The organism is Nocardia sp. NPDC005366 (genome assembly GCF_040606855.1).
GTDB lineage: Bacteria > Actinomycetota > Actinomycetes > Mycobacteriales > Mycobacteriaceae > Nocardia.
On sequence record NZ_JBEXFQ010000025.1, the window covers coordinates 1 to 57,478 of the forward strand.

Annotated in this window: 61 protein-coding genes and 2 pseudogenes (1 of these 63 cut by a window edge); 49 read left to right on the forward strand and 14 right to left on the reverse strand. The window is 67.4% G+C overall.

The annotated features are described in order from the left end of the window. Window positions 1–177 precede the first annotated feature (177 nt). Complete coding sequence (locus tag ABZS43_RS25305) at window positions 178–1,662, reverse strand: aldehyde dehydrogenase family protein (protein WP_355038440.1); 1,485 nt, start codon at window positions 1,660–1,662, stop codon at window positions 178–180. Between the two features lie 562 nt (window positions 1,663–2,224). On the opposite strand from ABZS43_RS25305, the gene ABZS43_RS25310 reads away from it, so the two are divergent. Further along, entirely contained in the window at window positions 2,225–3,091 is an 867-nt protein-coding gene (locus tag ABZS43_RS25310) for an SDR family NAD(P)-dependent oxidoreductase (RefSeq protein ID WP_355038441.1), read from the forward strand. An 11-nt stretch (window positions 3,092–3,102) separates the two neighbouring features. Here ABZS43_RS25310 and ABZS43_RS25315 read toward each other — a convergent pair whose 3' ends face one another. The 3 genes from ABZS43_RS25315 to ABZS43_RS25325 form a co-directional block, all read right to left on the reverse strand. After that, complete coding sequence (locus ABZS43_RS25315) at window positions 3,103–3,357, reverse strand: hypothetical protein (RefSeq protein WP_355038442.1); 255 nt, start codon at window positions 3,355–3,357, stop codon at window positions 3,103–3,105. 190 nt (window positions 3,358–3,547) lie between these two features. Beyond that, window positions 3,548–3,838: an integrase core domain-containing protein gene (locus ABZS43_RS25320; protein ID WP_355038443.1), complete on the reverse strand. Its 291-nt coding sequence runs from the start codon at window positions 3,836–3,838 to the stop codon at window positions 3,548–3,550. A gap of 34 nt (window positions 3,839–3,872) precedes the next feature. Further along, window positions 3,873–4,283, reverse strand: coding sequence for a DDE-type integrase/transposase/recombinase (locus ABZS43_RS25325; RefSeq protein WP_355038444.1), 411 nt, complete (start codon window positions 4,281–4,283; stop codon window positions 3,873–3,875). Between the two features lie 214 nt (window positions 4,284–4,497). Between ABZS43_RS25325 and ABZS43_RS25330 the strand changes: the two genes are divergently transcribed. Next, on the forward strand, window positions 4,498–5,109 hold the full coding sequence (locus ABZS43_RS25330; protein ID WP_355038445.1) for a hypothetical protein: 612 nt from the start codon (window positions 4,498–4,500) through the stop codon (window positions 5,107–5,109). A 110-nt stretch (window positions 5,110–5,219) separates the two neighbouring features. On the opposite strand, the gene ABZS43_RS25335 is transcribed toward ABZS43_RS25330, so the two are convergent. Further along, on the reverse strand, window positions 5,220–5,717 hold the full coding sequence (locus tag ABZS43_RS25335; RefSeq protein WP_355038446.1) for a hypothetical protein: 498 nt from the start codon (window positions 5,715–5,717) through the stop codon (window positions 5,220–5,222). A gap of 184 nt (window positions 5,718–5,901) precedes the next feature. On the opposite strand from ABZS43_RS25335, the pseudogene ABZS43_RS25340 reads away from it, so the two are divergent. The 8 genes and pseudogenes from ABZS43_RS25340 (at window position 5,902) to ABZS43_RS25375 (ending at window position 13,241) form a co-directional block, all read left to right on the forward strand. Then, a pseudogene (locus ABZS43_RS25340) lies at window positions 5,902–7,090 on the forward strand (DUF4192 domain-containing protein). A gap of 224 nt (window positions 7,091–7,314) precedes the next feature. After that, on the forward strand, window positions 7,315–7,716 hold the full coding sequence (locus ABZS43_RS25345; protein ID WP_355038447.1) for a hypothetical protein: 402 nt from the start codon (window positions 7,315–7,317) through the stop codon (window positions 7,714–7,716). Window positions 7,717–7,736: 20 nt separating this feature from the next. Then, a complete protein-coding gene (locus ABZS43_RS25350) occupies window positions 7,737–8,822 on the forward strand; it encodes a site-specific integrase (protein ID WP_355038448.1) in 1,086 nt (361 codons plus the stop codon). After that, window positions 8,822–10,081 (forward strand): hypothetical protein, encoded by a 1,260-nt coding sequence (locus ABZS43_RS25355; protein WP_355038449.1) that lies wholly within the window; start codon window positions 8,822–8,824, stop codon window positions 10,079–10,081. Before ABZS43_RS25350 ends, ABZS43_RS25355 begins: the two co-directional genes overlap by 1 nt. A 141-nt stretch (window positions 10,082–10,222) precedes the next feature. Continuing rightward, complete coding sequence (locus ABZS43_RS25360) at window positions 10,223–10,666, forward strand: hypothetical protein (RefSeq protein WP_355038450.1); 444 nt, start codon at window positions 10,223–10,225, stop codon at window positions 10,664–10,666. Then, window positions 10,663–11,856, forward strand: a complete 1,194-nt coding sequence (locus ABZS43_RS25365; RefSeq protein WP_355038451.1) for a hypothetical protein — start codon at window positions 10,663–10,665, stop codon at window positions 11,854–11,856. Before ABZS43_RS25360 ends, ABZS43_RS25365 begins: the two co-directional genes overlap by 4 nt. A 493-nt stretch (window positions 11,857–12,349) precedes the next feature. Further along, window positions 12,350–12,712: a hypothetical protein gene (locus ABZS43_RS25370; RefSeq protein WP_355038452.1), complete on the forward strand. Its 363-nt coding sequence runs from the start codon at window positions 12,350–12,352 to the stop codon at window positions 12,710–12,712. A 244-nt stretch (window positions 12,713–12,956) separates the two neighbouring features. Beyond that, window positions 12,957–13,241 (forward strand): hypothetical protein, encoded by a 285-nt coding sequence (locus ABZS43_RS25375; protein ID WP_355038453.1) that lies wholly within the window; start codon window positions 12,957–12,959, stop codon window positions 13,239–13,241. Window positions 13,242–13,395: 154 nt separating this feature from the next. Here ABZS43_RS25375 and ABZS43_RS25380 read toward each other — a convergent pair whose 3' ends face one another. From ABZS43_RS25380 to ABZS43_RS25415, 8 genes are all read right to left on the reverse strand, one after another. Continuing rightward, on the reverse strand, window positions 13,396–14,577 hold the full coding sequence (locus ABZS43_RS25380) for an alpha/beta fold hydrolase (RefSeq protein WP_355038454.1): 1,182 nt from the start codon (window positions 14,575–14,577) through the stop codon (window positions 13,396–13,398). Window positions 14,578–14,603: 26 nt separating this feature from the next. Then, window positions 14,604–15,047, reverse strand: a complete 444-nt coding sequence (locus ABZS43_RS25385) for an SDR family oxidoreductase (RefSeq protein WP_355038455.1) — start codon at window positions 15,045–15,047, stop codon at window positions 14,604–14,606. Next, window positions 15,047–15,211 (reverse strand): SDR family NAD(P)-dependent oxidoreductase, encoded by a 165-nt coding sequence (locus ABZS43_RS25390; protein WP_355038456.1) that lies wholly within the window; start codon window positions 15,209–15,211, stop codon window positions 15,047–15,049. The genes ABZS43_RS25385 and ABZS43_RS25390 overlap by 1 nt, the downstream gene beginning before the upstream one ends. A 178-nt stretch (window positions 15,212–15,389) precedes the next feature. Then, a complete protein-coding gene (locus ABZS43_RS25395) occupies window positions 15,390–16,388 on the reverse strand; it encodes a cyclase family protein (protein ID WP_355038457.1) in 999 nt (332 codons plus the stop codon). 14 nt (window positions 16,389–16,402) lie between these two features. Next, window positions 16,403–17,134 carry an SDR family oxidoreductase gene (locus ABZS43_RS25400; RefSeq protein ID WP_355038458.1) on the reverse strand — a complete coding sequence of 244 codons (732 nt, stop codon included), beginning with the start codon at window positions 17,132–17,134 and terminating at the stop codon, window positions 16,403–16,405. Beyond that, window positions 17,131–18,123, reverse strand: coding sequence for a fumarylacetoacetate hydrolase family protein (locus ABZS43_RS25405; RefSeq protein WP_355038459.1), 993 nt, complete (start codon window positions 18,121–18,123; stop codon window positions 17,131–17,133). Before ABZS43_RS25405 ends, ABZS43_RS25400 begins: the two co-directional genes overlap by 4 nt. 40 nt (window positions 18,124–18,163) lie before the next feature. After that, complete coding sequence (locus tag ABZS43_RS25410; RefSeq protein WP_355038460.1) at window positions 18,164–19,102, reverse strand: VOC family protein; 939 nt, start codon at window positions 19,100–19,102, stop codon at window positions 18,164–18,166. 26 nt (window positions 19,103–19,128) lie between these two features. Continuing rightward, window positions 19,129–20,265: an FAD-dependent monooxygenase gene (locus ABZS43_RS25415; protein ID WP_355038461.1), complete on the reverse strand. Its 1,137-nt coding sequence runs from the start codon at window positions 20,263–20,265 to the stop codon at window positions 19,129–19,131. A 118-nt stretch (window positions 20,266–20,383) separates the two neighbouring features. On the opposite strand from ABZS43_RS25415, the gene ABZS43_RS25420 reads away from it, so the two are divergent. The 7 genes and pseudogenes from ABZS43_RS25420 (at window position 20,384) to ABZS43_RS25450 (ending at window position 25,640) form a co-directional block, all read left to right on the forward strand. After that, window positions 20,384–21,370 carry a LysR family transcriptional regulator gene (locus tag ABZS43_RS25420; RefSeq protein WP_355038462.1) on the forward strand — a complete coding sequence of 329 codons (987 nt, stop codon included), beginning with the start codon at window positions 20,384–20,386 and terminating at the stop codon, window positions 21,368–21,370. Window positions 21,371–21,395: 25 nt separating this feature from the next. Next, window positions 21,396–21,791, forward strand: a pseudogene (locus tag ABZS43_RS25425) (SDR family oxidoreductase); the annotation flags it as partial. A 333-nt stretch (window positions 21,792–22,124) separates the two neighbouring features. After that, entirely contained in the window at window positions 22,125–22,256 is a 132-nt protein-coding gene (locus ABZS43_RS25430) for a hypothetical protein (RefSeq protein ID WP_355038463.1), read from the forward strand. A gap of 153 nt (window positions 22,257–22,409) precedes the next feature. Next, entirely contained in the window at window positions 22,410–22,904 is a 495-nt protein-coding gene (locus tag ABZS43_RS25435) for a hypothetical protein (protein WP_355038464.1), read from the forward strand. Window positions 22,905–23,041: 137 nt separating this feature from the next. Beyond that, complete coding sequence (locus ABZS43_RS25440; protein ID WP_355038465.1) at window positions 23,042–23,263, forward strand: hypothetical protein; 222 nt, start codon at window positions 23,042–23,044, stop codon at window positions 23,261–23,263. A gap of 137 nt (window positions 23,264–23,400) precedes the next feature. Further along, window positions 23,401–24,210, forward strand: a complete 810-nt coding sequence (locus ABZS43_RS25445) for a class I SAM-dependent methyltransferase (protein WP_355038466.1) — start codon at window positions 23,401–23,403, stop codon at window positions 24,208–24,210. A 296-nt stretch (window positions 24,211–24,506) separates the two neighbouring features. Beyond that, the gene (locus ABZS43_RS25450) at window positions 24,507–25,640 is read left to right on the forward strand and encodes a hypothetical protein (protein ID WP_355038467.1); all 1,134 of its coding nucleotides are present in this window, start codon (window positions 24,507–24,509) and stop codon (window positions 25,638–25,640) included. Here the strand turns inward: ABZS43_RS25450 and ABZS43_RS25455 are convergent. After that, the gene (locus tag ABZS43_RS25455; protein ID WP_355038468.1) at window positions 25,574–29,005 is read right to left on the reverse strand and encodes an NB-ARC domain-containing protein; all 3,432 of its coding nucleotides are present in this window, start codon (window positions 29,003–29,005) and stop codon (window positions 25,574–25,576) included. The two genes, ABZS43_RS25450 and ABZS43_RS25455, sit on opposite strands and share 67 nt — an antisense overlap. Before the next feature lie 173 nt (window positions 29,006–29,178). Between ABZS43_RS25455 and ABZS43_RS25460 the strand changes: the two genes are divergently transcribed. From ABZS43_RS25460 to mobF, 32 genes are all read left to right on the forward strand, one after another. After that, entirely contained in the window at window positions 29,179–29,349 is a 171-nt protein-coding gene (locus ABZS43_RS25460) for a hypothetical protein (protein WP_355038469.1), read from the forward strand. A gap of 530 nt (window positions 29,350–29,879) precedes the next feature. Then, entirely contained in the window at window positions 29,880–30,566 is a 687-nt protein-coding gene (locus tag ABZS43_RS25465) for a hypothetical protein (protein ID WP_355038470.1), read from the forward strand. Continuing rightward, complete coding sequence (locus ABZS43_RS25470; RefSeq protein WP_355038471.1) at window positions 30,563–31,300, forward strand: hypothetical protein; 738 nt, start codon at window positions 30,563–30,565, stop codon at window positions 31,298–31,300. Before ABZS43_RS25465 ends, ABZS43_RS25470 begins: the two co-directional genes overlap by 4 nt. Window positions 31,301–31,400: 100 nt before the next feature. Beyond that, window positions 31,401–32,816 carry a DUF3560 domain-containing protein gene (locus ABZS43_RS25475; protein WP_355038472.1) on the forward strand — a complete coding sequence of 472 codons (1,416 nt, stop codon included), beginning with the start codon at window positions 31,401–31,403 and terminating at the stop codon, window positions 32,814–32,816. A gap of 216 nt (window positions 32,817–33,032) precedes the next feature. Then, window positions 33,033–34,550, forward strand: a complete 1,518-nt coding sequence (locus ABZS43_RS25480; protein WP_355038473.1) for an ATP-binding protein — start codon at window positions 33,033–33,035, stop codon at window positions 34,548–34,550. Window positions 34,551–34,690: 140 nt separating this feature from the next. Continuing rightward, window positions 34,691–35,221, forward strand: coding sequence for a hypothetical protein (locus ABZS43_RS25485; RefSeq protein WP_355038474.1), 531 nt, complete (start codon window positions 34,691–34,693; stop codon window positions 35,219–35,221). 14 nt (window positions 35,222–35,235) lie between these two features. Continuing rightward, on the forward strand, window positions 35,236–35,685 hold the full coding sequence (locus ABZS43_RS25490; protein ID WP_355038561.1) for a DNA-processing protein DprA: 450 nt from the start codon (window positions 35,236–35,238) through the stop codon (window positions 35,683–35,685). After that, window positions 35,682–36,206: a hypothetical protein gene (locus ABZS43_RS25495; protein WP_355038475.1), complete on the forward strand. Its 525-nt coding sequence runs from the start codon at window positions 35,682–35,684 to the stop codon at window positions 36,204–36,206. The genes ABZS43_RS25490 and ABZS43_RS25495 overlap by 4 nt, the downstream gene beginning before the upstream one ends. 225 nt (window positions 36,207–36,431) lie before the next feature. Further along, on the forward strand, window positions 36,432–37,298 hold the full coding sequence (locus ABZS43_RS25500) for a hypothetical protein (RefSeq protein WP_355038476.1): 867 nt from the start codon (window positions 36,432–36,434) through the stop codon (window positions 37,296–37,298). Then, window positions 37,244–38,074: a methyltransferase gene (locus tag ABZS43_RS25505; protein ID WP_355038477.1), complete on the forward strand. Its 831-nt coding sequence runs from the start codon at window positions 37,244–37,246 to the stop codon at window positions 38,072–38,074. Before ABZS43_RS25500 ends, ABZS43_RS25505 begins: the two co-directional genes overlap by 55 nt. A gap of 49 nt (window positions 38,075–38,123) precedes the next feature. Beyond that, complete coding sequence (locus ABZS43_RS25510; protein ID WP_355038478.1) at window positions 38,124–38,696, forward strand: hypothetical protein; 573 nt, start codon at window positions 38,124–38,126, stop codon at window positions 38,694–38,696. A gap of 39 nt (window positions 38,697–38,735) precedes the next feature. Further along, a complete protein-coding gene (locus ABZS43_RS25515; protein ID WP_355038479.1) occupies window positions 38,736–39,179 on the forward strand; it encodes a hypothetical protein in 444 nt (147 codons plus the stop codon). Window positions 39,180–39,301: 122 nt separating this feature from the next. Beyond that, on the forward strand, window positions 39,302–40,540 hold the full coding sequence (locus ABZS43_RS25520) for a hypothetical protein (protein ID WP_355038480.1): 1,239 nt from the start codon (window positions 39,302–39,304) through the stop codon (window positions 40,538–40,540). Window positions 40,541–40,620: 80 nt separating this feature from the next. Beyond that, entirely contained in the window at window positions 40,621–40,839 is a 219-nt protein-coding gene (locus ABZS43_RS25525) for a hypothetical protein (protein ID WP_355038481.1), read from the forward strand. Window positions 40,840–40,934: 95 nt separating this feature from the next. Continuing rightward, on the forward strand, window positions 40,935–41,249 hold the full coding sequence (locus ABZS43_RS25530; protein WP_355038482.1) for a hypothetical protein: 315 nt from the start codon (window positions 40,935–40,937) through the stop codon (window positions 41,247–41,249). A 112-nt stretch (window positions 41,250–41,361) separates the two neighbouring features. After that, window positions 41,362–43,296: a ParB N-terminal domain-containing protein gene (locus ABZS43_RS25535; protein ID WP_355038483.1), complete on the forward strand. Its 1,935-nt coding sequence runs from the start codon at window positions 41,362–41,364 to the stop codon at window positions 43,294–43,296. A 98-nt stretch (window positions 43,297–43,394) separates the two neighbouring features. Then, entirely contained in the window at window positions 43,395–43,727 is a 333-nt protein-coding gene (locus ABZS43_RS25540; RefSeq protein ID WP_355038484.1) for a hypothetical protein, read from the forward strand. After that, window positions 43,724–44,611 (forward strand): bifunctional DNA primase/polymerase, encoded by an 888-nt coding sequence (locus ABZS43_RS25545; protein ID WP_355038485.1) that lies wholly within the window; start codon window positions 43,724–43,726, stop codon window positions 44,609–44,611. Before ABZS43_RS25540 ends, ABZS43_RS25545 begins: the two co-directional genes overlap by 4 nt. Before the next feature lie 29 nt (window positions 44,612–44,640). After that, window positions 44,641–45,399, forward strand: coding sequence for a hypothetical protein (locus ABZS43_RS25550; protein ID WP_355038486.1), 759 nt, complete (start codon window positions 44,641–44,643; stop codon window positions 45,397–45,399). Continuing rightward, window positions 45,396–45,836: a hypothetical protein gene (locus tag ABZS43_RS25555; protein WP_355038487.1), complete on the forward strand. Its 441-nt coding sequence runs from the start codon at window positions 45,396–45,398 to the stop codon at window positions 45,834–45,836. Before ABZS43_RS25550 ends, ABZS43_RS25555 begins: the two co-directional genes overlap by 4 nt. A 113-nt stretch (window positions 45,837–45,949) precedes the next feature. Then, window positions 45,950–46,282 carry a hypothetical protein gene (locus ABZS43_RS25560; protein ID WP_355038488.1) on the forward strand — a complete coding sequence of 111 codons (333 nt, stop codon included), beginning with the start codon at window positions 45,950–45,952 and terminating at the stop codon, window positions 46,280–46,282. Between the two features lie 97 nt (window positions 46,283–46,379). Beyond that, a complete protein-coding gene (locus ABZS43_RS25565; RefSeq protein WP_355038489.1) occupies window positions 46,380–47,315 on the forward strand; it encodes a DNA-processing protein DprA in 936 nt (311 codons plus the stop codon). A 126-nt stretch (window positions 47,316–47,441) separates the two neighbouring features. Further along, a complete protein-coding gene (locus ABZS43_RS25570) occupies window positions 47,442–47,972 on the forward strand; it encodes a single-stranded DNA-binding protein (RefSeq protein ID WP_355038490.1) in 531 nt (176 codons plus the stop codon). A gap of 228 nt (window positions 47,973–48,200) precedes the next feature. Next, complete coding sequence (locus tag ABZS43_RS25575) at window positions 48,201–48,410, forward strand: hypothetical protein (protein WP_355038491.1); 210 nt, start codon at window positions 48,201–48,203, stop codon at window positions 48,408–48,410. Between the two features lie 89 nt (window positions 48,411–48,499). Then, a complete protein-coding gene (locus ABZS43_RS25580; RefSeq protein WP_355038492.1) occupies window positions 48,500–49,036 on the forward strand; it encodes a hypothetical protein in 537 nt (178 codons plus the stop codon). Between the two features lie 265 nt (window positions 49,037–49,301). Next, a complete protein-coding gene (locus ABZS43_RS25585; RefSeq protein WP_355038493.1) occupies window positions 49,302–49,475 on the forward strand; it encodes a hypothetical protein in 174 nt (57 codons plus the stop codon). Between the two features lie 161 nt (window positions 49,476–49,636). Then, entirely contained in the window at window positions 49,637–50,029 is a 393-nt protein-coding gene (locus tag ABZS43_RS25590) for a hypothetical protein (protein WP_355038494.1), read from the forward strand. A gap of 27 nt (window positions 50,030–50,056) precedes the next feature. Continuing rightward, entirely contained in the window at window positions 50,057–50,434 is a 378-nt protein-coding gene (locus ABZS43_RS25595; RefSeq protein WP_355038495.1) for a hypothetical protein, read from the forward strand. A gap of 400 nt (window positions 50,435–50,834) precedes the next feature. Continuing rightward, complete coding sequence (locus tag ABZS43_RS25600; protein ID WP_355038496.1) at window positions 50,835–52,424, forward strand: hypothetical protein; 1,590 nt, start codon at window positions 50,835–50,837, stop codon at window positions 52,422–52,424. Window positions 52,425–52,527: 103 nt separating this feature from the next. After that, window positions 52,528–52,944 carry a hypothetical protein gene (locus ABZS43_RS25605; RefSeq protein ID WP_355038497.1) on the forward strand — a complete coding sequence of 139 codons (417 nt, stop codon included), beginning with the start codon at window positions 52,528–52,530 and terminating at the stop codon, window positions 52,942–52,944. A 102-nt stretch (window positions 52,945–53,046) separates the two neighbouring features. Beyond that, entirely contained in the window at window positions 53,047–53,454 is a 408-nt protein-coding gene (locus ABZS43_RS25610; protein ID WP_355038498.1) for a DUF4326 domain-containing protein, read from the forward strand. A gap of 319 nt (window positions 53,455–53,773) precedes the next feature. Then, window positions 53,774–57,478 carry the 5' portion of a MobF family relaxase gene (gene mobF / locus ABZS43_RS25615; RefSeq protein ID WP_355038499.1) on the forward strand. 2,367 nt of this gene lie beyond the right edge of the window, so 3,705 of the gene's 6,072 nt are visible here — the first part of the coding sequence; the start codon lies at window positions 53,774–53,776; its stop codon lies off the right edge, out of view.

Consider the following 57,478-nt stretch of genomic DNA (forward strand, 5'->3'; position numbering starts at 1 on the left):
CCGCCGTCGCGGCGGCCTGGTCGGCCAAGGTCATCGTCACTGCTCGATCGTTCCTGTCTCGCCCTGGTCTACCTCAAAGGAGTACAGCGTCCCCCTGTCTCATCCCAGACTGACAGACAGGGCTCGGCCGGAGGACTCTTCCGGCCGAGCGCTTTGCGTCGCGAAACGCGCGATGAGTCAGCGCTCGAGCACGGTTTTGACCTGCAAGAACTCTTCGATTCCCTGACGGCCCCCCTCGCGGCCGAACCCGCTGATTCCGTTGCCACCGAACGGTGCGGCTGGATGCAGGGGGTTGGCTCCGTTGATCGCGATGGTGCCGCTCCGCAGCTGAGGGATCAGGCGTCGAACACGCCGCCGGTCGGCCGTCTGAATGTAGTTCGTCAGGCCGTAGGCGGTGTTGTTGGCGATCTCGACGGCTTCTTCTTCAGTAGTGAATGGGATGACGGAGAGCACTGGACCGAAGACCTCGGTCTGCGCCAGCGCACTTCCGGGGTCGACGTCTACGAAGACGGTGTTCTCCACGAAGTATCCGTTTTTGAATTCACCGCCCATGCGGTTGCCTCCGACGAGCAGGCGGCCGGCCTTGTTCCGCTCTGCATCGTCGATCATGCCCGTTACGCGGTTGAGCGCGGCCTCGTTGACCAGAGGTCCGCTGATATGACCGGAAACGAGCGGATCACCGACGGTTAGGGCGGGCATGATCTGTTCGATGGCCGCAACTACATCGTCATAGATCTTCCGGTCGACCAGCATTCGCGTCGGTAGCGCGCACCCCTGGCCGGAGTTGGCCAGGGCAAGGCCACATGCGAAGGGCACTGTAGCCGACAGGTCTGCATCTGCGAAGATCAGATTGGCCCCCTTTCCGCCCAGCTCGAACACAAGCGGCGTGAGGTCCTCGGCGGCATCTCGCATGATCGCCTTCGCCGTCGGCGGACCGCCGGTGAAAGAGATTTTGTCGATACCCGGATGTTTGACCATGGCCTCACCGACCTCGGCGCCACCTGGGATCAGGTTGATGACCCCCTTGGGGATACCGGCCTGCTGTGCCAGACGTATCCACTCGAGTGCGGTGAATGACGTGAACTCGGCGGGCTTGACGACAACGGTATTGCCGGCTGCCAGCGACGGCGCGAGTTTCATGCCGAGCGACAGCAACGGTGAGTTCCACGTGATTATGTGGCCGATCACGCCATACGGCTCGGCGACCGTGTAGACGAATCCATCAATGTCGTTGTCGGCAGCCACGGTTCCCTCAAGGCGATCTGCCCAACCGGTGTAGTACTCGAGCCAGGCTGCGCTGAAATCGGCCATCGCGGCCGCTTGATCCCACGGTTGCGCGTTCTCCAACACCGACATCTCGGTCCAGGGATGCTCTTTCACCAAGCGGGTGAACTCGGTCATGATCTGTCGCCGTTGCGTCGGATGCATTGCGCGCCAAGGACCGAGCGCGGAACGGGCGGCCGCGACCGCTTCGTCGACCTCCTTCGTCCCGGCAAGGGGGACTTGAGCCTGCACCCGCCCTGTCGCCGCGTTCACATGATCGAACACGCCCCCGCTGCCGGATTCGCGTTCTTCGCCATTGATGAGGAGCTTGGCTCGGGGCAGGAAGTCCTTGGCAGCGGCCTCGTGCCGCGCAAGCATGCTCATTGTCTGATCTGTCATCGTATTTCTCTTGTCTCCGCTTGAACTAGTGATCGAAGTGAAACTGGCCAACCCTCGCCAGCAGTGCCGGGTCCCGTGGGCGCTGGAAGACCTCCGAAGCGGTGTTGTCAGCCCAGTCTCTCACAGAGTGTCCTAAAACACTCCGAGTTGATCGAATGCTTCTAGGATTCATGGCCGGCCAGGCGGTTGTGGGCAGTGCTCCCGGCAACGTTCGGGCTCGACTGGCTGTCTGTCTACCCCGAGGCCCTTGGTGTGTCGTAGCAGACGCTCTCGGCTTGAGTTTCGACGGCTTCTCACCTGCCTTCTTGGGTCCTGCTGCCCGGAATCTGGTCTTCTCGACGCCGCTGCGGCGCGGGGTGGAGCAGCATCGGATCGACGGGCGGGCATGTCGAGTGTGTATGTGTTGTCCAGCGACCAATGCGCGGCGGATCAAGAGGTGCGCGCCCAGCGTCGACGAAGACATTGAGAGTACTCAATGCTGGACATGTGAGATGGTGATCTGGTTCACTGTAGTCACGATCGCCCACACGGCGGTGGCCGCCCGGTGTTGAAAATTTGACGAATGGAGCAGACAGTGCGCTTCGATAAGAAGGTAATCTTCGTGACCGGCGGTGGTTCCGGTCTCGGTCGCGAATGCGCACTGCGGTGGAGCGGTGCCGGTGGCACTGTAGTGGTCACGGATCTGATCCGCGGGCGGGCCGAGGCCGTCGCCGAGGAGATCATGGCCGCCGGTGGCAAGTCTCTCGGGTTGAAGGTCGACGTCACCGACGAAGGCGAGATCGCGTCAGCCGTCGATCGTACAGTCGAGGAATTCGGCGGCCTGGACGTCATGTTCGCCAACGCGGGCAAGACCGTTGAAGGGTTCGGCACGATTCCTCTCGAGGAACTGTCTGCCGAGCAGTGGGATGATGTGAACAACGTCGTCTACCGTGGTGTGTTCTTCAGCGGTAAGCACGCGGCCCGGGTGATGAAAAGGACCGGCGGCAACATCGTTGTCACGGCCTCCGCCGCGGCCCTCAACGCCTACCCGGGTTTCGGGCCATACGTGGCTGGGAAGGCCGGCGCTGTCGGCCTCGTGCGCGCCATGGCATACGACTGGGGTCATTACGGCATCCGGGTCAATGCATTGGCCCCGGTGCACGGGATGTCCGTCAACTTCGCTCTTGATCCGGCAGCCGATGTGCTCGGGCTTTCGTACGAGCAGGCTGCGGCAGCGGAAAGCGGAGTCTGGGACCCTGCCGGGTTCCCGGGTCCGCTGAAAGTGAACCGGCCGCCGGAGATCGGAGACAACGCGAACGTTGCGACGTTCCTGGCTTCCGATCTCTCCCAGTACATGTCGGGTGTGGTCATTCCGTCGTGTGATGGTGGCTCCTTCGCCCGGACCTCCATTCAATTCCCGGAGAATTGGTCGCTCACGGACGAGGCCTAATACTTCGTTCCTCAAAGGTGGTAAATAAAGCGGCGGCGTAGGGTTCGGGGTTTCGGTGTCGGGCGTCCCCAGATCCAGGGGCGTGCGCGGGGGTTGAGGGCGGCGGCGGCCTGGCGGGTGGCTCGGGCGATCTCGGTGGCGTCGGCGAAGGTCTGGCCGGCGAGGGCTTCGCGGCGGAAGATCCGCCACCAGGGTTCTTGCAGGTTGAGCCAGCACACTCCGACGGGGATGAACGCGTGTTTGATCCGGGATGGTCCTCGAGCCATTCGCGGGTGGATTTGCTGTTGTGGCTCGACAGGTTGTCGGTGATCACGTGGATGTCACCGACCGGGTTGGCTTGTTCGACCAGTTCCAGAAACCGCTGGTAGTTGACGCTGTTGCGCGAGTTCGCGGTGAGCGTGACGGCCTGGCCGTCGCGGACACGGATCGTGAACCGCCCCCACTTTCTGGCCGGCTTCATGGTTGAGTCATCACCGGCTGGGATGGCTGTCGTCGAGCGTAGTAGGCGGTCTCGTACTCGGCGGGTGGGACCTGCCCGAGCAGGCTGTGTAGCCGCTGGTTGTTGTACCAGTCGATCCAATCCATCGCGGCGAATTCGACATCGGCCAACGACTTCAACGGACCGGTGAGGAACGGACTGTCCCGGGCTACCGCCTCGGTTTTGAACAGTCCGATCGTGGACTCGGCGAGCGCGTTGTCATACGCGTCACCGATACTGCCGATCGACGCCGCGATTCCTTCCAGCACAAGGGTTTCCGAGAACTTTATGGACGTATATTGCTCAGCCCGCGTCGCTGTGATGTATCAACCCTTCCTCGATGGTGTGGCCCGCGTGGTCTCGTCGCCACAACGCCATCTTCAGCGCGGTCGTGACCATCGCGGTGTCCTTGATCGTGGCCGCCTGCCAGCCCACGATCATGCGGGAGAAACAGTCGATCACGAACGCCACATACACGAACCCCGACCAAGTCGGCACATACGTAAAATCGGTGACCCACTTACGATTCGGCTCGACCGCGGTGAAATCACGGTCGAGCAGATCCGGGGCACGACGATGCCCGCCGCCCTTGCCCGCGATCGTGGTGCGATGTTTCCCGCCGCGGACCACCCCCGACAAGCCCTGCTCGCCCATGAGTCGGTCGACGGTGCCGATCCCCACCTCATGGCCTCGGCGGCGCAGATACGGGGTCACACCTCTGTTTACCAGCGATTTGCCACCATGCGCCTTGGCGAGCGGATCGCGCCGGGGCCTCCTGCGTGAAAGGAAACAGACCATGCGTTACGCAGATTCGGATCATCGACACATCCGCGCGGGCGGTGTTCAATACGATTTGCCAGAGGTTTCATCGCAGGCACCCCCGCGCCGTCGTGACGACGCGGTGGTGGCCCGATCGGGAGATCCGCGGATGGATATCGACATCACCTGCCCGACTTGTGGGCGGCTGGACTGGGTGCAGAGTGTGCCCGCGTTGTGCACGGACGGGACCGCGGTCTCCTTCGGCAGCGGATCGTATTCGGGGTTCGGTATGTCGGGTGGCGGGCTGGTGCCGGTGTTCGGCACCATGACCGTCGATCGCACCCATACCACCACGCTGGCGCAGAGTTTCGCTCGCGAGCCCGCCTGGAAGCCGACGCGGCGGCTGACCCGTTGGGGTTGCCTGTTGCTGATTCCCGCGTTCTTCATGGCACTAATCCTGACCCTCGGTGTCATCTACACCGAAGAACCTGGAGCAGCCCAGGTTCAGACAGCGGTGGGCTCGGTGTTCTTGGTCGGCTTCACCGCCGCCCCGGGCCTGTTGTGCCTGGCTGTTGTGTGGGCACGGCGGCGTCACAACAACCGGGTTCTGCGCGGGCGCCCGGCTGCGCACGGGCTGTGGCGGGCCGGGTTCTATTGCCATCGGTGCGGTTGGGCGTTCTGGCCGTATTCGCCGGTGGCGGGTATTCCGGTGCGACAGTCGTTGGCGCCGCAGCAGTTTCGCTGGTACGTGTGGCAGGTCGGCCGCTACTTCGGCCCCTGATCAATCATGCTATGGCGAACATCGCCTCCGGTCGACACTCACTTCGTTCGCCCCCAGCAGTCGCCGTCCTCGGGTCACGCGTGATCTTAGGGGCCGTGCCGACCCGGGGGTCATTTCGATTGGTCGGTCGGTGCCGAGTCGCCGGTTGTGGTCGGTGCGCGAGCGCTGTCTGTATCGGTCTGTGGTTCCTCGGTCTGCACGGCCTGGTCGTGGGTGGTATCGGTCTGTTCCACATCTTCGGCGGAGTCGGGTGGCTGGTTGGGCTGTGTTCGGGCGAGGGTGATGAGTTGGCGAAGGTGTTTCGGGGTGATCTCGAGCAGGTCTGCGACGTCGTCGTCGGTGTGGCCGGGCTGGTCACGAATGATCGCCGCCGCGTGTCCCTGGTCGGCGCGCAACCCCGCGATCTGGGCGGCGGCTTCGTCTTCGACGACGCTGATTCGGCGTCGTAGTTCGGTGATCTCGACGTCGCGTTTGGCCTCACACGCGGTGATCGCCTGCCAATCGGCAAGATAGCGGCGCACCGCCGCGGACACGTCGCGGTCACGTTCACGGGCGAGTTCCCGGCGGCGGCGCACACGCTCACGTGAACGCTGCACCCGCTGCGTCATTTCCGGTGATCGCGCCGTGCGCGGTGAGCGCGGTGGTCGACGTGCAGCCATATGCTGACCTCCAACAAATCCGGCCAGCCTGCTGATCCTCCACCAGCGATGCTACTCCCCGCCCTCCGCCGTGATCACCCGTCCTGCCTTCGCGTCAGACAGACGGCCGCTACCACGTCGGCGCCCCTGTTCGATGTCGTCACCACCGACAGGCATCGACGGCGCCCGGCGGTGCTTGCTCGCCTTGTGGCGTCTTGAGCGGACCCGGTTCCAGCGCACCGCCCGTCGACATCTTGTTCCGCTCACCGAGAAGGAGTTTCGTCATGTCCACGCCCACCTCACCCTGGTCTGCGCGCCGGTTGATCGCCTCGGTACCCGGCATCATCGGGTTCCTCCCGCGACGATCGCTGATCCTGGTCCTCATCCCGGCCACGACGAACCGGCGGCGCTGCCCCACTTCGACCTCACCGACAGTCCCACCTCGATCACCGACCGCCTCGCTCCCCTGCTCACGGCGATAGGCCCGACGATCGGTTACGCGCTCGTCGTCGACGACCGACTACACCCTGCGCACCTCGACGCGAGCCCGACCACGACCGGCGGAATCCGCCATCACCGTCTCGTCGAGCATGTGGTGGGCGTGCTGGCCGATAGTTCTGTCCGCTTGCAGGGGAACTTCGCGACCACTGCGATCGTGGCGGGCGGGCCGTGGTGGTCGCTGTCGGGCCCCGCCGATTCCAGGACCCTGCCCGACCCCGCTCACTCCCCCTTCGCACGCGAGCACGCGGCGCTCGGGGTACCGGTGCTGGAGTCCAAGACCGCGCTGGCCGACTCGCTGGCCACCGATCCCGCACTCGCCGAACAGGTCTCGGCGGCACTGACCGACGCACTCGCCGACATACACGACCGCCGCGCGGCGCGCACCCACGCCCAGGCGATCTCGGGTCAGGACCGTCGCGCCCTCGACGGTCCTATATGCGATCGCTGATCACGCCGCCGGCGAGGAGTTCACCGCGCCGCGGCTCGCACGACTAGGGGCCGCGCTCGGTATTCCGGCGAGTTCGCGATGCCTGCCCGCGACCGCCGCCGGCGAGCGCGCCGTCGCGGCCGAGGGCTTGTGGGTGTTGTTGACCCGCAGCCTGACCGGCACCCACCGCGCCCATCCGGCGGTCCTGCTCGCCCACAGTGCGCACCTGCGCGGTGACGGCGTGCCTGCTCGACGCGGTCGCCGGCCACCATGGTTGGTCGGGGGTGAGCGCGCGCGTTGCCCAGCTCGCCGCGCCCGAACACCCAACACGCACCCGCCGCAATCGACCAGCTCCGACACCGGGTACTCGTGCCTTCTTGAACCTCACCTCGCCCCGGCGGGCGACATCGACTGAGAAAGGCGATCCGTTCCGTGCCCCCCATTTCCAGCCTCGCCGAACCGCACGGCACCCGCAGCCGCCACTCGGGCCTTTTCGCGTGGTGCGGTGGATTTCTCACTCGCGGCAGGCCCGGACCTGCTCGACTACGACCACTGTCTTCTGTCACTCAGCGGCGTTCTGTAGCCAGTGAGTGTTGTTGCTGAGGGGTGTTGTTACCCTGCGTGATTGAGGTGAACTGGGTGCTCGAAGAGCGTTGGCAGATGTACAGGTACGCCCGGAGTCGCACGGCCGATGGTGTGGCCGAGTTGCTCGGGAATGTGTTGCAGCGGCAGCATTTCGGCGATCCACCCGAGGCGGGTGGGCGGGATGGGCAGCGGTTCGTTATCGGTCCCGATGGCCTGCCTGATCTTCGCGTCAATTGGTGTCTGGGGTCGGCGAAGTGGCGCAGGATGGCGCGGACCACGCGGCGCGACTACTCGTACTCGCTGCTGGTGTGGTTGAACTATCTGGCCGCGATCGACGCGAACTGGTGGGACGTCGATGACGAGGTTGCGACGGAGTTCCTGTTCTGGCGGGTCACCGATCCCGCGAACGAGAGACCGGTGCAGACAGGGAGTTTCGCGCGGGATTTGGTCGGCTGAGGAAGTTCTACAAGCTGGCCGTGCGCCGATTCGGTGTCGTTGACCCGTTCGCCGATATGGAGTCGCCGCGGATCGTCAGGCACGCGGATGTGAAGTGGCTGGACCCGGGTGGATACGAGCGGTGGCGTGATGTCGGGATCAGGGGCTTCGATCTGACGGTTCGCCCGGATCCGTGGTGGAGAGGGCGTAACGAGCAGCGGGATCGCGCGTTCGTCGACGGCTTGTACGGGAGTGGTCTGCGTGTGTCGGAGTGGGCGAGTGTGGCGCTGCCGGAGTTGCCGGCCTACGAGCGGCGACGAGGTTTCTTCACCTGCGAACTCGCAGACGGATGCGCGAAAGGTGGTTACGGGCACAAGTATTGGATCCCTCGCACGGCTTTGCGGACGGTGTTCGACTATGTCGAGGGAGCCAGAGCGGCGGCGGTCCGTCGTGCCCGAACCGCTGGCCGCTATGGACGACTCGAGAACTTGAACATCGTGGTGGAGGTGCACGGCACCCGGTCGGTGACGATCCTGTCCGGCGGCCGATCACGGCGTGAACTGTGGAATGACGTGGGGCCGGATACGCGGCTTCGTCTGTTTCGCCGGACTGCGCAGGGCTTGGAACCGGTGGCTTTGTGGTTGAACGAGAACGGATTGCCGCGTGATCCGGGCGGCTGGGAGCACACATTCGATACCGCCAATCAGCGCATCGAGTCGCTGGGCCTGGAGAACTTCAGCTGCACCGCTCATATGCTGCGACATTCGTTTGCGCTGAGGTGGTTCGCTGTAGGCAAGCTGATCAAGTATTCGCGGCTGAGTCACCTGTCCGCGGACGAACAGCGCGACTTCCGTGAGGAGATCGGCGACGTCTGGCATCTGGTCCAGACGATGCTGGGGCACCGCACCGTGGAGACAACCCGGGACGTCTATCTCGAACCGTTTCGAAGCCTGGAAGTCGAGACGTTGTTGACCCACGCCGACGACTCTCTGGTCAAGGCGTTCATGGCCGACGTCTTCGCCGACAACCCGTGGGTTCGCACCGACCCGCTCGCGCTCACCCGGCGAGCCGCGGACGTCGCGCCGCCCTTCCATCGTCGACTGCCCGGACTCGTCATGGACTCGTGATGTCCGAGGACGGGCGTCGGATCGTGCGGTGCTACAGCCAGGACGGTAAGGACCGCAGAGACCTCGACGTGTCGATACTGAAGACGCCGGAAGCCTTGCGGGAGGCAATGATCGCGGCGCTGGTCGCGCGCACCGCACCGGGCGCTGGACTGACGTCCACGCATTCCTTCGAGGGCGTCTATCGAATTCTGGTGTCCTTCGATCGCTACCTCTCCCAGCTTGCCGTGGTCCCACAGAGCTTGGCCGAGGTCGGCGCCGAGCATTTCGACGGATTCCACGACGACCGCGAAGCCGCAGGGTTCAAGTCGATTCGGTGGCAGCTGGCCGAGCTACGTCGGCTTCTGGTGCGCGCGAACGGCATCAGTGCCCCGCTGGCGGCTCGGCTGGCTAAGCCCCTTCCGCCCCTGCCCCCGACAAACCCTTCGCACAGCTACACCAGGACCGAACTGAAACGGATCGCCGAAGCGGCGAGAGCCACGTTGCGCTCGGCCGAGCGACGCATCCGCGCCCACAGGGAGTTGCTGGACCAGTTCCGGGCCGGAGACCTCGACGTCAGCACGGACCTCGACCTGCGACGCCGCCTCGAAATCCTCGACCACCTGGACCGTGTCGGCGACGTCCCGCGCCGGGACCGCAACTGCGGGAAAGGCGTCTACAACGCTCCCGAGGTCTGGGTGATGCTGCGCGGCAGGATCAAAGACATCGTCGGCTGGCTCTACCTGACGCCACAGGAGATCGCGGCGGCCGCGGTGCTGTTCGCTGTCATGACAGGGCAGAACCCGGACGTGATCCGAACGATGCCCGCGGCACATCACCGCGCCGACGGCGCAACCGGGGCGGCGGGCACGGCGATCGTGGGTCTGCGCAAACCGCGCGGCGGTCGGCGCGCCTACATGGATCTGGCGTTGTCGGAGGTCCCGGACTGGATAAGCGTTCCCGACCAGCCGGCCGAGCTGTCGACCCGCGACACCCTGCATACGCCGTTCGGCCTCTACGTGTTGGTCCACGATCTGACCGCACCCGCGCGGCGGTTCGCGGGCGGTGACCGGTTGCTGGTCGCGTATATGTCTGCCGGCGGTGGACGCAGCCTCAAAGGTCGTGGCTGGCGGGCGATGCCGCTCAACGGGACGTTGGTCAGCGATCTCGGCAGAACCTGGAATCTGGCGTCGGAGGAGATGGACGCGGAGGGTCGAGCGCTGCCGATGCGTCCGCTGCGGTTGGAAACGCTGCGGATGACCTATATCGAGCTGCACCAGTAGCCGGTCGCCCATACCGAAAGGACCGCGGCGACTCGCTATCTGGTCCGCAACCGCGGCAACATCAACGAATACCGCAAGGTCGTCGCCGACACGCTGACCAGCGAAGTGGCCAAGGCACGAGCCCGCTCGAGGATCGCCGCTATGACCAGCGAGCAAGTCACCCACGCCAGGGACAACCCCGAGCGGACCGCCGAAGAGATGCGGCTCGAGCCTGTCGTGCTCGGACGGATGCTCGCCGGCGAACTGGATACGGTGCTGGCCGCGTGCACCGACAACGACAACGGCCCCTACACCCCGCAGGGACCGTGTCGGGCGTCGTTCCTGCTCTGCTTGGACTGCGACAACGCCAGAGCGCTGCCGCGGCATCTTCCACTTCAGGTGATCGTCCATGACCGGCTCACGCAACGACGCGAGCAGATGAACGCGCTGCACTGGGCGCAGCGTTTCGCCGCGCCACACGCCCAGCTGGCCGATCTGTTGGAACAACACGACCGCGCCGCCGTCGAGGACGCCCGCACCAGCGCGGGACCGGCCGAGCACGCTCTCGCGGACCGCCTGCTGAACAGAGAGCTCGATATCCGATGACCTCTGCCGAACCCCTCGCTTCCGGTGAATCGACCGGGCTCGCCCACGGACTGCCCGACGGCACGATATGGCCTGACGCGCACACGCTCGTGCTGGCGAATCGGCAGATCAGACCCGACGTCGACCCGGCGCGGCTGTCCCGTTTCGCCGAGGATCGTTGGGACCTCAATCCCGCGATCTTCGAGGACCACGCACGCTCGCAGTCCCTCAACTTCGAGGTTGTCGCCGAACCACTGCGCCAGGCCGCCAAGCACTACATCTGGCAGTTGATCAACCATTCCCGAGCCCGCACCCTGCGCCAGTCAGGCAGTCGGATCGCGATCCATACGATCGAGATCCTGTTCTACGGGGCGTTGCAGCATGTCCTGAACTGGTTCGCCGATCAGGCAGTCACCCAGTTCTGCCAGGTCACCGACGAGATGCTGTGGGACTACCTCGATGCACTCGACACCGACCGCGTCGCGGTCGATCAACGCTACCGGCGCATCACCGAGGTCCGGCGGCTCTGGATGCACCGGGAGATCCTGCCGCCCGCGCTGCGACTCCAACAGGCACCGCCCTGGGATGGCGAGGACACCCAGAACCTGCTCGAACAACGCCGCAAGGACAGGGAGAACCGCACCAAACGAATCAGCCGGCACACGATGCAGGCTCTGCTGGGCTGGGCGGTGCGGTTCGTCGAGGACTTCAGCGACGACATCGTCGCCGCGTGGGACGAGCACCGCAGACTGTTGAACCTGCGCCCGGAACACGTGCGCGCCAAGCCTTCCCGACGCCCGCGCGGCGGGCTCCAAGAGGCGGTCACGGACTACCTCGACCGGCTCCGAGAACGCGGTGAGCCCCTGCCTGGGAAACGCCGCGACGACGGAACCCTGGAACCGGCCTGGCGCCACATCGCAGCCCAACTACACTGCGCGCCGTCGTCCAGCTCACCCCCTCCGGCCGCATGGTCACCGAATCCGGGTTGCCCATCGGCGAACACATCTGCATCGACACCGCGATCACAGCCGACCTCGACGGGAACCCGTGGCATCCCCGGATCACCATCGAGCAGATCCCCCAGTTGGCACGGCTCCTGCAAACCGCCTGTTTCGTGGTCGTGGCCTACCTGTCCGATGCCCGGGTCGGAGAGGTTCTCAACCTGCGGCGGGGCAGTGTCACCTTCGACCATGTCGCGGGGCTGTGGTTGATGGAGGGGCTCTATTTCAAAGGCGCCGAGGACGAAGACGGGAACAAGATCCCGCAGGGTGCGGTACGCGAAGAACCCTGGGTGGTCATCGAACTCGTCGCCCACGCCGCCGGCGTCCTGAAGCGACTGCACGAGAGCCATCTGCTGTTCCCGAATCGGCTCAGGCCGAGAAACATGGGCGAGGAGGTCAAACGGCGCGGTGAGGCACGCTCGGACAGGCTCATCGCCGCAGATCTCGCCGAGTTCATCGGCTGGGTCAACGAGTACTGCCGTGGCATGAACCGCACCGATCTCATCCCGGCCGACCCCGCCGGGCCGATCGCCGCCAGTCGTTTTCGCCGTACCCTGGCGTGGTTCATTCGACGCAGGCCCCGCGGGCTGATCGCCGCCTCGATCCAGTACGGGCACACCTACACCCGCATGCTGCAAGGCTACGCAGGTTCCTACGAGGCCGGGTTCCTCGATGACTACGCCTTCGAGGACTGCTGTTCCGTATGGAAGGCATCGCCGAGGACGAACAGCGCATCCTCGCCGGTGAACACGTCAGCGGGCCAGCCGCCGACGCCTACCGCTACCGCGTCAACGCCGCGGCCCGCGAGTTCGGGGGCCGCGTCCTGCACAGCGAACGACACGCCCGTGACCTGCTCGGCAACCCCCTCCTCCAGATCCATCACGGCGACGCGATCACCTGCGTTTTCGACCCGGCGACGGCGGCCTGCCAACTCCGAGGCGCGGTGGAGGATCCCATGGTCACCCCGATATCGACGACTGTCGACCTCGCTGCCGCAACATCGCCCGAACCGACCGCGACATCGCCCGCATCCAGCAAGCGGCCGACGAACTGGCCGTCCTCGTGAACGATCGGTTGGCCCGACCCATCCGCCACGCCCGCGAACGGCCACGAACTCGACCGACTCCTCACCATCATCGACAACCACCGATCCGGAGCCCCGCAGTGAGCGTCCTGTCCCTCGCCGGGGAAACCGATCCGGTTCGCCGTGACATCGTCGCCGCCATCAACCGACTGCTGGCCGGTACCCCGCGACGGTCTCGGGGGCGACTCAACATCTCCCAACTCGCCGTCGAGGCCGACGTCAAACGATGGCGGCTCACCCATCAGACACCGACCTCAACGACCGGTTCCAGGCCGAGGTCGCGCACGCCGAAACCAAGCAGGCGGCGATCATCCGATCCGCCGACGACTACGAAGACCTCAAACGCAAACACGCCGAACTCAATCGCCACTGCCGCGACCTGGAAAAACGGTTAGAGGTATACGCGGTTGCCCTCAACCGACTCGCGTTGGAGAACGCCGCCCTGGCCGACCGCGACGCCGACACCGCCAAAGTCAGAGCGCTGCCGCGAGGACGTCGACCGAATCCCTAACACCTCAGCCACTTCGGTGACAGTGTGCCTGCACCGGGCAAACGGTCACGGACCAGTCGGTGACCGGCGAACCGGCGGCATCGACGCGCCAGGATCGTGTCGGATTATCGCCGGTCCCGATCACCGGAGTTCGGTGGCGATCAGGACCGGCGTTTCACCGTGTACCGGCCGTGGCAGTGGTTCTGGCGGGCAGTTCGGCGAAGGTGTCGCTGACCCAGTCTGCGACGAAGGTGCTGACGTGGGGCAGGTGGTCCAGTCCGACGTGTTCCGCGCCGCCTTCGCGTGCGGTGAAGATCCGCAACTGCCGTTTCGGGCTGGCGGTGGCCTGTTCGTAGGAACGGTGGGCGTATTCGACGGGGATCTGGCGGTCGTTCTCACCGTGGGTGATCAGGAACGGGACAGTGATCTGCTCGACGACGCCGTCGAGGGTGACACCGTCGGCATGAGCGAGGAAGGTGTCCAGATCGGATTCGCCCCAGACCCACATCACGTGGTTCCAGTAGTGCGGGACCGGACGTTCGCCCTCGCGCTCGACGCGGCGGCGCTGCACCTTGCCCCAGTCGTGGTTGGCGCCCCAGGCCACGCACAGCGCGAGTCGCTTCTCGAATGCCGCCGCACGCGGTGCGAAGTAGCCGCCCAACGACCAGCCGACCACCCCGATACGCCCGGCGTCGATACCGTCGACGGTCTCGAGGTAGTTCACGCACGCGGTTGCCCATTGCTCGGTCTCGATCTGCGCGGTCAACCCCTGTAGCCGCAGTGCCTCGCCGCTGCCGGGGCAATCGACCATCAACGTGGCGATGCCCCGGCGGGCCAGCTCTTGCGGAAAGCCGGACAGGTACATGTGTTCCTTGGTGCTGTCCAGCCCATTCCACATGATCATGCACGGCACCGGCCCCTCCACGTCGGGGCGGGTGAAATAGGCGGGCAAGGTGGTGTCACGGAAGGGGACCGCGACCCGGTAGGTGTTCGGGTCGACGAGATCGAAGCTGTGCTGGACCAATTCCAGGACACGGCGATAGATGGCGTTGCGGTCGGGTGTCTGCGGGCTCTGCATCCGTTCGGCGTGGATCAGATAGTTCGCGGCGCGGGCGTAAGCGTGCCCTGCCGAGTCGGTGCGCCCGGCGGCGCGGTCTGCGTCGGCGGTGGTGACCAGGTCGTCGACGACGGCGGTCCACGATGCCAAGAATTCCTCGGTGCCGGCGTCCTCACCGCGGTTGGCGGCCTCGCGGATGGGTCGACACGCCCGGTCCACCTCATCGATGTAGCCGCCGCTGTTGAGCGCCGCGACCACGCCGAGGTTCCAGACATAGTTGCCGGGGAAGTATTCGAACATGGGAATCGTCCTTTGTGAGTCGAAATCTATTGGGAAGGAAGAACAGCCGACCAGCCGCCGTAGACCATGATGTTGGTTCCTGTGATGTATCCGGCCTCGTCGGAAGCGAGGAACACCGCGCAGTTGACAACGTCGGCCGGTGATCCCAGCCGTCCCAGCGGGATCGCCGAGGCGATCGTGCGCATCGGATGGTCGGCGGCCAAGAGGGTGGACTCCGATTGCGGCGTGCGGATCATGCCGGGGCTGATGCAGTTCGCGCGGATGTGGTGTCGTGCGCCTTCTGCCGCGATCTGGCGGGTCATGGCGATGACGGCCCCCTTCGACGCGGTATGCGCCAGCCGGGCGTTGGTGGTCGATCCGCGCACGCCCGCGGTGGATCCGACCAGGATGACCGACGCGTTACCCGAACCGACCAAGTGCGGCCAGGCGTGGCGCAGCGGGAGGAAGACCAGGTCCACCTCGTTGGCCATCACGAACCGCCAGTCCGCGGGGTGATGTCGGGTATCGGGGCGAAGGTGGCCAGGCCCGCGTTGGTGTAGAGGATATCGATGCGCCCGTGTTCGGCGCCGATCCCGTCGACCCATTCACGCACCGACCCGTCGTCGGTGAGATCGAGGGGGTGCGCGCTGCGCATCGTCTCACCGGTCGCCGCGACCAGTCCGCTGTGGCCTGGGCCGCGGCGGCGTCGCGGTCGCAGCCGTGGACGAGAGCGTCCTCGGCGGCGAATCGCAGCGCGGCTTCTCGACCTTGACCGCTTCCGGTGCCGGTGATCACCGCGACCTTCCCGGCCAGACGGCCGGTCGCCGCGGTGGTCATTTCACGGCGATCGGGTTGACCGGCGCGCCGACCGCCCCGGTGACGGGCAGGGGTGCGGCGGTGAGGAAGAACTCGTAGACGCCGTCGGCCGCGCAGTGCTCGCCCAATGCGTCCAAGTCCCACATCTCGCCGACGAACAGGCCCATATTCGGGATGACCACCTGATGCAGGGGTTGGAACGCGTTGTCGAACTCGTTGGGCCGCACCTCGAAACCCCAGGTGTCGGTGGCGATGGCGGCGATCTCGCTGCGATGCAGCCAGTCCGCGGTGGTGAACGACAGCCCGGGCGCGGCACCACCGGCGTAATCGCCCCATCCTTCGCGTCGCGCGCGGGCGAGTTGTCCGGTACGCACGCACACGACATCTCCCCGACCGACCGCAGCGGTCGAGCCTTGGGCGCGGATCGTCTGTTCGAGGTGGTCGGCGGTGATCGCGAATCCGTCTGGCAACTCGCCCTCCACGCCCACCGCTCGTCCGACGTCGAGCAGCACACCGCGTCCCACGATCAGATCGGCGACGGTCTCGATACCGGTCACCGCGTCACCGGCCGAGGTGACGACCTCCCCGGCGGGGCGCCCGTTCCAGGCGCGTCCGTGATCGAAGATGTGGCCGAGCCCATCCCATTGGGTGGAGCACTGTAGCGGCATCGCGACCACATCGTCGGCGCCGCCCAATCCGTGTGGAAATCCCTGGATTCCGGCTTGGGCGTCGGTACCGGTGTCGAGCATGGTGTGCACCGGATTGGTTCGCCGTCGCCACCCCTTCTGCGGGCCGTCCATCTCAAACCGCTGCGACAGGCTGAAACTACGGCCCTGACGAATCAGCGCGCCCGCACGCACCCGGACGGTGTCATCGAGGAAGTTCAATGTGCCGTAAACGTCGTCCTCGCCCCAACGGCCCCAGTTCGAGCACCGTCGCGCGGCCGCGGCGATCGCGGACTCCGGATCGGCCCGGTCCAGTTCGACCGCGTCGGTGTGGGTTTCGATATCGGTCACGTTGTTCCTCCATTTCACAATGTTGTGGGTGTCGTCGCGCCCAGGGCGTCGGAGATCGACTTCACTCCGCCGTGTGACGTGGCCCCGCCGTCCACGGTGATCTCGCTACCGGTGATGTAGCCGGCACCCGCGCCGAGCAGGAATCGCACGGTCGCGGCGACCTCGTCAGCCGTGCCTGCGCGGCCCAGGGCGGTCTCGCCGACCGACGCCACCCGGAAAGCATCCGGCGCTGATGCGGTCATCGGGGTGTCGATGAAGCCGGGGTGCACGATGTTGGCTCGGATCCCCCGCTCGCCGAGAGCCAGCGCTGCGGTGTGTGTGAGCCCCCGCAGTGCCCATTTACTGGTGGTGTAGGCCACCGGGTAATGGCCGGTGAGCGCGGCGACCGAACCGATGTTGACGATCGACGAGCCCGGGCGCATCCTCGGCACCAGAGCCTGGATGGCCAGCAGCGGCGCGAGCACGTTCACCGCGTGGGTCTCGGTCATATCCGCGACACTCACCTCGGTCAGGCGCGCGCGACGCGTCACCCCGGCACAGTTGACCAGGCCGTGCACCGGTCCCGGCAGGGAAGCGGCCAGGTGCTGCCAGCCGTCGGGGTCGGTGACGTCGAAACCGCATATGCCGGGCGCCTGTTCCCGGTCCAGGGCGATGACGCGGTGGTCGGCGGCCAGTAGTTCGGTGATCGCCGCGCCGATACCTCCGGCCGCGCCGGTCACCACCACCACCGGAGCATCGCCGGTCACCGGGCCGCCGCCGTGAACTGAGCGCGGTGCGCGGCGCGGTCCCGCAGACGGGGTACGGGCAACGCAGCGGCTGGGGGTGCGGGAGTACCCACAGTATTGGTGAGGGTGCCGATCCCTTCCACGGTCAGAGCGACCACGTCGCCCGCTCGCAGCGGCGGCGGGTCGAACCTGCCTCGCCGCCCCCACAGTTCTGCCAGGCAGCCGCCGTTGCCGACGGTGCCCGAGCCCAGGACGTCGCCGGGCTCGATCGCTGCGCCACGGGAGGCGTAGGCCAGCATCGTCGGGAAGGTCCAGCCCATATTCGACAGCATGTCGCGCCCTGTCTCGACACCGTTGATATGCGCGGTGCACGACAACGACAGGAAACCCTCGGAATCGAGTCGGGGTGCCAACTCGTCGGCGGTCACCAGGACCGGGCCGAGGGTGTTGGCGAAGTCCTTGCCCTTGGCCGGTCCGAGACCCACCTCCATTTCCAGCCGTTGCAGATCACGGGCCGACCAGTCGTTGAGGATCGTGTAGCCGAACAGGTGATCGGCGGCCTGCTCGACACTCAGGTCACGACCGGCGATCCCGACCACCGCGGCGACCTCGAGTTCGAAATCCAGTTCACCGCATCCGGGCGGCGCCGACACCACCGCGTCCGGACCGTTCACCGTATGCGGGTTGGTGAAATAGAAATGCGGTGCCGCATACCAGGCTTCGGGCACGCCGGTCTGGCCCTGAACCGCGGCGCGTACACCCTCAACATGCTCCTCGAAGGTGACGAAATCCCGGATCGTCGGCGGTCGCAACGAAGCATCGAAGGTCACCGCGGACACCGGCACCGGCGGCGCGTCGGCCAGGATGTGCCGACCAGCGGCGAGCGCGGCGGGCAGACCGGAACGAACAAGGTCCAACACCGTGGTTCGGTCCGGGAACGGATGAACGTGATCGCCGGAGACGACCGCGGCACGCGTGCTGCCGCCGAGGCGGATGGTGGCGAACTGCATGGGCGGACTTCCTGAAAGCAGGGATGGTAGAGGTCAGAGGTCACACAGGCGGCGCGACGAACAGTCCCTTGTCGGGGTCGTTGAACGATTTCGCCGCGACGAATTCGTCCATCGCGTTGGCGGTGCCCCACTGGTCGGCAACGTCGGGCTCGGTGAAGTCGTAGAGATGCGGATGCCAACTGTCCTCGGCGAGGACCTCGAGTTCGGTGGTGTATTCCATCGTGTTGCCGTTGGGGTCCAGGAAATAGGAGAAGGTGTTGTTGCCCGCCTTGTGCCTGCCGGGACCCCAGATCTTCTCCACCCCCGACCGCAACATCGCGCCGGTGCCACGCATGTACTCGTCGATGCCGCGCATTTCGAAGGAGGCGTGGTGTAGCGAGGGATGCGGGCCACGGGCCACCGCCATGGAATGGTGCCAATTGTTGGTCCGCAGGAACCACATCATGTTGCCCATGCGCGGATGCATCAGGATGTCGGAGACCTGGAACCCGAAATACTTCGCGTAGAAGGCGACCGTGTTCTCGGGGTCGGCGGAGTTGACGACGACGTGGGAAAGTTTCACCGGAATCGGTTCGCCCTCTTCGACCTTGCGGTGTTCGCGCGCGGCGACGTCGGCGGAGATCTCGATCGTGCGTCCCTCGTTGTCGAAAAACCGGAACCCGTATCCGCCACCGGGTGTCGCCAACCGATCCGGCTCACCAATCAACGTCACACCCTCGCGTCCGAGTTTGTCCGCCAGCGCGTCGACCGCACGGGGACCCGCGGCACCGAAGGCAACCAGATCGAGGCGTTTCTCGCTGCTGCGGCGGATCCGTACAACGTACTGCTCCGGTGAACCCTCGGCGGCCAGGTAGGTGACCTCGCCGTCGTTCGCGACGACCGACAGACCCCAATGGTTGGTGTAGAAGTCCAGTTGCTTGTCGAAATCGGGCACTGCCAGCGCGACGTGCCGTAGGTGGGTGAAGGCGTATCCGGTCATCGGAACTCCGTTAATTGTGAGCGGGATCAGGCGGGGGTGGTGACGAGGGCTGCGATACGACCCATCAAGCCGGGCACGTCGGCGTCGGGATCGTGATCGACCATCCAGCGCCCCAACTGCACCGACGCATCGACAACGGCCTTCGCGCGGGGCAGCCTGCGCTGGGTGAATCGCTTCCACAACGCTTCACCGACCGGTTCGGTGGTGAGCAGCTCGGCCAGCACGGCCGCGTCCTCGAGTGCTTGAGCGCCCCCCTGCGCCAGAGTGGGCGGACACACATGCGCGGCATCGCCGATCAGCACGACCCGGCCCCGATTCCACGGGCCGTCGATCACGTGATGATCGAACCGGGTGTAGTTGATCGCCTCCGGATCGGTGAGAAGCGCGCGGACCTCGTCCCACGGACCGTGGTATCCGGCCGCCAACCCGCGCATCACCTCGAGCTGCTCGGGTTTGGACAGTCCGGAACGCTCGCGGGCGTCCTCGACGATGTAGGCATACATCGAATCGGCACCGGTCGGGCAATACCCCGCGATATAGCCGGGCCCGCCGTAGTAGAGATCGGTACGGGTGATCGAGGCGGGCCGAGCGCAGACCGCCCGCCAGATCCCCATCCCTGTCGGTTGCGGTTCACAGTCGATTCCCAGTGCCCGGCGCGTAGCCGAACGAACACCATCGGCACCGATCACCACGTCGTACCGCAGGCGAGCGCCGTCACCGAAGGTGACCTCCACGTCGTCGGGACCGACCTCGAATCCGTTGACCTGTGCACCGAAACGCAGTTTCGCTCCTGCGGCCTCGGCAGCCTCGTGCAGGATCGCTGCCAGCACCAGACGTTGCATACCCACTGCCGCGGGCAGGTCGGGGCCTCCGGTTCGATTGTCGGGGATCTCCACCAGCAAAGTCCCGGCCTCATCGGTCGCGCGGATACCCAACGTGTCGAATCCCCAGGCTCGCGCGGCCACCCGTTCCCATACACCGAGATCGCGCAGCACACGAAGGGCATTGCCCTGCAACGTGATACCCGAACCTATCGCGTGGCCACGGCCACTGGCCTCGACGAGGTCGACCTGCACACCCGCACGGGCGAGAAAGGTCGCGGCAGCCGAGCCGGCGAGACCACCGCCGACGACGAGTACCGACTGGACGGAGAGAGGGTGCATCGAATCACTTCCCTGAAGCAGCCCGCATACCCGGGCGATGTGGTGACGCACTCCACTTTGAGACCCACGCCACTATCAGGGAAGATGAGATTTCATATGCACGGCATAAACTTGAGTTATGGCATCGAAGAACACCGACGGAGAACGAGCAGAGCCCACCGCCCGTGCGTTGGCCAACCTGGACCTGAACCTCTTGGTCACTTTGAACGCCGTACTACATCACCAGAGCGTCACCCGCGCCGCCGAACACCTCGGCGTCACCCAACCCGCCGTCTCGGCGTCACTGGCAAGACTCCGACGCCATTTCGACGACGAAATCCTGCACCGGGTCGGCAACCGTTACCAACTCACCCCGTTCGGCATCGATCTACGCCAACGCACCCGCATGGCGCTGACCGGCGTCGAGCGGGTCTTCGCCTCACGAGCAACCTTCGAAGCCACCGACACCACCCGCGAATACACGGTCATCACCAGCGACTACACCACCGCCCTGCTCGGGCAACGGCTGACGCAACTCCTCGACCAACGCGCCCCCCACGCACGACTGCGCTGGCTACCCTCGATTCCGGATCTGGTCGCACGCGCCGAGCACACCCTCACCGCCCACGACGTGATGCTCGTCCCCCACGGCTTCGTCACCGACCTTCCCAACGAAACCATCTTCCACGACGACTGGATCGTGGTCTCCGACCCCGAACACACCCCCGACCCACCCACCGCCGACGATTTGCGCCGACGACCCTGGGTGCTGGTCTACAACAGCCAAACCGCATCCACCCCGGCGGCACGACGACTACGAATGCTCGGCATAGAACCACGCGTGCAGGTCGTCACCGAAAGCTTTCTCACCGCCCCGGCTCTAGTCACAGGCAGCGCGCGCATTGCCCTGCTTCCCCGCCGCATGCTCGACCTGCCCGTCATACACGAAGGGCTGCGCGCCGACCCCTGCCCCGTCGATCTCGGACAACTCACCCAAGCGATGTGGTGGCACCCCATGCTCACAGACGAACCCGAACACCGATTCCTGCGCACACTGATCCGACAAGCCGCACTTGAACTGAACAACGCAGACACAGCCCAACCGATCAACCAAAGCCCCCGGTAAGACTTCACGCTCGTCCGGAGCCTTCTTCTGCGCGCGAGCGGTATTGCCGCACATGCGATCTCGAGGCTTCGGGTGGATCGTATCGTTCTCCTCGATGACCTGGCGCGGAAACTTCGGCCAAGCCAACTACGTCGCAGCGAAAGCGGGGATCGGCCTGACGCGCACAATCGCGCTCGAGACCGCACGCCAAGGCATCACCGCCAATGCCATCGCACCGGGGCTCATCGAGACGCCGATGCTGGCGTCGATGAACGCACCCGCGCGCGAGAAACTCGTCGCCAAAGTCCCGCAGCGACGCACCGGTGCTCCCGCAGATATCGCCGAGGCCGCCGCCTACCTCTGCTCACCCGCCGCCAGATACGTCAGCGGAATCGTCCTGGATGTCGACGGCGGACTCGGAATCGGCTCCTCCATTCGCTGAACCCTCCGATGGACAGTCGACGTCCAACCAAACACCGACAGGAGTTTCTCCTGTACCGCCTGCCGACGCCCGCATCGGGCGTCGGCAGGCGGCGTCTACCTCGCCGACCTTCCATGTCAGCCCTCGGTCCGCTGCCTGCCTTCGACTCGCCTGCCGGCGGCGCTCACCGACCACAAGCTCGCCGACCACAACTAGCTTGCAGCCACACCAACCAGCCGTTGGAACCGTAGACCCGCGCAGAACCGTGGTGTAAGCCGGTTAAGCGCGTCGTGCGTGTTCTGTATCTATTCGTCCAGTTCAGGGCTAGTTCGGGCCGCGCGCCTGCACCCCGAGTTGGCCGCGCAGTACGCAGCGGTCGAGGCCGACATCGGGCACCGCTTCCGGGTGGATGTGTCCATGGCCGAGGTGATCGCCGAAGCCGCCACCCACACCGGGGCCGGGGCGGTCGCCGACTGGATCGACTGAACCCGCGATTACCCGCCGCTGCGACCGACTCCGGTCCGTTTCCTGGCACGCCCAGCCCTGGATCTCCACGCATCATCCGAACTCGTAGAAAGGCGAGAAACTCTGAGTGACAACGAGATCGACGCCGCCGATGACCCCGATTTCGATCCGTACATGCCCGATGAGCATCGAATCGAGGACGCGGTGAAGGTATACATGGTGTTCGAGGACGGCCGCTGGTGTCTGGACGCGTTGATCCAGCAGGGCGATCCGCTCGACGAGGTCACCGGAACCCGGTGCAGCTACGAGCAGCCCCGCGAGAATTGCGCGGTCTGCTCGACCCCGCAGGGCCTGGCCGAGGTCCAGGCCGCCGACCGCGCTCCGATGCCCAACGGGCGGGAGTTGCTGGCCGTGCTGGCCGCGGAGTTCGGTGTCGTTCTCGTCCCGGCCGCGATGGCAGGACCCGGACCCCAGATCACGCGCCTGAGCGAGCAGATCCAGCAACTCCTCGACAGGCGCAGCGAAGTCGACCAACTCGGCGAACAACTGCGCGAAGCCTTCGTCGCCGCGGTCGAGCTCTCGACCTACCTCAACACCCAGACCCGGCACGGACGACTGCACGCTCTGCGGGCCCTGATCGCCCACATCATCGGGAAACCCAACGCATGAGACGCCTCGCCGGAGCGGCGGTGCCGTGCAGGTGCCCAGAGTCCGCGTCCTCGGTCCTGGGTAGTGTCCATGTCCGCCATCACCCGCGGTGTCTGCATGGTGAGCCCCGCCGTTACGTCTGGTCCTACGCGGGCGCTTTGTACACCGGAAGTCTGGCCGACTACGGCGAGCACTTCGAGTCCCTGGACCCCGACGCCCGCCACCGGCTCGCCGCCACCGGGGACGAGCTACGCACCTGGACCGAGAACTACCGGCTGCACATCACCGTCACCACCACCACGACCGAGGACCACCGCGTGCTCTATCGCCTCGCCGTCACCGGCGAATGGGTCGAACTGCTCATCGACACCTCCTGTTGACGCCCCGACGCCGGGAGTTCGGGTCCACCAATGGTGTTCGGGTGCGCGACTGCGGTGCGGCGTCGTTCCAATCCCCAGCGCCGAGCCCCTCTCTGTCCCTGCCCCTATTCAAGGTCCAGTGTGAAAGGTGATCATCGATGGCTGTCAGAACCTCGGTGCCGGTACCCGAGTTCGCTCGCGAGATCCTGGCCGAGTCCCGGATCGAAGGCCGCAACCTGTACCTGCCCCAGCAACTCAGCCAAGCCGACTACCGGAAAGTCGATCGGGTCCTCGAGGCCATGGGCGGGAAATGGAACCGCCAGGCCCGAGCCCACGTCTTCCCCGATAACCCGAGCGAGATCATCGAAGCGGCCGTGACGCGTGGCATGACCCCCAACACCGACCGCAAGGTCCTCGAGGCGTACTGGGCGACCCCCGAGCCGCTGGCCCGCCTCCTCGTCGCAGGTGAGCATTCCGGGATCGCCGCTCTCCCGCCCGGCGCGCACGTGCTCGAGCCCTCGGCCGGAGACGGCGCGCTGGTGCGCGCGATCCTGGCCACCAACCCGGGCGTGGAAGTCACCGCCGTCGAACCCGACCGCGCGCGTGCCGCCCACATCGACTACAACCCGCGGGTCACCATCGTCATCGACGGCTTCGAAGAATTCACCGCGACCACCACATCGCGATACGCCGCCGTGGTGATGAACCCGCCCTTCGCGCTACCCGGCCGCCCGACCGTGTGGATGGACCACCTCCACACCGCCTGGAACCTGCTCGACGACGGCGGGCAGTTGCTGGCCCTCGCCCCCAACGGCTACACCTACCGCGCCGACCACGACCACGCGGCCATACGCGAACTCATCACCGCCCACGGCGGCCACGAACCACTACCCGCCGGGGCGTTCACCACCTCGGACACCGACACCGACACCGTGCTCCTGCACGCGCGCCGCCCCCCTCACCGCTGACACGCGCGGAAATCCGCAAGCACCGGTCCTCGGCGAGGACCGGTCTCCGCCCTCGATTCCGGCCCGGCCGTCCGGCCGGGTGCGTCCCGGGGCCGCGCCCTCTGCGAAAGGAACGACTGCCATGGGCGGGGGATCCGAGGGATTATTCCCTCTCGCAACGCTTTTCGACGACGATGCGATGCCTGTCTGCTGGTCGTTCGGAATGAGTAGACTGCGCCGCGGGGGTTACCCGCACTCTGCTCGATCCAGGATTCCGGCCACCGGAGTTGCTCGATGACCTGTCGAACCTTCTGGTAATGGTGGCTCAAACAGGTGACGAGTGGTCATCGACCAATGACCTTGTCGCGCAACATATCCTGCCGTTGCTCGCCGCCCGCCGGGTGCGTTTCGTCGAAGTCGCCCGCGCCGGACCGAAAGTCGCCGACGGGATCGTCGTCCTGCAAGACACCCGGTCCCCGACCCGCCTGCATCCCGATCCCGACGCCCACGGCTTCTACCCGCTCTCGGCCGAGCACCGCGCCAACGGGGTCATGCCCACCCTGTCCGGGCGTACCTGCTCAGCCAAGGCAAAAGGCCAGCCCCTAGATGCTTGGCGCGCAACATATTTGGGTCCGCGCTCCTACGTCCACGCCGTGGGCTATGCCGCCGAAGAAACTGGGCGGATCGCCCGCGATACCTCGGTCACCATGGGCGGGCGCCGACATCCGATCTACCCGCTGCACGCGGCCGGGATGACCCGGGCGATGAGTCAGGGCTACCTGTTCGGACTGTTCGGCGTGTGGTGGCCGCAAAGTTGCTGTAGGCAGTGTTGCTACGTCAGTGTTCCCAATTGGCCCGACCAGCTCGCCCGCTACCGCACCTATCCCGAGGAAGCCTTCAAACATCTCGTCGACGAGTATTGCACGCTGGCGCTCAACCACCGCAGTGGCCTGTTCGGGCCGGGCAAATCATTGCGGGACCGCCTACGTGCTGATGGTGCGGTCGAGGTCCACGTCCTGGCCGATGCGGCGATGGATGTGTGTGAGTGGGCGGTGTATCGGGTGCGGCGTTGCTACAGCGCCCGCGCCCAGGCATGGCGCGCGGTCGAGGTCGCCTACCGCGCCGAGCGCGCCGCAGCCGAGCGGTTCGTCTTCGAACTGGCCGATAGCCTGGGAATCGCTGTTCGTGTCGACGGTGAGCATTCCCGGCTCTGGCTGACCGTGCAGACCCAGGACTATCCACGCCTGGAGGAGTTCTTCGTCGCCGCGCCGAACACGATCATCCCGAAGAAACGTCCGGGTTTCGAAACCCGGTGGGGCGGACACGCCGACGAACGGCTACTCGCGCGCGAACACATGTGCCTCGCAGCGACAGTTGGCCAGTCTCAACGATACTTGGCCAACGAAGCAGCGTTGAGCCCGAGCCGATGCGTGACTACCCACAAGTCGTAGGGCGTGGGTCCGTGAAGCGGGGCGTGTGACAGCAGGGCCGTGAGGCGGTCGCGATCGGCTGAACGCAGCGCGAGCTTTGTTACGGCGGCTGCGGCTGTTTCGACGCTTTCGTCGATGTCAGCGGGCGACTCGACCGATATCACCGTCGTTGCGCCTTCTAGTCTTCGTAGCACGGCGAGGCGTACGAGGATTTCATAGGCCAGCTTGTCCGAGCCTGGCAAGCTGATATCGGCAGCCTCGCTCAATAATCTCTCAACTGCATGTCGGTGGCCGAGAACGAACCGGTAGCGCGCCAGTTCGATGAGAGCTGTCGCGAACCGGGCGGGTTCTGCACCCTGGCGTCGCCAGTTCTCGACCGCTTCTACCTGTGCCGCACAGGCATTCTCAACCTGCCCTCCCGACGCCAGCACTCCTGCACGGTTCTGTGCGGCTACAGCGGCATTGTTGAACTGCATGAGCTCTATGTAGAAATTTCCAGAGAGAGTGTAGTGAACAACTGCGTCATCGCACTCTTCGGTTGTTCGCCCCATCTCGAAATGCGCTATGGCCAGCGCAGTCGTATCATTTCGCCGACGCGCGACCTCGACCGCTTGCCTGGCATAACTATTGGCACTCGGGCCGTTCGCGACCAGCTTGGTATCGCGCAAATGAAGTGTGAGACGAGCTAGATTGATAACTATCGGGAAGAGACCGATGTCTTCGCCTCGCTGAGACAGCCACCTCTCGGCGTCCGACATCGAGATGTAGGCGGTCTCGTACTCACCGAGGTCGGTCGTGATACGCGTTATCTCCAATACCGAGCGGTAGTACCCTTCTACAAGTTCATGCTCGAGCGCGATTTCGCGGGCTCGATGTGCCCATCGGAGCGCCATTCGGCAAGCTTGCTCATCTACGTTGAGATGCGCAATGCGCTCAAGGATTGTTTCGACAGCCAATCGGACTCGACGATGGTGGAGCAGAGCATCGACTGTCAGTTCGATTGCGTCGTTTGTCGCGTCGAGATCACCTGTTTCGAGGTAAATGGTGCACAATCGGGCACATAACGAGTCTGCGACATCCCACCATCCGTGTCGGGTAGCAAGATCGAGCGCACGATGAGCGGGCGTGGGGTCTACCGCGAGGCTGTGATCGGCCCGATTCGAGTGCCCCGTCACCTCCTCGAGTCGGTCGTTCATATATTCGGCAAGGCGTCGTTCGAATTCTTCGATACGCTCGGGCGACTCGTGTCGTCGCAGCCGTTCCCCCGCGAACAACCGGATGAGTTCGTGAAGCTGGAACGCCCGATGCGACCCGTCGCGAGCGTCGACTCGGCTGTGGCTTTCACCGAGGCTCGCTTCGACCAAGGAGTGCAGGGTCAATTCCGTTCGGGCTGCATCGCCGTGGTTCAGCGCGAAGGAGAAATGCGGTGCGGCAAATACTTTTGCCAACGACATGAACTGGAAGGCTTCGCGTTGTGACGGCGTCAAATTGGCGTAACTGAGCAGTACGATCCTGCGTATCGCGTTGTCCTCGCCTTTGCCGAAGACATCCAGGCGCAAGGCCTCAGAGGCCAATGTTGTGGATAAAGTTCCGATTGTAGCGACGACACTGGGTCGGTCGTATCCTGTGAGCATCGCGGCAACGAGGTGCAGGGCGAGCGGAAGATTGTCGCAGAAGTCCGCGATCCGCTCGAGTTCGACTCGATCGGAGGGCCGCAACCAGGGGTTGACGGCTTCGAGCAGCTTCGCGCTGTCGGCTCGCTTCAGCTCCGGTACGTGCACAGCGAATTCGTGGCGGGCGAAGGGCTGGGTTCGTTGATGCGACGTCACGAGGACTACCGCGTCGTCGGCGGCTTCGATCAGCGGCGCTACCTCGTCACTGTCGAGGGCGTTGTCCAGTAGCAGCAAATACCTCCCTCGGCTCAGGGTCGCGCGAAGCCGAGCGAAGAGGGCTCGGTTGTCTGTCAGGGTTGCTTCGACAGGTTCGCCAGCGGCCTTGAGCAGGAGTGTCGCACCTCTGCGAGCGGTGATCTGGCGTTGGCGAGCGCGATGCTCGACATCGTCGTCGTTATCGGATTCTTCCAGCCGCGGACGCAACAGGTTCATATCCAGTGGCGGCAGCACGTCGTATCGGCTGGACAGAGTGTTGGCGACCTGCGCTGCCAGCTCGGATTTCCCGACCCCATGGCGTCCGCTGAGCCACACGACGACGCCACTGTCCGCCTTCTCGATCCCCTGCGAAATGCGTGAGACAAGTTGATCGCGCCCGTAGAAGTCGGCTCGACATTTCACCTTCACCGCTCGCGCGGCCCGCGCGTGTTCTTCTCGGCGAGTATCGGCCGCGGATGCCGAAGTGGATGGCTCGAGGGTGGCTCGGTCCCGGACGGGGTGTGTCGGTCGTGTCCGCTCGTGGACTTCTCGATAGAACTCCCATTGTTTGCTGGTCGATCGCGGAGCAGGAGCCTTGTCGGCAAGGTGGGTCGCGAAGGCATCCTCGGGACGGTCGAGTATCGCTGCGGCGATCAAAGATGCAGCGCGGGGGTCGGGCACAGCGAACCGGCCGGAGTGGATCGCCTCGGCCAGGCGTGACCGCAACTTGGGGAGCAGCGCTGCGCAACCGTATCGGTCGTCGCGGGTCCAATGGGCCAGAGCCAACCGATGCTGGGGCAGCCATTCCAACAACACTGCGGCTTGCAACCCGACCTCGTGCAACCGATTGCGCATCTGTCGCCCGAGCGGAGTCTTCGGTGCAGTCACCGACGCTACGATTTCGTCCATTACCTTCGACACGGCGGGGTCCCCGTCGTTGTCGTGTCCAGTGAATGCCGAATCGATACTGCTGAACAGATCCAACGCATACTGCGCCAACAGCGCACCACGCGGCATCGGCAACAGCAGCGGGGTCTCATCGACTTCGGCCGACGCCGACTCGGATGTCTCACCGGCGACTCTGCGCGCAGGAAAGTCGGAGGTGACGGCCTCCGTGAGCGAAGGTCTCCCGTCGCTCACGTCGGCCGCATCGGAAGCCGGTGTGACAGTGTCAGGCTTCAGATGCGCGCGGGGTTCGTGATACGCCGCGCGGCGCAGCAGCTGCCACCTGCGTTTGTCCGCGTTCCACCTGCGTTTGTCCGCGCTCGTCCACTCCGGAGAGACTTCCCTGTGAAGGCATTCGATGACAAGGAGGAAGTTGGCGTCGTCTCGCGGGACACGAGGATCAGGTCTGAACCACTCGCTGATCGTCGACACCGCCACCCTGCGACCGTGCCGGTTCCAGATCCACTCTGAGATCTGAGTCAAGGGCAGGCCCGTTGCTGCGCGGAGCGCTGTCAATTCCGAGACGAACCGCCTGCGCGCGGACTCGGCATCCGCGCCGGAAGCCTGGCTCACCGGATCAACCCTCCTCGGTCTCCGTCCGACTCGATCCGACTCGGACGACTCGGAAACCAGCTCCGACATGCACTTTCGACCCACGCTAACGGATCGGTGAGTTGCGCGCCAACGAACCCGAGATGCTTCCTTGTCACACACCCTCCGCGTGATCGAAGGCAAGCGAGTATCTGATGACCAACACCACCGAACCGAACGATTCCAGCGACGAGCCCGACCGGATTGTCCAGTGGTGGCATCGAGTTCGTACCCCCGCCCTCACCGCGACAGCCACCGTCACCGTATGCCTCCTCGAGGGCATCCTCGGAGAACTCGGTGCTCGCCTCGTCGACTGGCTATGTTGAGCAAACGGAGGTCAGTCACGAAGACCATTCGGACACATAGGATCACCCGAGGTGCGTGTTGAGCGAACGCCGCTTGACGTCTGCTGCAACAGCACCCGCGGTCTGATTCCCACGGTCAGCGCCTCCTTTCGTGCGCAGGGTCGAACTGTGCGTGTGCGATCAGGAGCAACTGTGGCCAGCGGGCTGGCCAACTGTTGCTGCGCGGTCTGGCCACTCATCGCTGTTCGCGTCGTCCCCACCAGGCACATCAACAGCGCCTCTGGCCAAGTATCGATGCGCATCACAACACACCGCCCTGCATGGCGCGGACTCTCGGGTCGCCGCCTGAGCGCTTGTTCCCGCTTCCCCGCGCCGACTGACAGTTTCGCGCTCCATACCGCGCGCGGCATCCGGGGCACAGCGCGCCGATCACCGTGGCGCGTGCGTGCTCAGCGGTGCGCCGACCTCTCCCCCGCTTCCAGCTCTGGATGCGTCCCGGGCTCTCAGGGCTGACGTGGGCTGCCCGTTACCTCCACGCAGAAAGGACGACTGTGTCCCCGATAAGGCATGAGTTCACTACAGAAGAGGCCCAAACCCTGCTCTGCACGGCCGCGGAGCTGTGGGCCTGTACCGGCGACCCCCACGACATCCTCGGCGAACACCAGAAGGCACTGCTGGCCCGCGCCCACGAACTGCTCACCGCCGAGGACCCCGTCAACGACGAATACCCTGCCGCCGGTCCGGTCATCGGTAAACCGGCGACCGCTTTCGTCATCGCCCACCACGATCCGGTCCCGTTCGCGATCGACGAGCCCGCGTTCGCGGGCTGGCTGGCGGTGCACGCGGACCGGGTCGAGGGCTTGGTGCCGGGCCGCCACGACACTGCGCCCGCGAGTGATCTGGTGGCGTTGTTCGACGCGGCGCGCGAGGCCGATGTCCTCACCGAGGATCCGCGCCTGGAGCTGTGCGTCGATCACGACGACACCGCCGGGCTGCCCGGGTTCACCCTCGTGCTGCGCAACCAGCACGGCAACCAGGACCGGCTGGGGTTGACCACCGGGTTCACCGAGTTGCTGTACCCCGACGCCGGGATCTGCACCGCCGAGGCGGCGCGATTCCACCTCGAACACATCATCGAGGCCGCCAACAGCGTCTTGCGCCTGCTCACCGGCCGTCCCCGGAACGAGGACGGGCACGAAAGTTCCTCTCCGACAACAGTAAAGGCAGGATGCTCATGATCACTGTCCAGGAACTACACACCTGGGCCGGCGGCCTCGATTCGTCCCACCACGTCGGTATCGCCGAGGGCGGGCTGACGCTGGTGGAGATCCCCGAACACGACCGGCTCTCCGGCGCCTACCTCGAGGTCGGCGGCTGCGACGCGGACCCCGACCCGACCGACCCGCCGACGGCGAAAACCCCCGGGGCGGTCAGCGCGGCACCGGATGCGGTGGTGGTGTCGGTCGCGGATCTGCTGTCTCTGGTCGGCGGGAGTCTCACGCGTGCCGAACTGGCCCGCGTGCAGGCGGCGCTGCGCAAGTCGAGCGTCGGTGACACCTTCAGCGAGGTGGTGTTCGCGGTGATCACCGCACGCCGACACGAACTCACCACCCGGCTGCGGGCGTTCTTCCATCCCGCCATGTTCACCGGCTACCTCGGCCGCGGACCGCTGGCGGCGGTTCCCGGCGATGACATCGGTCGGCTGTTCGGGGATATCGAGATCGCGTCGAGGCTGGCGGTGATGCGGGTGTGTCGCGGTGACGCGGCCCGGCTCTGTGTTCTCGACCGCGCCACCGACAGGTTGTTCGACCTCGGCGAGATCTTCGACGCGTGGCTGCACGGCGACGCGCCGCTGCCCGGGACCCTGACGCGGTGGATCGGTGACCCCGTCGACGACTTCGCCTACGACGAACTCACCCGCCTCGGCCCTCACGACTACCGGCTGCCCGACCCCGCCCCCGGTACCGACTGATTGCACACGAGCCACCCATCCCGCCCGGAGCAGATCACTCTACCCACTCACATACATGCTTGTATGCGCATGTCGACATCTCCTGGAAGGAGGTGGTGTCGTGTCGGCACTCACGATCTCCCACACCGCCGAAGAGGGCACCCTGTTGGAAGGCACCGACCGCAACGACGGCACCTACGAGGTCATGATGCAGGTGCGCGAGGCGATCGGGCATTGGCGGTGGGCCAGGAGCCTCCAGTGCTGGATCGTGGTGTCCTCCCGGGATCACCAACCGAAGCAGTACCACATCGACTACGCCGCGAAAAAGCTACGCGAGGCCGGATACACCGTCGAGGTCGACATCGACCGCACCGCGCGCGCCACCGCCGACGCCGAGACCGACCGCGCCGCACGCCAAGCCGACCGTGTCGAGGCGTTACAGGACAAGGCATCGCGCAAAGACGCGAAAGCCGACGCGGCGGAAGCGGCGCACCAGCGAGCCCACGACGCGCTACCTCCGTTCGGAGAACCAATCAAGATCGGGCACCATTCCGAACGCCGTCACCGCAACGCGATCGACAAGGCGTGGAAGAGCTTCGGGCGCTCGGTCGAAGCCGGGCGCGACGCCGCGCGCGCACATAATCGTGCCGAGTCCGCCGCTCACACCACCGAACTGCGGTATTCCCCACGCACGGTCGCCAACCGCATCGACACCCTGGAAGCCGAGCAGCGCGGGGACCAGCGCGTCCTGGACGGGCACACCCGCCGGTTCCTCGACGGGCGTGGCGAGGTGTATCAGACCCAGACCACAGGTCCGGCGACCGGTGAATACCGGGAGCGGGTGCTGGCCCGCATGGCCCAGCGCGAGCGCGATATCGCCTACTGGAAACAGATCCGCCGATCCCAGATCGATGAAGGACTGACTCCGGGCTGGGGGCGCGAGGATTTCACGGTCGGGGATTTCGTGCGCGCGCACGGGGCCACGTGGCGTCAGATCACACGCGTGAACCCGAAATCGGTGTCGGTGGCGAACTTTTCCCTGTCCCCGCTGCTGCTGCACACCATCGCGGCGAAGATGACCGGGCATCGGTGGATCACCACCGATGAACCGGTGCGTTTCCACGAGGTGACCGCCGTCATGACCGAGGCCCAGGCCCGCGAACGGTTCCCCGACCTCTTCGCCGACCTCGACGCGACCGGTCTCCCGGCGCGCCCGAAACGCAAGAGCGGCAAGACCAAACTGGACTACCGCCAAGGTCTCCAGGCCGAGCACTGGTCCTGGCACATCGACGGCATCGACTACGACGCGGTGTGGCCGCACCCGCCGTACTGGTACGCCACCCCACCCGAACCCATCACCGAACCGGGAGTACTGCGCTTGCGCGCGCGCCGCCGCCCGGACACACCCGTGCACGGCGACCCGGTGCAACTCCCGGTGACCGAGTTCGCGATCACCGGGCCGGTGCGCTGGCCCGAGGAAGTCCACAACCAAGTCCGTGCCCTGGTCGAGGCCCGCACCTACCTCCCCGCCGCCTGACCCGCCGACACCCCTTGCGGGCGACACCGGGCCAACAGCCGAGCCACCGCAAGATTCGCACCGCCGCCCCACCGAATCCGCTGTCACACAACACAACATCCCCGAGCCCGCACCAGATGGGAGAACCGTCATGCCCTCGAATGCTGTCCGCCACGCCGTGGTCTCGCCCTCTCGCCCGCCCCGGTCCGTCGACCGCTTCTTCTGGGGACGGCGGTGATGGGCGCGGTGACCTGGTCGGTGATCGTGCGCGGGCTGACCGGGCAGCTGTGCGAGGTCGCGGCCGAGATCACGCCGGGACTGCCCGCGATCACGGTGAGCACCCCGTTCGGGGACCAGTCGGACGCGTGCCTGGACCGGGTCCGCGCCGCGGTCGCCGGTGGCGGCGGGCAGTGGCCGCAGGCCCGGCTCACCCTCACCCTCTCCGCACCGATCGGCTCGGGCATCGAGGGTATCCACGACCTCGCCCTCGCGGTGGCGGTCCTGGCCGCCGCCGATCCGGCCACCTTTCCCGCCCCGCGCCTGGCCGGGGTCGTCCTGCTCGGCCAACTCGCTCCCGACGGCCGATTACAGCCCGTGCGCGGGATCCTGGCCGCGGTCCTGGCCGCCCGAGACCACGGACGCACCCTCGTGATCGTGCCGCGTGCCAACCTGGCCGAGGCCGCCCTCGCTCCGGGGATCACCGTCGCGGGAGCCGATCACCTGAGTGCAGTGCTGGCCTGGCTCAGCGGCGACGACGACCACGCCCTGACCGGCCCCGCCGCCGTTCCGGCACCACCGGAATTCACCGGGGTAGACCTCAGCGAGGTGCGTGGCCACTACCGAGCGCGATGGGCCCTCGAAGTGGCCGCGGCCGGGGGCCATCACCTACGCCTGATCGGACCACCCGCGGCCGGGCTCGGCGCGCTCGCCCGCCGCCTGCCCGGACTCCTGCCACGCCTGACCGAGAACGAATCGCTCCAGGTCCGCGCGATCGCCTCACTGGCCGCCACCCTGCCCGCAGGCCCCTTCCCGCCGAACGCATCCCGCCCCTACGTCGAGGTCCACCACTCCGCGAGTGCCCGCGCACTACTGGGCAGCGCCACCTCCGCGCGTCCCGGCGCGCTCGCGCGCGCCCACCACGGCGTACTACACCTCGCGGCCTACCCCGCCCTGCACGAGCGCACACTCGAGGCGTTACGGGCACCGCTAAAGGAGGGTGAAGTTGTCGTCGCCAACCGCGACAACCGGCTGCGACTGCCGTGTGACACCCTCACGGTACTCACCTCGGCCGAATGCCTGTGCCCCGCAACCCATCAGCGCGCGTGCGCCTGTCCACCGGCAGCCGAGCGCGGCCACCGGGAGCGGCTGCGGTCGGTCCTGGCCGAACAGGTCGATATCACGGTCCGCGAAAACCCGGACGAGCGTGGCGGTTTCGGTGACGACTCCCGCGAGACCAGCGCCGAGGTCCGACACCGCGTGATTGCCGCCCGCACCGCAGCCTCTCGGCGGTGGCGCGAGCACGGCCACACCCTCAACGCCCGTGTTCCCGCACCGCTACTGCGCCAGCGGTTTCCGTTGTCACCGACCCAAGCCTCGCCGCTCGAAGCGGCTCTGCGCGAGGGCCGGATCACCCGCCGCGGCGGCGACCGGGTCCTGGCGGTCGCGGTGACCATCGCCGACCTGCGCGGCGCGCAGGAGCCCAGCACGCACGACATCGTCGAAGCCCTGCACCTGCACGGATTCGGCAGGCCGTAGCCCTTTCCGAGTTCCGGCCCACTGCCACGCAGAGCCAGCGCGCCCGCACTCACGGTGCGGGGGCGGCGAAATTCACCAGCTCTCACCCACGCTGTCCGCACCGGGCAGCGTTTGCTGTTCGTTCGAAGGAGACCCGCCTCATGTCCACACCCGCCTCCACCGACCCGGCCGCCACCGATACCCGTACCCGGATCGAGAACGCGCGTGCCCGCGCCGAGGGCTTCGTCTGGGGCGCATTCCACATCCAACACACCCGCACCCCCGAGGCCGACACCGCGACAGCGTTCGCCGCCGCCTACGCCGAGCGGGTCACCCAATCCCTCACCGACGACACCGTTGTCGTGCCCGGCCTGGCACAGGCGTGGGTCGCCTGGCGGATCAGCGGTGACCTCACCACCGACCTCTACCCCGCCCCGTCCGTGGTCGAACGCGTGCCCGGTGTCGTGGAATGGGATGCGGCGTTGCGGGACAGGACGGCGTGGTGGCTGTGCGCCGAAGCGCTGGGGTATGTGCGCGGCTGGTGTGACGCGGCCGGGACCGGGTCCGGTGACGCCGTCGACTTCGCCCACGCCTACGCCGTACTCGTCGCCGCGGGCGGGTCGCGTCCCAACATCGCCGACGCCTGGGTCAACTGGCGCTCGGGCCGCCCCCTCACCGCCTTCGGCAAATAGCACCCCGCGCCGGTATCGACGCCCTAGCGCTCACCGCCGCCCGCCAGGTTGGGGCGGCGACGTCGACGGTCCTGTCCTGCGGGACCGATCTGGCCTACCGCCACCACGACCACCACCTGCGCGCACCGCACCCTGCTGGTGTGGTGGTCAGCGAATACCCGCCCGGCACCCCGACGCGGCCCCGGCGGGTCGGGGCGGCGCACCGGTTGCTGGCCGCGTTGTCGCGCGCCATCGTCCTGGTCGAAGCCGACCCGAACTGCGCCAACGCGGCGGCGGTCATGTGGGCGCAGCGGCTGGGCCGCTACGCCTACGCGGTACCAGGTCCGATCACCTCCCCGACCGACCGCGACCCCCACTTCCTCATCGCCGACCGCGATGTCACCCCGCTCGCCTCGCCCCGCGACATCCACCTGCTCGCCGGTGACCTGCCCACCGAACCATTCGCCCGAGAGGAGAACTCGTGATCGACACCTTCGCCTGGACCGTCACTCTCACCCGCGACGGCGGCACCGAACTGGCCCTCATCGCCGCCAGTCCCACCGCTGTCGCGGACCCGATCGCCGAATCCGTACCCGCGCAACCGATCACACGCGAGCCCCGCGATCGCGTCCGCGCCGGGCTGATCAACAGCGACGCCGACTATCCGAACGACCCGTATCGCCTCTACCGCATCGGCGGCTCCGGACACCGTGAGCAGCATGATCTCGCGGTCGCGGTCACCGTCCACCAACTCGCCGCCGACCCACCCTGGAGCGGACTGCTCGACCACATCGTGTTCCTCGCCCGAATCGGTCTCGACGGCAGCCTGCGCCCAGCCATCCCGCCGCAGGCACTCGAGACCGTTGTCGCGGCGGCGGCGGGCGCGGAGTTCCGCTATATCGTTATCGCCGCACCCGAGACCACCGACGACCTCCGCCTGGTCAAGGGCATCACCGTCGTGACTCCCGCCGATCTCCGGGAAGTCCTCAGCTGCTCGAATCCCTGACCAGCGGGCGAGCCGCAACCGGCCGCGCCCGGGATCCTCATCGCCCACAACCTCGGCCCCGACCGGGTCCGCCGAAGGCAAGCGATCCTCGACGCCTCCGGCAGCGACGATCCCGCGGCCACCGGCTGCCGCCACGGCGACCAGCACGGGCCACCCGTCGCCGAGAACAACCACTGACCACCCGCGCCGCGCGCCTGCGCGGTGCCCGCTTTCGAGGAGACCGGTATGGGTTCGATCGGGTTCCAGGTACCGGCATCGGCCGATACCCACCGCTTCGTCCTCAACGAGCTGCGCGAAAACCTGCGTGAGGGTGACCGTGTCGTGGCGCACTGCCGTGCCGCACTGGGTAGCGGCCGTCGCGGTGGCTGGTCCTATGCCCTCTACGCCGCGATCGCCGACACCACCACCACACCGGTGACGGTGTCGGCGCACGTGCTGCTCTACCTACGCCAACACCGCCACGGCGTATCGGAGATCGTCGTCAAACACCTGCACGAGACCGAAGGACCCGTCGAGCACCAAGGGGTCACCCGTCGGGTCCTGGAAGCGCTCACACCCACCGAGCATCCCCACGCCCGGCAGTGGCCTGATGAAGCGATAAGCCACCACCGCGCGGTCGTCGACGCCCGCCTCCGCGTCAAGGCAGCGGTCGGCGCGGTCATCCGCTTGGACCGCCCCTACACCTACGGCCACGGTATCGGTGCCGTCCAACAGGTCGTGGTGCGCTCCCCGACCCGCTGGCAACGCGCCCGGATCACCGACACGGGAACCGTGACCCGACACTCCCTTGCTGTGTGCCGCCCCGGGGTGGGCGCTGCGCCAGTTCCAGATCCTGCGCGCACCAGAACACTCCACACAATCCGCGTCACACAGCCCCCGGTCCTGAAACACCCCCGCCGCCGACATCTGCGAGCCGCACAGGCGCGTCACCGCCTGGCCGAGGTGAGCACCGGGTCCGTGTCTCTATCCATCCCCCTTTTCGCCGAACCCTCTGCCCGAGGGTGTGGCGTCTTTCCTGTGTTCGGAGGTCGATACTCATGGGCAGACTTACTCGTGCCGAGGCTGCCGCGCATCGCGAAGCCCTCGCGCTGACCGGTGTGCGCCGCGATTTGGACGAGGAGGAGAAGCGTTTCGTTCTCACCCACTTCCAGGAATCGGCCAACCAGGATCATCATCCCGGGGGCGCGTTCTTCACCCCCACCGATCTCGCGGACTGTATGTCCCTGGACGTGATCGGCAACCGAGTCATCGACCTGTGTGCCGGGATCGGCGCGCTCGCCTTCGCCTGCCGCAACCCGCACGAGCAGGCCCGCGGACTACCCGCACGCGAAATCGTCTGCGTCGAAACCAATCCCGAGTTCGTGGCCGTCGGAATGAAGCTGGTCCCAGAAGCTACCTGGGTCTGCGCCGATGTGTTCGACATCGGGCGCCAGCGGTGGCGACCTTTCGATACCGCGATCGCCAACCCGCCCTTCGGCAACCACCCCCGCACCGGCAACGCACCCGGCTACCGCGGCCCCAAGTTCGAATATCACGTCATCGCTTTGGCCTCACATCTGGCCCGTCACGGTGTGTTCCTCGTGCCGCAGTCCTCAGCGCCTTTCCACTACTCCGGACGCCAGCAGATGCTAGAAGGCCGAGGCGACGCCGAGTACAAACGTTTCTCCTCCGGCACCGGCATCGCTCTTGAGCCGGGGTGCAGTGTCGATACCGCCTTCCACGACACCCACTGGCATCAACCGGTGCCCCGCACCGAGATCGTGCTCACCGACTTCGCCGACACCGCCCTCGCCCGTCGCCGCCGCACCAGAACCAACACTTCGGGCGCGCTCGCGACACCGTGGGATCGGCCCGCCCGCGCCAGCTGAACCCACCCGCCTCATCTATTCGCTATTCGGACAGGAGTCTGGATTCGTCATGCCCACACCCGGTTTCAGCCTCTCCACCAACACCAACACCACCGACTACGGGGCCTCCTACACCCTGTTCTCCACCGACGACGCACCCCTGACCGGGACCGTGTTCACCGACATGGACGAACACCTAGTCCTGGTCGACGGGACCTTCGAACGCCGGTCGATGGTGATCGTGCGGTTCCTCGGCCTGCACGCCCACGGCGACCCGTTGGGCAACCCGCGGGTGCGGGCACGGTTCATCCCCGGCGAACCCGGACGCGGAGCCGCGGCAGCAATGTGTCTGGGCGAGCCCGGACGCCTGCACCTGGACCTCGGCCACCCACTCGGCACAGTCGATTCGGATCTGCGGGAACTGGTGACCGACACCGTCATCGAGATCACCGCCGAATTCCTCACCGACGAACGCGCCGCACGACACCGCCACCACAGCGCCGACGCGCGCCGCCAGGACGCGGCCAACGCCCTCGCCGAAATCGATGTGGTCCAACAGCGCGGCTACCGACAACTAGCCGCCGCCCGCGCCGAAGCCGACGCCTCCTGGGCACTCGTACAGACCCTGCGCCAACAGAACTGACCACCGCCCACCGCACCGCAGCCCCGAGGAGATCCGATCATGACCGACACCGACCTCGCTCTCACGCCCGCGGTGCTGTCCGACCTGCGAGCCGTGCTGGCCTATGCCGAGATCGGCGAAGAACGCGACTACGAGGAATGCGAGCCGCAGGCCCGCGCCCATCACATCCTCCACCCGATCCGTCGACTGACCCGCTGGCTCGACGGCACCACCACGGCGGCGCAGATGTCGTTCGCCTACATCCAGCAGGGCGGCACGAGCACCGAGCACTACCTCCATGCCTTCGACACCGCCACCGACGCCGAAGCCGGACGCCGGGACTTCACCGGAGTCGACGGGGATGGCTTCCGCACCACCGCGGTCGTGGCGATCCCCACGCTCACCACCGACCAGCTCGACGCCGTCGAAGCACTCATCCAACACATCGACAACCTCGCCCACACCGGCGCGGCCGACGAGGACGAGCTCGACCCGGCCGCCTGAGCACGCCCACGAGTCCCGAACCGACCCGTCCCCCGCACTCCCCCATCCCACACACGCGACACCGGCCACCTCGGCAGGTGTCGCGCGTCGTATCCGACTGTCCGAGAAGGGAACACACTCTCATGTCGATCGCTTCGACTGTGCGTCACGCCGAACTGGGCGACCTCGTCGCCCTGCTCAACAACCAACAGGCCGCCAAACTCGACGTCCTGGCCCCCGCCTCCACACTGCGAGCCAGCGACGGGCTGATCGAGCTGGCCGGTGTGCAGCCGGTCCTCGACGAGCGTGGTGTCACCCCCGTCGACGGCCTGTATCGCCCCACCGGTGCCGCGGACTCACACCTGGGATCGAAGCTGAAGATCCCCGCCGGATACCTGAAATCCTTGCGCGAGATCCAACGCACCGACCTCTACGACGCCAACGTCAACGGTCTGCTCCACGGCCCCACCGATCCCCGCCTGCCCGGCGGGCCGGACGAGCGCTCGTTCCTGCTGCGCCTGTTCACCTCCGGCAAGCCCGACGAGCCGGGGATGTTGCGGGCGGTGCTCTCGGACCGGTACGGGATCATCGACAACCTCGACGTGCTCACCGCGGTCCTCGACGGTATCCGCCTGGCCGACACCGAGGTCACGGTGCGCTCGTGCGACCTGACCGAATCCTCCATGCACTGCAAGGTCGTCTCGCCCAAGATCCGCGCCCTGGCGCCCACGTTCCTGGAGAACTATCGGACCCCGTTCGCCAACCCCGAACTCGAGGCCGAACGCCGCCGGGTCGCTGGGCAGATCGACACCGGCCGCCGTCTGGCTGCCCGCGAGGGTCGCGGTTACCGGCCCGGTGCGGAGCCGGTGGTGTTCGCGGGGTTGCGGTTCTCCAACAGCGAGATCGGCCACCACGCGGTCACGTTGAAACCGGAACTGGTGATCCAGGTCTGCGGTAACGGGCTCACCCTGCCGTTGTTCGCGTTCACCAAACGCCACGTCGGGGACCGCCTCGAGATCGGCGGCACCCGCGCCTGGTCACAGGACACCCAGCGTAAACGCCTCCAGGTGATCACCGCCGAGACCCGAGACAAGGTCTCGGAGTGGATGTCACCGGAGTTCCTGGCCGCCCGGGTCGCGGAGTTGGAGCGGCACGCCGGGACCCCGGTCACCCAGCCCGAACGCACCCTCGAGGTCATGTCCAAGCGGCTCGGTTTCACCGAGGACGAACGCGCGGGCATCTTGTCGCACTTCATCGCCGGAGGCCAACTCACCGCGGCCGGGATCGCCAACGCGGTCACCAGCTACTCCCAAACCATCCCCGACCCCGACCGCGCCGACGACCTCGACGACCTCGCGCTGACCGCGATGACCCTCGTCTGACCGCACCCGGGGATCTCCCTGCTGCTCGATCCCCCCTGTTCCCTGCCCTGTCCCCCCTTTTCCCGAAAGAGGTTGTGCCCATGGCCGAGACCACCACCCTGACCCGTGCCGAATTCGACACCGCCGTCCATTTCGGTGCCGCCGGTGCGGCGACCGCGCTGGATGCCGACACCGTGGCCCGCTGGCGTGCGGAGTTCCCGGACTGGAAGACCAAGCACTGGAGCTACAGCGACCCCGAAGCCCCGCACGGGGCGAGGTACCTGTGCCCGATCAACGTCGCCACCCGCACCAAGAAGTAGCGGCCAACCACACCCATTTCCCCATCCGGCCGGACGCGCCCCGCCTACTGCCTCCGGCAGACCCCTCCCCTCCCGAGGAAGGACAACCCGATCCCATGACGAAGAAGACGAAACAGAAACTGCGACTACCCGCCGGGTTCGACGCCCTCGACGACATCCTCGGTCTCGACGACGAAGGCTGCGTGGTCATCAGGTTCGGCGCCGAGCACACGATGGTTTTGACGTCGTGCTGTTTCGCCAGCGGCAAGGGCAGCAGCAATTCGATCTCCGGGGTCGTGTGCCGTGCCTGCTACCGCGACGTGCACATCAAACACGGTGGCATCGACAGCGAGATCGCCATCGCCCGCGCCGACCTCGACATCGTCCTCGACGGCGAACCACCGCAACTCCGAAAGAACGCGGGCCGGTAGCCGCCCGCTACTCCCGCGTATCCGTCCCATCGAAGTCCCCTCCCTCGAGGCAGGGACCGGCCAGTCCAAAGCTGGCCGGTCCCTGCCTCTTCCACGATAGGAGCCCCTCTCGATGCCCACCGACACCGACACACCCACCACCGAACCCGACGTCGACGTCGACATCCACTTCGAGGAGCAGACCCCCACCCTCGACCCCGCACCCGATCACGATCCGGAGCCCGATCCGGTCGCCGCCGGTCCCGACATCGACCACGACGGCTCCGACCCCGGCGAGCCCGATCCCGACGCCGACCACGGTGGACTCGACGAGTTGTGCACGGGCCCGACGGTGAATCCCGTCGATCTCGAGATCGATGAGAACGTGCGCAAATCCTTCCGACTCGAAGACCATCCCGAGGTCACCGACTCCATCCGCGAGCACGGCGTGCTGAACCCGATCCTGGTGATCCGCATGCCCGACGGTCGCCTCGTGGTGCGCGACGGTCAGGTCCGCACCCTGACCGCCCTCGCGTACGACATCGCCGAGGTCCCGGTCTACATCCGTGACTACGACCCGGCGGTGGACGCGAACGAGGCCGAGATCGCGCGGATCTTCGAACAGATCACCGTCAACGACCGCCGTATCGCGCTCACCAACGGTGACCGCGCCGCCGGGGTCACCCTGGCCCTCGAACTCGGCGCCTCGGTCACCCGGGTCGCCAAAGCGTTGCAGACCCGACGCGAAGACACCAAACTCGTCGGCAAGATCGGAGCCTCCGCGACCGCGCGCGGGCTCATCGACGGAGACGGCCAGTACGACCTGGCCCACGCCGCAGTCATCGCCGAATACGAGAACCTCGGCGACACCGACGCGGTCCGTCGCCTGCTCAACGTGCGCAGCAGCGTGTTCCAGTTCGAGGCCAACCGGATCGCCGCCGACCGCGTCGAACAACGCGCCTACCTCGCCCACGCCCTGCCCTATGCCCAGGCCGGGCTCGGGATCCTCACCGACTACCCCGACCTCTACGACAGCGACAACGAGTTGGTGTGCGCGGGCGAGATCGTCGACGCCGACGGCAACGCGATCGAATTCGCCACCATCGCCGCCAATCCCGGACCGTGGCTGGTGTGGCTCGACCTCGACCAGGATCAAGTGTGGGTCGAGACAGCCACCGGCCATCTCGTCGACCCCGACACCGTGGACTGGAACACCAGCGAGGAGCCCGAGGCCGAACCCGCCGAGGGGCTGCGCCCCGCCCGCGAGGTCGAACAGCGCGACCAGATACATCCCGAATACTTCCTGGCCCGCGAACACCTCGACACCGTCGGGCTGCGCGAACGCGTCGACACCGCCACCGAACCCGACACCGACGACCAGACCGTCACCGGTCTCGGTGATGGCGCGGACGCCGAGCAGGACCCGGAGCCCGGCGCGGGTGGTAGCCGTTTCGGCCAGGTCGATCCCGAGCAGGCCGCCGCGGATCGGCGCGCCGCCGCCGACGCCGCCGCCCAAGCGGCGGCCCAAGCGGCCGAGATCGAGCGGGCCGAGCGGCGGCGCGTGCGGGAACTCAACAAGCTCGGACTCGTCGCCAAGGCGACCCGGATCGAGTGGGTGACCCGGCTGCTGGCGCGCAAGACCCCGCCCACGCAGGCGGCGTTGTTCCTGACCCGGTCGATGCTGGCCGACCCGGGACTGATCAGCGAGTACAACGCCTTCGGCTCCGCGGTGAAACTGCTGGGCATCGAGGGCTACCACTCGCGCCTGGACATGCTCGCCACCCTCGACACCCTCAAACCCGCCCGCGCCCAGGTCATCGCCCTCGCGTTGGTGCTCGGTGGCTACGAGCACCGCGCCGACAAGGACCTGTGGCGCTACACCGAACTCGCGGTACGCCGCTACCTGGAATTCCTGCGCGAACTCGGCTACCCCCTCGTGCACGTCGAACTCGCCGCCCTCGGCGAGATCAAACCCGTCGACATCGACATCGACAACCTCACCGGCGAAACCACCGACACCGGCAACGTGGTCGATCTCGATGCCCAGGACCTGCCCGAAGCGGCCTGACCGCACCGCCCCTGCCCCGATCCCCGGTGCGCCCGAACCCCTTTCGGGCGCACCGGGACCGCTCCCCCGTTTCGCGGCTATTCCCCGAGGAGTCAGTTGTGCACACCCCCGACGAACCCACCATCGATACCTTGGCCCGCGCCGATACCGGTTATCGGGCTCGCAGCCTGTGCCTGGTCGACCGTCAGCCCGCCGACATCACCGTCACCGTCGAGGGCGACGGTGGTTTCCGCGCGACCGTGCGCGTGTTCGACCAGATGAGCTTGTCGTGGCGTCCGGTGCTGCGCGCCGACCACCTCGACTACCCCCGGCTGCCCGCCGACCCCGACCTGCCCTCCACCCTCGACCAGGTCCGTGCCCTCGTGCGCGAACTCCACGCCACCGCGGTGTGGATCACCCGCACCGCCCGCCACAACGGTTCACGCTGGTGAGCACCACCACGGCACGGGCACTCGAGCCACAACCGGTGGTCCCGGACCTGCGGGCGGTGGCTCTGAACCTGGCCGCGCGCGGGTGGCCGGTGTTCCCGGTCCGGCCCGGCGCGAAGAAGCCACCGGTGTTCAAACGCTGGCCCGACCACGCCAGCACCGGCCCGGCCCGCATCCACCAGTGGTGGGACCAAGACCCAGCCCGGAACGTGGCGATCGCGACAGGCCCAGCCGGGTTGTGCGTGATCGACCTCGACCCCCGCCACATGAACCCACCCGCCACCGGATTCACCGACGCCCTCACCCGGCTCACCACCCGATCGACCGCGCCGCCGCCGGTAACCTGGACGGTGGCGACCCCACACGGCTGGCACCTCTACTACCAGGCTCCCGACACGCCACGGTTGCCGTGCACGATCGGGCGTCTCGCCGACGGGATCGACACCCGCAGCCACGGCGGCTACATCATCGCCCCAGGATCCCGCACCCGCCGCGGCGACTACGCGGTCGTCGCCGATCATCCCGTCGCCGACCTCCCGACCGAGTTCGTCGCCCTGCTCACCCCGCCGCCACCGCCGCCCGCGTCACGATTGCCCGCTACCGCGACCCATCCCGACGCCTACCTCGCGGCGATCCTGGCCGGGGAAGCCCACCTCGTCACCACAGCCCGGGTCCATCTGCGTAACCACACCCTGTTCCGGTCCGCACTCGTCCTCGGACGGCTGGTGGCCGCCGACGAGATCAGCGAGCACCAGGCCCACACCGTCCTGTCCGACGCCGCGGCCGTGCACGTCGGGGTCGAGGGGTTCACCAGCGGCGAAGCCGACCGCACCATCGCCAACGGCCTGCGCTACTCCCGCTCCCGCCCCCGCTACCTACAGCGATAACCCGCCGCCCGCACTGGAAGGAGACCCTTGTGCCGGATCCGAATGTGGAGGTCGTGGTGGTCGGTGACCAGTCCTCGGAAACCGAGGTGTCGGTGTTCCTGGACGGCGTCGCGGTGAACTACCGGCCGGTGGTGATCGACGCCGGGCGCGGCTGGGAATGGGACCAGTGGCGCGAGTTCCGCGACACCACCCTCACCGAACCACTCAGCCCCGCCGCCCGTGCGGAGTTGATCGACACCTTCGACGACCCACCCGGCGGTGAATACGTGATGGGCCGCGACCACACCCACTGGCTCGACGGCCTCGACCCCGAAGACCGACTCCCCACCCGCTACCGACTCACCGGACCACGCACGATCGCGCTCACCATCCCCGCCGACACCGATATCGACGCGTTCGTACTGGCGTATCTGCGCGAACACCTGCCCGAGGGACACCAGCTACGCCACCACAAGCACACCCCGGCCGCCGACACGATCGCAGCCGGAGCCACGAACAGCTGGGACACGGTGTTGACCGCCGCGATCACCGACACCCACGGCGAGACCACCGCCCACCAACTCCGCTACCGCCGCACCCCCGACACCGACACCGACCGGGTGCGGGTCGAACTGTCCCACCGCCACGAAATCGAAGGCAGCAACTACTACCGCGGCCTCGACCCACAACTGCTCGCACCACTCACCCCGGCCACCCGCAGCCGCGCAAACCTCTGGCGCGCCCTGGCACAGCAATCCGCCGCACCACCGGCCACCGACCCCACCGGGAAGGACACCTCACCGCGATGACCTCGGCCCACCTGTGGTTCCCGCGTGCCGACGTGCTCGAACTCGCCGAGCACGCCATGGCCGCCCCCGAGCACCGACGCGATCCCGACGACGAATTCAGTACCGGGTTGCCGTCGCTGCTCTGGGTCAAAGACGACGGGATCTATCTGCTCAGCAGCGGGCTGCCCGGCCAACCCCGCACCACTACCGATCACCCCGACAGCAAGATGCATGTCGTCTACGCCCACAGCCACGGATACGGCACCCACTGGCACCACGGACCGCCACTGGGCGACGACTTCGTCGAAAATTTACCGCTCACCGAGCCCCTCGGCGAGGACGCGACACCGTTCATCGACCTCCTGCGCGATGACACCGACACCGCCGCCTCGTGGTTGGTCATCACCGTGCACCCGGACGCCGCCTACGTCGAACTCCGCCACACCGGCCCCTCCTGAGAACCGGGCGTCGCGGAATGCGACGCAGCGGGCGAGTCGTGCCGGTGACCGCTCACCCGTGGCAGTCGTCTCATTCGCCGCTGCCCCTCGACCGCCGAGTCCGGAGAACCCTCATGCTCCATTCCACCCCGAATCCCCCGACCGCCCAACCGGTCTCACCGTCATCCGTCCACGCCGTCTCCGTATCCGATGCGGGCCTGCGTCTCCAGTTCTGCCGCGGCGACAACGACCTCACCGCCCACCCCGGCAGTGCCATCGACGCGACCGAGATCCGAGTCTGGAACGACGAGGTGTGCCTGGCCGCGGTCACCCACGATGCCAGCGGGTGGGGCTACAGCGCAGGCGATGGCGGGCACCGGATCCCCGACGAGCACCTGCACGCCCGCTTCGCGGACTGGCGCGAAGCCCTGCACACGCTCACCGGTCTCACCCTCCCACCCGAATAGGCCCCGCCACACGCCGACCCGGTGCACGGGCAGCTCACGCGTCACCCGCGGCCCCGCGCATATCCGTCCGTCCCCACGACTTTCGAGGAGTACTGCCATGCACACGGTCGCCCCGGTCTCCGATACGCGACTACGGGCGTGGGCGGTCCTGGCCCGCGCCGCCCTCACCCCGACCACCGCTGCTCGCGTGGTCGTGGCCACCCGTGCCGTCGCACCCGATATCGAGGACGCCGCCGACCGGATCGGGGCGCTCGCGGCCGAACCCGGATCGCGGGCCTCGATCGCCGAACTCGCCGACCGCGACCTCGACCGCGCCGACCGGGCCGGGGCGTGGCTGCTCACCCCCGACGATCCCGCCTGGACCGGTCTGGGATTCGACGATCTCGACTCCCGCGACAGCCGCTCTCTCGACGCACCGGTCGCGGTCTGGGTGCGCGGCACCGTCGAGGCGGTCTCGGTACTGACCCGCGTCGGTATCGTCGGTGCCCGGGCGGTGTCCCCGCGCGGTGCCGCCATCACCGGTCAGATCGCGGGCGAGCTCGTCGAACGCGGGGTGCACATCGTCAGCGGTGGTGCTTACGGGGTCGACGTGATCGCGCACCGGGCGGCCCTGGACCGTGGTGTGGCGACGACGCTGGTGTCCGCGGCCGGGATCGACCGCCCCTATCCCACCGCGCACCTCGAGGTGTTCGACGCTGTCGCGCAGACCGGCGCGGTCATCGCCGAGTACCCGCCTCGCGACGGCGTGGAACCTTCGCGCCTGCTCGCGCGTAATCGCCTGGTCGCGGCGATGTCTCGGCAGGTGATGATCCCCGAGGCCGGAGTGCGTTCGGGCACCCTGTCGACCGCGCGGTGGGCGCGACGGTTGCACCGGCCCGTATTGGCCGTGCCCGCCGACTTCGGTGCCGCCGCGCGGGGCTGCGACCTCCTGATCGGCGAAGGCCATGCTCGCCCCGTGCACTCGCTCACCGAGGTCCTCACCGCGCTCGGCGAGACCGCCGAACCCGAACCCCGCCACCCGCTCACCGACTAGCCACGCGCCACTGCCGCCACCGCCCCGCAGGCGCGTTCGCAAGGGCGGGGTGGCGTGGGCGTGGTCCGCGGGCCACGCGAATTCGTCTGTCCCTGTTGATCATCGACTTTTCGAGGAGAACCCAGTATGGCCGGAGATACCGTCCTCACAGTGATCGGGAACCTGACTTCCGATCCAGAACTCAGATTTACCCCCGCAGGTGTCGCGGTGGCGAATTTCACCGTCGCGTCCACACCGCGTTTCTTTGACCGCACCACCAACGAGTGGAAGGACAGCGAGGCGCTGTTCCTGCGGTGCAGCATCTGGCGCGAGGCCGCCGAGAACGTCGCCGAATCGCTGACCCGCGGAGCCCGTGTTCTGGTCAGTGGACGTTTGAAGCAGCGCTCCTACGAGACCCGCGAAGGCGAGAAACGCACCGTCGTGGAACTCGAGGTCGACGAGGTCGGCCCGTCACTGCGTTACGCCACCGCCAAGGTCAACAAGCAGAAAGCCAGCCGCGCCAACACGAACAACGGTAGCAGCGACCGCTCCCGCGACCTCGTCGGGGCGGCCACCGGCAGCCGTGCCGGTGACGACGACCCCTGGGCGGCCACCGGCAGCGGATTCGGCGGCGGGTTCGGAAACGGATTCGGCGGCGGCGAGAAGCCCCCGTTCTAGAAACCCCCTACCCGCGGTCGCACGTTCGGCCCGGTCTCGCCAACAGCGGGGGCGCAGGGCATGGCGGCACCCGACGGTTCGCTCGGGTGCCGCCATCTGCCCCACGCCGTGTCATCGCGGTCCGCGCGCCGATCCACCGGCGGCGGCTGACCGCACCATCGCGGACCTTCCCGGTCCGGAGCGCCCGGACCGCGGGGGCCGATCCAGCGGCGAAAGGCCGAGTACCGCGTGAACGATTCCGAGACGAACTCGACCTACGCCCGCGTCCAGGGCGACTGGGAGCCGCGCCGCTACAGCGTGATCGGCCCCGACGGGCAGCTCTGGCGCGAATGCGGCGACCGCGAGGAAGCGGTCGCGGCCATGCGCCCCGGTGATCGCCTCCTGCGTACCTGGGAACGGATCTGCCGCGAGTCGCAGATGCGCGAAGAACAGCCCTGAACCCCCGAGCCCGCCAACTCGCGGCGGAGGGGCTCACCCCTGAGCGGCGGATCAGCCGCCGCCACCGCACCCCGACCAGGAGACTTCCAATGACCCTGATGACGAGCCAGCCGCCTCCCACCGATCCTCTCGCACTCACCGCTTCGGCAGCGGCGGCGACGGGGTTGCTCGCACTCGCCGAGCACGCGCCCGTGCGAGCACGCGCGGTGATGGCCGCGGCGCTGGGCGAGCTGGCACCGCAGGACTGGGCCTGGCTGGGACTGACCCACCGCGGCCACGCCCACTCACCGACCGCCGCCCTGGCCCGAGTCCTCGCTCTGGGCGCGGCCCGCCTCGGCACCGAGGGCATCGATCCGCTCGACCCTCCGCCGCACCCCGCCATCGGTGTCGAGGTGATCGAGGTCCCGGTCGAGGTCGAGGTGGCCGATTGGGTACGCCGCCCGGTCCGCGAGGACTACTACGACCTGCGCCTGCACGCCGAACCGAGCCCGGCCACCGACGCCAGGCGCACCACCGACGCCGCAATCGCTGCCCGCGCCCGCCGCCGACCGGCCCGCCGCCCAGTCGACGCCACCGTCCTGGGAGAGGGGACCAGGATCGGTTTACGCGACCGGCTGGTCGCCTGAACGGGGTATGCAGTGAGCGCTGATGACCCGCGGGAGACGGCCACGATCCAGATCCGGTTCCTGCGCCACCTGCTCGACCGACTCGACGCCCTCGCCGAGCAGGCCAGCCCGTCCGACGGGATCCGCCGCCTGCGCGGAGTCATCGCCGTGCGCCTGGCCGTCATCACCGACGGCGACACCGAACCGGCCAAACCTGCAACCGAGGGCGCGGGATACGGGCGGCCTGCGCTGATCAGAGTCGAATTGCACCGGCTGCGCCGCACCCGTGCCGCGAACGATCACCACCCGCGACGGGCACCGCCACCGCGGCCGTGTGCTGGCGGTCGGTCACCGCCACACCGCCGTCCGCATCCACACCGACTTGGGGCTCGCCCCGGTGCTGGTGCCGCTGCGGTTCATCGAATCGGTGGACCCCCTCCAATCCGCCGCCCGGCCCTGACCGTTCCCCGGCACAACCGACACCCCGTCGCACGAGGCCGCCCCGGCCACACCGCGCGCCCCTCGCAGGAACCACCTCCGGTTCAAGGCACACACGCACAACCGAGGCGAGCCCTCCGGCGCGGACAGCGCGCCCATCCCGGCGACAGACAGGTGAGCGAGATGCCCATCGACTCCCCCAATTCTCCCGCACCCGAACACATCGCGGCTCCGCTGCTGGCCGCCCACGTTCCCGAGGTCGAGTTCCTGACCGGGATCGGCGGCAATCCCCGCGTCGTGGACACCGGCGGGATCCCGATGTTCGCGTTCGTGGGCATCGAGGCCGAGGCCGGGCCGGTCATCGACCCGTCCGGCACCCTCTACGTCCTGATCACCAGCATCGACGCCGGACTGGCCGCCCGGCGCGGCGAGATCGATGGCTGGACCGTCGCCATCTACGACGCCACCCGATCCCACGACGAATCCGTCAGCGTCGCCGAGAACGTCACCAGTTTCACTGCCGCCTGGCAACAGGCGTGGATGGGCCTGGACCGCCCCGACGACCGACACACCTGACACCGCCCCCGAAGGAGTGAAGTCGCCGTGTCCGATGCCCTCACCGATGCTGATCTCGAGCGCCTGCTCTCGCGCGGGGTTCTGTGCCTCGAGCTGTCTTCGAGCCGGACGGTCGAGGACGTCGAAGAGGTGCTGCACGCCGCGATCTACGCCCTGGGTGGGCGGCTGCGTGATGATCTCGGCGAGATCGTGCTGTGGCGCGTCGATGACGCACACCTGCTGCTGACCGTGGAGGTGAGCGAACAGTTGCGGCTGGCCAGCGCGAGTGTGGACGTCGCGCAGACCTTCACCCACCCCGATCCCGACGCCACCCGGGCCGAAGCCGTCCGTCACATCCTCGACCAGATCCTCGCTCAACGCCACGCGCTGATCACCGCACTCGACACACGCTGCGCACCGTTCTGACCACCCCGCACCCGGTCAGAAGTCGACCGCCCGTGTGTCGGTCGCGTCAGCGATCACAGGGTTGCGGTGGGTGAGGGCTGACCGTCTGGCCGTCTGCCCCGCCTTCTCTGAGTGCTACCAGCGCGTGAGTCCGCCACGGCTGCGGGCCCGCGCCCGGCCGACACCGAATTCGCCCAGCGCGCCGCCCCACTCGCATCCGGCGGCCGGGTGAGTCATGCGCAGCGAATTCGCCGCCGTCCTTTCGGCGCGTTCCCTCCGCCGTGTCGGACCCCCACCCTGGTCGATCGCACTCAGGCGGGTCAGACGACCAGCCGCCCAGCCCCGTGCCGGGGTTACGTACACGTCGTGTGTGCGTCCGGCACGGGGCCGAGCTGTTTCCACGACAGAACAGGACCCAGTGATGACCGCAACGTTGAACGCACCCGTTACCGACACCCTCACCGAGACCGTCACCGACATCGCCGAAACCCTCACCCCGTTCGCCGCCGCGCTCGGCGAGATCGAATACCTCCTCGACACCGATCCCGACGCCGCGCGCGAACGCTTCATCGACGTGCTCGCCCTCGCGTCCCCGGCCGAGCGGGTCTTCCTCGACCGCGCCGCGGAGATGTTGACCCGCTCCCCGTGGAAGACCGCGGCGCGGCAACTCGGGTGGATGGCCAAGTCCCGACCGGAGTTGCGGTCGCTGATCGTCGATCACACTGCCGAGGGTGACCCGGGCCTGTACCGGCCCGAAATGCCCGCCCAGTCCGAGGTGTCGATCGAAGCGGCCGAATGGGTGCGTCGCTCCATCCGGGAGCGCCGCTCCCGCGAGCGTGACACCGCCACGCCGTCGGCGGCTACCGACGCCGCCCGCTACCAGCCGGAGAGGGTCGCGGCCCGCCGCGCCCGAATCCCCGCACCGGCCCTCGGTCGGGTGAACCTGCGCCATCAGACTCGGGATCTGGCCGTGGCCCAGCGCCGCGACCGCGAGTACGCGGCCTACGCGGCGCGGCGGCTCTACGCGATCGACACCGCCCTCGACCGGGATCGCACGCCGCCGGTGTTCGAGCCGCGAAAGAAGGCCGGGCAGGTGTGGGCGCACGTACAGGCCGAGTTGTGGGATCGGTCCTACTTCCTGCACGTCGCGCACTGCTACACCGAAGCCGACCGGCACCTGCTCGCCCCCGAGCTGCCCGAACGCCACGTCGCCACCGAGCATCGCCACGCCGGGCTCGAGGACGCTGCCCGCGATTTCCTGGCCGAGCACGGCAGCGCACCCGAACCCTCGGGACGGGCGCGCGACCCGCGTGCTCGTCGCAGCCGCCCGCAGTTCCCTCCGCGGATCACCACGGCCGACCAGTCGCGGTTCGCGGTCCGGCGCACCGGGCTCGCGGTCCCCAGCGACCGTGACGAGTATCTGCCCTACAGCGAACTCGATGTCCGTGAGTCCACCTGGCAGGGCTCCGGGCTGGACTACGACCTGGCCGCGATGACCCCGTATCTCGGATGGCCGTGCGTGGGCTGCTGGATCGACCGGCCCGCCGCCGACCGCCGCCCCTTCCACACCCGCCACGGGAACGTGGTCTCCGACGACGGGCTCTGCGATGTCTGCCGCGCCGACGGCCACCCCACCATCCCCGCACTGTCTGCCGGGTTCGGGATGCGCAGCTTCGTCGAATCCCGCTGCGCATATATCGCCGCCGCCCATCCCGCCCAGGTACGGGCATTGCTGGATCGGGTGCGTGCCGCCGCGGCGAACACCGGGCCGACCTGGCGGCTGATCACCCGATGGATAGCCAGCAACCTCGAACAGCCCGAACGCGCACCCCGCACCGCCGCGACGCGTCGGCCGCGCCGCGGCGGGTCCGCGCTCGGAGCCGGGCAGCGCATCGGGCGCTGCGACGCCTGCGCCCGTAACGGTGTCGTGCACGCCGACAACTACTGCACCGACTGCCGCATCGACCTCGGCCTCGGCCCCACCACCACCCGCCACAGCGCGGTGGCCTGACCGCCCCCTGCTCGACTTCTCCTCCCGTGTTCACCGGTCCGCCGTGGTGTCGACCCTGCGGCGGACCGGTCCACCATCCCTCGATCCGACAGGAGCACCTCTCGTGCATCGACTCCCCCACCGCGCCCGTCGCGCACTACGCGCCCTGCGCGACGCCGTGTCCTCGCCCGCGCTCCACCCGGGCGAGGTCCGGGTGCGGATCTACCTCAACACCGACCCGACCGCACTACTGACCGGATACCGACCCGACGCGCCGGTCACACTGGCCTACAGCTACCTGCTACGCGTCGACCCGGCCGCCGACACCGACGCGGTCGTGCTCGAACGTGTTTTCGCGGCTTTCAACGATCATCCCGAACACGACGACGACAAGATCCACACCGACACCTGGTACGCGAATGGGATGCGAGGCGTGACAGGACTGCGGTCACTGTCGGTCGGCGACCTCGTCGCACTCGACGACCGCCACTACGCCTGCCAATCCCTCGGATGGACACGCGTTCCCGCTCCACCGGGATGACGCCGCCGCGGCGACCGTCCGCTCCCTTCGGTCGGGTGCACGGACCGCGCCGCGCACGAGCACCTGCTCTCCGACCGCCACCGACCGGGAGGACCACTCACCATGACCGAACTCGCACCGCCCACCGACCCCGCGCACCTCACCATCACCGCCCTACACCAGAGCCTGGCCACCGGGCGGCCGGTCGTGGTCTCGATGCGCGACGCCAGCGGACACGCACACCTGATCGACTGGGCGCGCCGCCACCACCTGTTCGTGCCCATCGACCGCACCAGCAGTTGGGGCAACCCGTACGTCCTCGGACGCGACGGCAACCGCGCCGACGTCCTGCACGCACACGCCCGCCACCTCACCACCCGACCCGACCTCCTCGACCGCCTCCGTCGCGGCGAACTCGCCTCCCGGGTACTGGGCTGCTGGTGCGCACCCAAACCCTGCCACGGCCACACCCTCACCGAACTGAGCCTCGATCCCGCCCTCGACCCGCTCGCGGCGGTCCGGACACGCTGACGCAGCCGACCTCACGGTAGGAACCGGATCAACCACCCCAGTTCCTACCCGCCCCCAATCCCCTCGCACTCACAGATCACCCGCATACCGCTTTCCCATCCATCCACACCCTCACCCACCATCTACACTCATGTACTCATCCACACCCTTCCCCCCTTCATCCACATCCTTTTTCCTCAAGCACACCTCTTGCATCCAGGCCCCTCCCTCAGCCGATTCAGATAACGATTCCGTCTCGTCCAGGGTTTTTCTCCGGGGGGTCAATTCTGCATACCCTGCATCTCTCGACTTTCGTCAGAACGGGGTGCTCGATGGATTTATGACCGCGACGATTCATAAAGTCGTCTCAGGCAATGGCTACCAGTATTACCTGCGAAATATAGCCGCGAACGATGTCGACTCCCGCGGCCGATCTCCGCTGTCCGATTATTACTCCGCCCACGGCGAAGCCCCTGGCGTCTGGAGCGGGAGCGGTTTGGCCTCGCTCGGTATCGATGTGGGCGCGGAAGTGACCGAGTCGCAGATGAAGTCCCTGTTCGGGCTGGGTCGACATCCTGATGCCGAACAAATCGAAGAGAGCGTCTTCCAGCATGCTTCCGCGGCCGGTTCGACACCGAAACAAGCGAGCGACGCGGCCGATAAAGCGTCGCGTTTGGGTAATCCATTTCGCGTATACGCACCGAATTCCGATTACCGTAAACGATGCGGGCAGGCATATGCCGAACACAATATCGCGCACGAAAGACCGGCCGATGCCCCCCTTTCGGAGATCGATCGCACGCGGATCCGCACGCATGTCGCGTTCGATATGTTCACCGACGAGTACTCTCGGCCGCCGCTGAACGCGCGGGAATTGTCGGGATGGATCGCGAAGAACTCGCGCCCACCCACTACGGCAGTCGCCGGTTTCGACATCACTTTCAGCCCCGTCAAATCCGTGTCGGCGTTGTGGGCGGTGGCGCCACGGTCGGTGTCGGGCAAGGTCGAGGCCGCCCACAACGCCGCGGTGGCGGATGCGTTGCGGTGGCTCGAGGGCAACGCGATCTTCACCCGGCTCGGCCGCAACGGTGTGCGCCAGGTTGACGTCGAGGGCATCGTCGCGGCGCGCTTTTTCCACCGGGATTCCCGCGCCGGGGACCCGGACCTGCACACACACGTGTTGATCGCCAACCGGGTCCGCACCACGGACGGGCGCTGGCGGACCTTGGACGGCGCCGCCCTGTACCGGGTCGTAGTCACCGTCAGCGAGATCTACAACACCCGCCTGGAACACCATTGCGAGCGCCTGGTGGGTGTGGAATTCGCCGAACGGCCCGGCACCGAGCCCGGAAAGCGCCCGATCCGCGAGATCGTCGGCATTCCACTGCGTTTGATCGAGGCGTGGTCGCAGCGCGAGAGCGCGATCCGTGTCCGTGTCGGTGAGCTGTCGGCGGTGTTCCAGCAGGCACATGGTCGCGAGCCGACGCCGATCGAGATCCGGGATCTGGCCCAGCAGGCGACCCTGGAAACCCGGCCCGCCAAACACCTGCTGCGCTCCTTCGCCGAGCAGCGGCGCAGCTGGCGCGAGCAGGCCCTCGCGATGCTCGGTGGCCTGGAAGACGTCGCGGCGATGGTGTCAGCGGCGCTGAATCCGGTGCGCGCACCGCGGATCACCGCGACACGGGAGTGGATCGCGGCCACCGTGGACCGGGTCCTCGAGACCGTCGCCGAACAGCGTTCCACCTGGCGTTCGGCGAACGTCCGCGCGGAAATCGAACGCGAAATCCGCGGCACGATCCCCGGCGGCCGGTGGGAGCAGGTCAGCGAGGCCGTCCTGGATGCGGCTCTGGATCCGGGCCGGTCGATCCCGATGGGCGACCCGGATATCGCCGCCGGGCCCGAACTCGCCGTCGTCCCGGACGCGTTGCGCCGCCGCGACTCCTCCAGTGTCTACACCCCCGCCGGTGCCCGGATCTACACCTCCACTCGCATCCTGGCCGCCGAAGACGCCCTCATCGCACTGTCGGTGCAGCCCGGTGCACGCGTCGTGGCGCCCGCGGTGGTGGCCGCGGCGATCGCCGGTCACGACTCCGGGCACCCGGATCGGGTCTTGAACGCCGGGCAGCGCAGCGTGATCGAAGGCTTCGCCGGCTCCGGGATGCGCGTGCACACCGCCAACGCCCCCGCCGGAACCGGGAAGACGACCGGCATGGCGGTGCTCACCACCGCCTGGAACACCAGTGGCGGCACGGTGCTCGGGCTCGCGCCTACCGCCAAAGCCGCCGCCGTGCTCGGCGACGCGATCGGCGCGCGCTGCGAAACCGTCGACAAAATCCTCACCGTCATCGACCTGCACACCCTCGACCCACACAACCCCGACCCTGAACGTGAGCATCCCCCGTCGTTGCCGCAATGGGTCCTCGACATCGACGCCGACACCCTCGTGATCGTCGACGAACACGTCAAGATCGGCACCCTCAAACGCCTCAAACTGCTGCGCTTCCTCACCGACCGGGGCGCGACGATCCGCTGCCTCGGCGATGACCGCCAGCTTCCCGCGATCGACGCCGGTGGCGTCGACGCCGACATGGCCGCCGCAGCACCCGAGCAGACCCTCACCCTCACCCATGTCGTGCGCTTCGCCTCCATCGCGGAAGCGTCGGCGAGTTTGATGCTGCGCGAGGGCGACCCCGCAGCACTCGGCTGGTACCTGGACAACGACCGAATCCACGGCGGGCACACCGGTTCGACACACGACGACACCTACACCGCGTGGGCCGCCGACCAGGCGGCCGGGCGCGCGGCGATCATGTTGGCCGCCAACCACGACACCGTCACCGCCCTCAACGAACGCGCCCGCGCCGACAGGCTGGCGCGCGACGGCGTCGGAGACGAAGCGGAAGTGGTGCTCGCCGACGGCACCGCAGCCTCCGTCGGTGACACGATCCGCACCCGCGTCAACGCGCAGAAAATGCGTTTCGGTGCCCGGGATTGGGTGCGCAACGGCTACGCCTGGACCGTCCACGCCGTCCACGCCGACGGCAGCATCACCGCACGACATCACGGCGACAGCGGCGCGAGTGTGCGATTGCCGGCCGACTACGTCGCACAGAATGTGCGTCTCGGGTATGCCGCGACGATCGATTCCGCGCAGGGAATCACCGCCGAGGCGTGTCATGTCGCGCTCACCGGTGGTGAATCGCGGCAGCAGTTCTATGTCGCGATGACCCGCGGTGTGCACGCCAATCACGCCTACATGCCGTCGGCGTTGAGCGGTGAGGAAGGTTCGTTCTTCACCGAGGACGCAGTCTTTCCGCGTACCGCGGTGGAGAATCTGGTGCGGGTTCTGGGGCGTGACGGCTCCCAGAAGTCCGCGCACACCCAGCTGCGTGATGCCCTCGATCCGCACCGGCGCATCGGCCGCGCGCTCGATATCTACCTCGATTCCCTCGGGTTGGCCGCCGAACACGCCCTCGGCGAGCCCGCGCTCGCACGCCTGGATGCCGCCGCCGAGCGGCTGCATCCCGGGCTCACCGACGCACCCGCCTACCCCACACTGCGCCAACACCTGGCGACCCTCGCGCTCACCGGCACCGACCCCGTCACCTTGTTGCGCGAGGCGGTCGATGAACGCGAACTCGACACCGCCGCCGATCCCGCCGCGGTCCTGGACTGGCGCCTGGCCCCCTCGGGCGCGCACTCGACCGAGGCGGGGCCACTGCCGTGGACGCCCGCGATACCCACCGGACTCGACACCATCGTGACCCAGGTCGACGCTCGCGCGCGCGTCCTAGGCGACCTCGCCACACAGATCCGGGCCGCGACCGCGGCATGGACACCGCTGACCGCGCCGGTCTGGGCGCGTCCCCTGCTCGGTGCTAACCCTGCCTTGCTGGCCGATCTCGCGGTGTGGCGGTCGAGTCTGCACGTCGAAGACACCGACATCCGTCCGACCGGGCCGCGCCGCTACCCCGCGCGTGAACACGATCACCAGGACGTGCTCGACGACCAGATCGCCACCGCGCTCGGTGACCCGATGCGCCCG

Bases quoted from the DNA above. Each gene is read 5' to 3' on its own strand.
- ABZS43_RS25600 (WP_355038496.1), top strand. From the start codon at position 50,835: ATGACCGCAACGTTGAACGCACCCGTTACCGACACCCTCACCGAGACC.
- ABZS43_RS25330 (WP_355038445.1), top strand. From the start codon at position 4,498: ATGGATATCGACATCACCTGCCCGACTTGTGGGCGGCTGGACTGGGTG.
- ABZS43_RS25410 (WP_355038460.1), bottom strand. From the start codon at position 19,102: ATGACCGGATACGCCTTCACCCACCTACGGCACGTCGCGCTGGCAGTG.
- ABZS43_RS25515 (WP_355038479.1), top strand. From the start codon at position 38,736: ATGACCGACACCGACCTCGCTCTCACGCCCGCGGTGCTGTCCGACCTG.
- ABZS43_RS25485 (WP_355038474.1), top strand. From the start codon at position 34,691: ATGTCCACACCCGCCTCCACCGACCCGGCCGCCACCGATACCCGTACC.
- ABZS43_RS25370 (WP_355038452.1), top strand. From the start codon at position 12,350: ATGGAAGGCATCGCCGAGGACGAACAGCGCATCCTCGCCGGTGAACAC.
- ABZS43_RS25420 (WP_355038462.1), top strand. From the start codon at position 20,384: ATGGCATCGAAGAACACCGACGGAGAACGAGCAGAGCCCACCGCCCGT.
- ABZS43_RS25390 (WP_355038456.1), bottom strand. From the start codon at position 15,211: ATGCGCAGCGCGCACCCCCTCGATCTCACCGACGACGGGTCGGTGCGT.
- ABZS43_RS25380 (WP_355038454.1), bottom strand. From the start codon at position 14,577: ATGTTCGAATACTTCCCCGGCAACTATGTCTGGAACCTCGGCGTGGTC.
- ABZS43_RS25530 (WP_355038482.1), top strand. From the start codon at position 40,935: ATGACGAAGAAGACGAAACAGAAACTGCGACTACCCGCCGGGTTCGAC.
- ABZS43_RS25360 (WP_355038450.1), top strand. From the start codon at position 10,223: ATGACCAGCGAGCAAGTCACCCACGCCAGGGACAACCCCGAGCGGACC.
- ABZS43_RS25535 (WP_355038483.1), top strand. From the start codon at position 41,362: ATGCCCACCGACACCGACACACCCACCACCGAACCCGACGTCGACGTC.
- ABZS43_RS25405 (WP_355038459.1), bottom strand. From the start codon at position 18,123: ATGCAGTTCGCCACCATCCGCCTCGGCGGCAGCACGCGTGCCGCGGTC.
- ABZS43_RS25385 (WP_355038455.1), bottom strand. From the start codon at position 15,047: ATGGCCAACGAGGTGGACCTGGTCTTCCTCCCGCTGCGCCACGCCTGG.
- ABZS43_RS25570 (WP_355038490.1), top strand. From the start codon at position 47,442: ATGGCCGGAGATACCGTCCTCACAGTGATCGGGAACCTGACTTCCGAT.
- ABZS43_RS25580 (WP_355038492.1), top strand. From the start codon at position 48,500: ATGACCCTGATGACGAGCCAGCCGCCTCCCACCGATCCTCTCGCACTC.
- ABZS43_RS25500 (WP_355038476.1), top strand. From the start codon at position 36,432: ATGGGTTCGATCGGGTTCCAGGTACCGGCATCGGCCGATACCCACCGC.
- ABZS43_RS25305 (WP_355038440.1), bottom strand. From the start codon at position 1,662: ATGACAGATCAGACAATGAGCATGCTTGCGCGGCACGAGGCCGCTGCC.
- ABZS43_RS25525 (WP_355038481.1), top strand. From the start codon at position 40,621: ATGGCCGAGACCACCACCCTGACCCGTGCCGAATTCGACACCGCCGTC.
- ABZS43_RS25470 (WP_355038471.1), top strand. From the start codon at position 30,563: ATGATCACTGTCCAGGAACTACACACCTGGGCCGGCGGCCTCGATTCG.
- ABZS43_RS25520 (WP_355038480.1), top strand. From the start codon at position 39,302: ATGTCGATCGCTTCGACTGTGCGTCACGCCGAACTGGGCGACCTCGTC.
- ABZS43_RS25445 (WP_355038466.1), top strand. From the start codon at position 23,401: ATGGCTGTCAGAACCTCGGTGCCGGTACCCGAGTTCGCTCGCGAGATC.
- ABZS43_RS25435 (WP_355038464.1), top strand. From the start codon at position 22,410: ATGCCCGATGAGCATCGAATCGAGGACGCGGTGAAGGTATACATGGTG.
- ABZS43_RS25315 (WP_355038442.1), bottom strand. From the start codon at position 3,357: ATGGCTCGAGGACCATCCCGGATCAAACACGCGTTCATCCCCGTCGGA.
- ABZS43_RS25375 (WP_355038453.1), top strand. From the start codon at position 12,957: ATGGCGGCTCACCCATCAGACACCGACCTCAACGACCGGTTCCAGGCC.
- ABZS43_RS25355 (WP_355038449.1), top strand. From the start codon at position 8,822: ATGTCCGAGGACGGGCGTCGGATCGTGCGGTGCTACAGCCAGGACGGT.
- ABZS43_RS25590 (WP_355038494.1), top strand. From the start codon at position 49,637: ATGCCCATCGACTCCCCCAATTCTCCCGCACCCGAACACATCGCGGCT.
- ABZS43_RS25565 (WP_355038489.1), top strand. From the start codon at position 46,380: ATGCACACGGTCGCCCCGGTCTCCGATACGCGACTACGGGCGTGGGCG.
- ABZS43_RS25510 (WP_355038478.1), top strand. From the start codon at position 38,124: ATGCCCACACCCGGTTTCAGCCTCTCCACCAACACCAACACCACCGAC.
- ABZS43_RS25415 (WP_355038461.1), bottom strand. From the start codon at position 20,265: ATGCACCCTCTCTCCGTCCAGTCGGTACTCGTCGTCGGCGGTGGTCTC.
- ABZS43_RS25335 (WP_355038446.1), bottom strand. From the start codon at position 5,717: ATGACGCAGCGGGTGCAGCGTTCACGTGAGCGTGTGCGCCGCCGCCGG.
- ABZS43_RS25450 (WP_355038467.1), top strand. From the start codon at position 24,507: ATGGTGGCTCAAACAGGTGACGAGTGGTCATCGACCAATGACCTTGTC.
- ABZS43_RS25310 (WP_355038441.1), top strand. From the start codon at position 2,225: ATGGAGCAGACAGTGCGCTTCGATAAGAAGGTAATCTTCGTGACCGGC.
- ABZS43_RS25610 (WP_355038498.1), top strand. From the start codon at position 53,047: ATGACCGAACTCGCACCGCCCACCGACCCCGCGCACCTCACCATCACC.
- ABZS43_RS25365 (WP_355038451.1), top strand. From the start codon at position 10,663: ATGACCTCTGCCGAACCCCTCGCTTCCGGTGAATCGACCGGGCTCGCC.
- ABZS43_RS25480 (WP_355038473.1), top strand. From the start codon at position 33,033: ATGGGCGCGGTGACCTGGTCGGTGATCGTGCGCGGGCTGACCGGGCAG.
- ABZS43_RS25460 (WP_355038469.1), top strand. From the start codon at position 29,179: ATGACCAACACCACCGAACCGAACGATTCCAGCGACGAGCCCGACCGG.
- ABZS43_RS25555 (WP_355038487.1), top strand. From the start codon at position 45,396: ATGACCTCGGCCCACCTGTGGTTCCCGCGTGCCGACGTGCTCGAACTC.
- ABZS43_RS25560 (WP_355038488.1), top strand. From the start codon at position 45,950: ATGCTCCATTCCACCCCGAATCCCCCGACCGCCCAACCGGTCTCACCG.
- ABZS43_RS25505 (WP_355038477.1), top strand. From the start codon at position 37,244: ATGGGCAGACTTACTCGTGCCGAGGCTGCCGCGCATCGCGAAGCCCTC.